The organism is Alphaproteobacteria bacterium, from assembly GCA_030740435.1.
Lineage (GTDB): Bacteria > Pseudomonadota > Alphaproteobacteria > UBA2966 > UBA2966.
Genome location: JASLXG010000151.1, coordinates 1 through 45,250, shown reverse-complemented (window position 1 = coordinate 45,250; position 45,250 = coordinate 1). Strand labels below are relative to the sequence as shown.

The 45,250-nt window shown below is 66.0% G+C and carries 48 protein-coding genes; 24 read left to right on the top strand and 24 right to left on the bottom strand.

What is annotated here, in order from left to right:
- Positions 1–46: 46 nt before the first annotated feature.
- A complete protein-coding gene (locus QGG75_15695) occupies positions 47–361 on the bottom strand; it encodes a hypothetical protein (GenBank protein ID MDP6068678.1) in 315 nt (104 codons plus the stop codon).
- 129 nt (positions 362–490) lie between these two features.
- Between QGG75_15695 and QGG75_15690 the strand changes: the two genes are divergently transcribed.
- The 6 genes from QGG75_15690 (at position 491) to QGG75_15665 (ending at position 6,908) form a co-directional block, all read left to right on the top strand.
- Positions 491–1,714, top strand: a complete 1,224-nt coding sequence (locus tag QGG75_15690; protein ID MDP6068677.1) for a hypothetical protein — start codon at positions 491–493, stop codon at positions 1,712–1,714.
- 70 nt (positions 1,715–1,784) lie between these two features.
- Entirely contained in the window at positions 1,785–2,537 is a 753-nt protein-coding gene (locus tag QGG75_15685) for a class I SAM-dependent methyltransferase (GenBank protein ID MDP6068676.1), read from the top strand.
- Positions 2,537–4,927 (top strand): PEP/pyruvate-binding domain-containing protein, encoded by a 2,391-nt coding sequence (locus tag QGG75_15680; protein ID MDP6068675.1) that lies wholly within the window; start codon positions 2,537–2,539, stop codon positions 4,925–4,927. Before QGG75_15685 ends, QGG75_15680 begins: the two co-directional genes overlap by 1 nt.
- A 19-nt stretch (positions 4,928–4,946) precedes the next feature.
- Positions 4,947–5,591 carry a gamma-glutamyl-gamma-aminobutyrate hydrolase family protein gene (locus QGG75_15675; protein ID MDP6068674.1) on the top strand — a complete coding sequence of 215 codons (645 nt, stop codon included), beginning with the start codon at positions 4,947–4,949 and terminating at the stop codon, positions 5,589–5,591.
- Positions 5,592–5,601: 10 nt separating this feature from the next.
- Positions 5,602–6,354 carry a phosphocholine cytidylyltransferase family protein gene (locus QGG75_15670; protein ID MDP6068673.1) on the top strand — a complete coding sequence of 251 codons (753 nt, stop codon included), beginning with the start codon at positions 5,602–5,604 and terminating at the stop codon, positions 6,352–6,354.
- Between the two features lie 29 nt (positions 6,355–6,383).
- The gene (locus tag QGG75_15665; protein ID MDP6068672.1) at positions 6,384–6,908 is read left to right on the top strand and encodes an adenylyl-sulfate kinase; all 525 of its coding nucleotides are present in this window, start codon (positions 6,384–6,386) and stop codon (positions 6,906–6,908) included.
- A 3-nt stretch (positions 6,909–6,911) separates the two neighbouring features.
- On the opposite strand, the gene QGG75_15660 is transcribed toward QGG75_15665, so the two are convergent.
- Positions 6,912–7,319, bottom strand: a complete 408-nt coding sequence (locus QGG75_15660; GenBank protein ID MDP6068671.1) for a DUF427 domain-containing protein — start codon at positions 7,317–7,319, stop codon at positions 6,912–6,914.
- 80 nt (positions 7,320–7,399) lie between these two features.
- Between QGG75_15660 and QGG75_15655 the strand changes: the two genes are divergently transcribed.
- The 3 genes from QGG75_15655 to QGG75_15645 are packed head-to-tail and all read left to right on the top strand — an operon-like array spanning position 7,400 to position 8,863.
- Positions 7,400–7,804, top strand: a complete 405-nt coding sequence (locus QGG75_15655) for a rhodanese-like domain-containing protein (protein ID MDP6068670.1) — start codon at positions 7,400–7,402, stop codon at positions 7,802–7,804.
- Positions 7,801–8,292 (top strand): GNAT family N-acetyltransferase, encoded by a 492-nt coding sequence (locus tag QGG75_15650; GenBank protein MDP6068669.1) that lies wholly within the window; start codon positions 7,801–7,803, stop codon positions 8,290–8,292. The genes QGG75_15655 and QGG75_15650 overlap by 4 nt, the downstream gene beginning before the upstream one ends.
- A gap of 10 nt (positions 8,293–8,302) precedes the next feature.
- The gene (locus QGG75_15645; protein ID MDP6068668.1) at positions 8,303–8,863 is read left to right on the top strand and encodes a pyridoxamine 5'-phosphate oxidase family protein; all 561 of its coding nucleotides are present in this window, start codon (positions 8,303–8,305) and stop codon (positions 8,861–8,863) included.
- Between the two features lies 1 nt (position 8,864).
- On the opposite strand, the gene QGG75_15640 is transcribed toward QGG75_15645, so the two are convergent.
- Complete coding sequence (locus QGG75_15640) at positions 8,865–9,254, bottom strand: helix-turn-helix domain-containing protein (GenBank protein ID MDP6068667.1); 390 nt, start codon at positions 9,252–9,254, stop codon at positions 8,865–8,867.
- Positions 9,255–9,398: 144 nt separating this feature from the next.
- Between QGG75_15640 and QGG75_15635 the strand changes: the two genes are divergently transcribed.
- The 3 genes from QGG75_15635 to QGG75_15625 all read left to right on the top strand — a co-directional run bounded on the left by QGG75_15635 (position 9,399) and on the right by QGG75_15625 (position 11,164).
- Complete coding sequence (locus QGG75_15635) at positions 9,399–9,638, top strand: CDGSH iron-sulfur domain-containing protein (GenBank protein ID MDP6068666.1); 240 nt, start codon at positions 9,399–9,401, stop codon at positions 9,636–9,638.
- A gap of 193 nt (positions 9,639–9,831) precedes the next feature.
- Positions 9,832–10,548 (top strand): hypothetical protein, encoded by a 717-nt coding sequence (locus QGG75_15630; protein ID MDP6068665.1) that lies wholly within the window; start codon positions 9,832–9,834, stop codon positions 10,546–10,548.
- Positions 10,549–10,582: 34 nt separating this feature from the next.
- Entirely contained in the window at positions 10,583–11,164 is a 582-nt protein-coding gene (locus QGG75_15625; GenBank protein MDP6068664.1) for a YceI family protein, read from the top strand.
- A 16-nt stretch (positions 11,165–11,180) separates the two neighbouring features.
- Here QGG75_15625 and QGG75_15620 read toward each other — a convergent pair whose 3' ends face one another.
- The gene (locus tag QGG75_15620; protein MDP6068663.1) at positions 11,181–11,885 is read right to left on the bottom strand and encodes an RraA family protein; all 705 of its coding nucleotides are present in this window, start codon (positions 11,883–11,885) and stop codon (positions 11,181–11,183) included.
- A 185-nt stretch (positions 11,886–12,070) separates the two neighbouring features.
- Between QGG75_15620 and QGG75_15615 the strand changes: the two genes are divergently transcribed.
- Genes QGG75_15615 through QGG75_15605 form a run of 3 tightly spaced genes read left to right on the top strand, consistent with a single transcriptional unit; the run spans position 12,071 to position 13,546 of the window.
- Positions 12,071–12,292 carry an acetyl-CoA carboxylase biotin carboxyl carrier protein subunit gene (locus QGG75_15615; protein MDP6068662.1) on the top strand — a complete coding sequence of 74 codons (222 nt, stop codon included), beginning with the start codon at positions 12,071–12,073 and terminating at the stop codon, positions 12,290–12,292.
- Positions 12,293–12,308: 16 nt separating this feature from the next.
- On the top strand, positions 12,309–12,695 hold the full coding sequence (locus QGG75_15610; protein MDP6068661.1) for a carboxymuconolactone decarboxylase family protein: 387 nt from the start codon (positions 12,309–12,311) through the stop codon (positions 12,693–12,695).
- 2 nt (positions 12,696–12,697) lie between these two features.
- A complete protein-coding gene (locus QGG75_15605) occupies positions 12,698–13,546 on the top strand; it encodes an NAD(P)-dependent oxidoreductase (GenBank protein MDP6068660.1) in 849 nt (282 codons plus the stop codon).
- A gap of 197 nt (positions 13,547–13,743) precedes the next feature.
- On the opposite strand, the gene QGG75_15600 is transcribed toward QGG75_15605, so the two are convergent.
- Genes QGG75_15600 through QGG75_15585 form a run of 4 tightly spaced genes read right to left on the bottom strand, consistent with a single transcriptional unit; the run spans position 13,744 to position 17,542 of the window.
- Positions 13,744–15,027: a TRAP transporter large permease subunit gene (locus QGG75_15600; protein MDP6068659.1), complete on the bottom strand. Its 1,284-nt coding sequence runs from the start codon at positions 15,025–15,027 to the stop codon at positions 13,744–13,746.
- A complete protein-coding gene (locus QGG75_15595) occupies positions 15,027–15,572 on the bottom strand; it encodes a TRAP transporter small permease (protein ID MDP6068658.1) in 546 nt (181 codons plus the stop codon). Before QGG75_15595 ends, QGG75_15600 begins: the two co-directional genes overlap by 1 nt.
- A gap of 39 nt (positions 15,573–15,611) precedes the next feature.
- Positions 15,612–16,604, bottom strand: a complete 993-nt coding sequence (dctP, locus tag QGG75_15590; GenBank protein ID MDP6068657.1) for a TRAP transporter substrate-binding protein DctP — start codon at positions 16,602–16,604, stop codon at positions 15,612–15,614.
- Between the two features lie 38 nt (positions 16,605–16,642).
- Positions 16,643–17,542 carry an oxaloacetate decarboxylase gene (locus tag QGG75_15585; protein ID MDP6068656.1) on the bottom strand — a complete coding sequence of 300 codons (900 nt, stop codon included), beginning with the start codon at positions 17,540–17,542 and terminating at the stop codon, positions 16,643–16,645.
- 165 nt (positions 17,543–17,707) lie between these two features.
- On the opposite strand from QGG75_15585, the gene gcvA reads away from it, so the two are divergent.
- Together gcvA and QGG75_15575 are read left to right on the top strand one after the other, a co-directional pair.
- Positions 17,708–18,643: a transcriptional regulator GcvA gene (gene gcvA / locus QGG75_15580; protein MDP6068655.1), complete on the top strand. Its 936-nt coding sequence runs from the start codon at positions 17,708–17,710 to the stop codon at positions 18,641–18,643.
- A gap of 104 nt (positions 18,644–18,747) precedes the next feature.
- A complete protein-coding gene (locus QGG75_15575; GenBank protein ID MDP6068654.1) occupies positions 18,748–20,325 on the top strand; it encodes an amidase family protein in 1,578 nt (525 codons plus the stop codon).
- Between the two features lie 10 nt (positions 20,326–20,335).
- Here QGG75_15575 and QGG75_15570 read toward each other — a convergent pair whose 3' ends face one another.
- Entirely contained in the window at positions 20,336–21,046 is a 711-nt protein-coding gene (locus tag QGG75_15570) for a DUF2161 family putative PD-(D/E)XK-type phosphodiesterase (GenBank protein ID MDP6068653.1), read from the bottom strand.
- 99 nt (positions 21,047–21,145) lie between these two features.
- On the opposite strand from QGG75_15570, the gene QGG75_15565 reads away from it, so the two are divergent.
- Positions 21,146–21,754 carry a glutathione S-transferase family protein gene (locus QGG75_15565; protein ID MDP6068652.1) on the top strand — a complete coding sequence of 203 codons (609 nt, stop codon included), beginning with the start codon at positions 21,146–21,148 and terminating at the stop codon, positions 21,752–21,754.
- 60 nt (positions 21,755–21,814) lie between these two features.
- Here the strand turns inward: QGG75_15565 and QGG75_15560 are convergent, their stop codons facing one another.
- Together QGG75_15560 and QGG75_15555 are read right to left on the bottom strand one after the other, a co-directional pair.
- Positions 21,815–23,347, bottom strand: a complete 1,533-nt coding sequence (locus QGG75_15560) for a class I adenylate-forming enzyme family protein (protein ID MDP6068651.1) — start codon at positions 23,345–23,347, stop codon at positions 21,815–21,817.
- Complete coding sequence (locus QGG75_15555) at positions 23,344–24,489, bottom strand: acyl-CoA dehydrogenase family protein (GenBank protein MDP6068650.1); 1,146 nt, start codon at positions 24,487–24,489, stop codon at positions 23,344–23,346. Before QGG75_15555 ends, QGG75_15560 begins: the two co-directional genes overlap by 4 nt.
- 183 nt (positions 24,490–24,672) lie before the next feature.
- Between QGG75_15555 and QGG75_15550 the strand changes: the two genes are divergently transcribed.
- From QGG75_15550 to QGG75_15535, 4 genes are read left to right on the top strand one after another with little or no spacing between them, the layout of a single operon-like run.
- Positions 24,673–25,212 (top strand): TetR/AcrR family transcriptional regulator, encoded by a 540-nt coding sequence (locus QGG75_15550; GenBank protein MDP6068649.1) that lies wholly within the window; start codon positions 24,673–24,675, stop codon positions 25,210–25,212.
- Positions 25,205–26,017 (top strand): alpha/beta fold hydrolase, encoded by an 813-nt coding sequence (locus tag QGG75_15545; protein MDP6068648.1) that lies wholly within the window; start codon positions 25,205–25,207, stop codon positions 26,015–26,017. Before QGG75_15550 ends, QGG75_15545 begins: the two co-directional genes overlap by 8 nt.
- Before the next feature lie 33 nt (positions 26,018–26,050).
- Positions 26,051–27,205, top strand: a complete 1,155-nt coding sequence (locus QGG75_15540) for a urate hydroxylase PuuD (protein MDP6068647.1) — start codon at positions 26,051–26,053, stop codon at positions 27,203–27,205.
- A gap of 9 nt (positions 27,206–27,214) precedes the next feature.
- The gene (locus QGG75_15535) at positions 27,215–28,930 is read left to right on the top strand and encodes a thiamine pyrophosphate-requiring protein (GenBank protein ID MDP6068646.1); all 1,716 of its coding nucleotides are present in this window, start codon (positions 27,215–27,217) and stop codon (positions 28,928–28,930) included.
- On the opposite strand, the gene QGG75_15530 is transcribed toward QGG75_15535, so the two are convergent.
- From QGG75_15530 to QGG75_15520, 3 genes are read right to left on the bottom strand one after another with little or no spacing between them, the layout of a single operon-like run.
- The gene (locus QGG75_15530) at positions 28,927–29,808 is read right to left on the bottom strand and encodes a 3-keto-5-aminohexanoate cleavage protein (protein MDP6068645.1); all 882 of its coding nucleotides are present in this window, start codon (positions 29,806–29,808) and stop codon (positions 28,927–28,929) included. The genes QGG75_15535 and QGG75_15530 overlap by 4 nt on opposite strands.
- Positions 29,809–29,832: 24 nt before the next feature.
- Positions 29,833–31,035, bottom strand: a complete 1,203-nt coding sequence (locus tag QGG75_15525) for an acetyl-CoA acetyltransferase (GenBank protein MDP6068644.1) — start codon at positions 31,033–31,035, stop codon at positions 29,833–29,835.
- A gap of 2 nt (positions 31,036–31,037) precedes the next feature.
- On the bottom strand, positions 31,038–32,504 hold the full coding sequence (locus QGG75_15520; GenBank protein ID MDP6068643.1) for a 3-oxoacyl-[acyl-carrier-protein] synthase III C-terminal domain-containing protein: 1,467 nt from the start codon (positions 32,502–32,504) through the stop codon (positions 31,038–31,040).
- A 153-nt stretch (positions 32,505–32,657) separates the two neighbouring features.
- Here QGG75_15520 and QGG75_15515 point away from each other — a divergent pair, with 153 nt between their 5' ends.
- Positions 32,658–34,772 (top strand): acetate--CoA ligase family protein, encoded by a 2,115-nt coding sequence (locus QGG75_15515; protein MDP6068642.1) that lies wholly within the window; start codon positions 32,658–32,660, stop codon positions 34,770–34,772.
- Here QGG75_15515 and QGG75_15510 read toward each other — a convergent pair.
- Genes QGG75_15510 through QGG75_15470 form a run of 9 tightly spaced genes read right to left on the bottom strand, consistent with a single transcriptional unit; the run spans position 34,769 to position 43,869 of the window.
- Entirely contained in the window at positions 34,769–35,533 is a 765-nt protein-coding gene (locus QGG75_15510; GenBank protein ID MDP6068641.1) for an aldolase/citrate lyase family protein, read from the bottom strand. The genes QGG75_15515 and QGG75_15510 overlap by 4 nt on opposite strands.
- 23 nt (positions 35,534–35,556) lie before the next feature.
- Positions 35,557–37,812: a DUF3604 domain-containing protein gene (locus QGG75_15505; GenBank protein MDP6068640.1), complete on the bottom strand. Its 2,256-nt coding sequence runs from the start codon at positions 37,810–37,812 to the stop codon at positions 35,557–35,559.
- Between the two features lie 9 nt (positions 37,813–37,821).
- Complete coding sequence (locus QGG75_15500; GenBank protein MDP6068639.1) at positions 37,822–38,481, bottom strand: fumarate hydratase C-terminal domain-containing protein; 660 nt, start codon at positions 38,479–38,481, stop codon at positions 37,822–37,824.
- On the bottom strand, positions 38,478–39,404 hold the full coding sequence (locus QGG75_15495; protein MDP6068638.1) for a fumarate hydratase: 927 nt from the start codon (positions 39,402–39,404) through the stop codon (positions 38,478–38,480). The genes QGG75_15500 and QGG75_15495 overlap by 4 nt, the downstream gene beginning before the upstream one ends.
- Positions 39,401–41,125, bottom strand: coding sequence for an FAD-binding protein (locus QGG75_15490; GenBank protein ID MDP6068637.1), 1,725 nt, complete (start codon positions 41,123–41,125; stop codon positions 39,401–39,403). Before QGG75_15490 ends, QGG75_15495 begins: the two co-directional genes overlap by 4 nt.
- A gap of 4 nt (positions 41,126–41,129) precedes the next feature.
- Positions 41,130–41,465: a succinate dehydrogenase gene (locus QGG75_15485; GenBank protein MDP6068636.1), complete on the bottom strand. Its 336-nt coding sequence runs from the start codon at positions 41,463–41,465 to the stop codon at positions 41,130–41,132.
- A complete protein-coding gene (locus QGG75_15480; protein ID MDP6068635.1) occupies positions 41,462–41,797 on the bottom strand; it encodes a succinate dehydrogenase in 336 nt (111 codons plus the stop codon). The genes QGG75_15485 and QGG75_15480 overlap by 4 nt, the downstream gene beginning before the upstream one ends.
- Positions 41,794–42,504: a 2Fe-2S iron-sulfur cluster-binding protein gene (locus tag QGG75_15475; protein ID MDP6068634.1), complete on the bottom strand. Its 711-nt coding sequence runs from the start codon at positions 42,502–42,504 to the stop codon at positions 41,794–41,796. Before QGG75_15475 ends, QGG75_15480 begins: the two co-directional genes overlap by 4 nt.
- Positions 42,505–42,537: 33 nt before the next feature.
- Positions 42,538–43,869 carry a pentapeptide repeat-containing protein gene (locus QGG75_15470; protein MDP6068633.1) on the bottom strand — a complete coding sequence of 444 codons (1,332 nt, stop codon included), beginning with the start codon at positions 43,867–43,869 and terminating at the stop codon, positions 42,538–42,540.
- Positions 43,870–44,114: 245 nt separating this feature from the next.
- Here QGG75_15470 and QGG75_15465 point away from each other — a divergent pair, with 245 nt between their 5' ends.
- Positions 44,115–44,906, top strand: a complete 792-nt coding sequence (locus QGG75_15465) for a tetratricopeptide repeat protein (GenBank protein MDP6068632.1) — start codon at positions 44,115–44,117, stop codon at positions 44,904–44,906.
- Between the two features lie 57 nt (positions 44,907–44,963).
- Here QGG75_15465 and QGG75_15460 read toward each other — a convergent pair whose 3' ends face one another.
- Complete coding sequence (locus tag QGG75_15460) at positions 44,964–45,131, bottom strand: hypothetical protein (GenBank protein MDP6068631.1); 168 nt, start codon at positions 45,129–45,131, stop codon at positions 44,964–44,966.
- Positions 45,132–45,250: the final 119 nt, after the last annotated feature.

Here is a 45,250-nt window from a genome sequence, read left to right as displayed (position 1 = left end):
GTGTAGGCCTGGGCCCGGCTGAAATCGTGGTGCAGCACCGGCTCGCTCAGCGACACAGGCCCCCGGTCACCACGATATCGTCGCCGTCGGCTTCCAGGCCGTCGAGATAGAAGCAGTTGTAGCGCCAGTAATCGACCCGGCTGAGCTCGCCCTCGGTGAGGATGTCGAGGCCCAACTCGAGCTGTTGCAGCACGGCCTGCAGGGTCTGCACCTCGAAGTAGCCGCCGACGTCGAATCTTTCCAAAAAGCGGCCGACTTCCGCGGCATAGGTGGGCTTGACGCTGAAGGCGTTATGACCCACCAGCTTGGGCGAGAAATCGGCCTTGGGGAGAGCGCCGACAAGGGTGGTGCGAAGCGGCATCAGAGGGTGATCGTAGCACGCTTTTGGCCGCCCCCGGACCGCCGGCTGGACGTGAGGCAGGCCGTGACCCGGCGAACATTCCGGATTAAGCTCTGGAGCACCCTGACAGAGCGAGCCGCAGATCACACCGTGGCGCCACCCGATACCCCGGCCATCGATGCCACCCAGTTCGAGCACGTCATCTCGATCCATTACTATGGCCGTTCCGGCTCTGTCTTTTTGCACAGCCTGTTGGACAACCATCCCCAGGTGGTGACGCTGCCGGCGATCTATCTGGTCGGCTTCTACGCCTTCTGGGAAAGCATCCGCGAGCTGCCGGCGATAACCGCGCTGGGCTATTTTCTCGACGCCTACGAGGTCTTCTTCGATCCCGGCGCCGAGGTTGGCGATACCTCGCTGGGAACCAGCTACGGCCTCGACCGCATGGGCACCGAGGGCGACCAGCGACTGGGCCTGGACAAGGGCGCCTTCAGCGACGCCCTGTTGCGCAAGCTCGCCCTGGTGATCGAGGACTTCCAAAGCCAGCCGCTACCGGGGCGCTACTTCTTTAAGGCCGTACACGCCGCCTACGCCGAGGTTCTGGGACGTAAGCTCGGGGCTGGCCGGCCCTTGCTGGTCTTCCAGGGACATGTTCCCGAACCGGACAAACTGCGCCCCCTGGCCCAAGATTTCCCGGGCCGCGTCAAGTTCCTCCACACCGTGCGCGAACCGGTCCAGACCCTGGCCTCGCACTACCAGGGAAGCGGGCGTTCGGAACAATGGCTGCACCTCGACCTGCCCAGGCGCCTGATTTTGCAAAGCCTCGACTACGCCACGCCCATGGCGCAGCGCAGCCCCCCCGGCGAGACCGCCTTCGAGGGCAACGAGAGCCGTGCCGTACGGCTCGAGGACCTGCATATGAAGCCCCGCGAGACCTTGGCAAAAATCGCTGCCTGGATCGGCATCGAGTGGCACGAAAATCTCATGCACAGCACCTTCGACGGCAAGCTCTGGACCTGGCGTAGCGGCGATACCGTGGTCCAGGGCTTTCAGAGCCAAACCATCGCCAAGCGCCACGGCGACATCGTGACGCCCTTCGACCGGCTGCGTTTGAAGTTCCTGTTGGCCGACAAGTACGCCGCCTGGGGCTATGATATCGGCTGGCCTTTCCTGCTAACGCCGCTCAGGCTGGCGGCCTTTATGCTGTGGCTCTGGCCCTTTCGCTTCGAGACCCGGCTGTGGCGCCGGCGGCGGCCCTGGGATGGCCGCACCGTGGGCGCCATGGGGACCGAATACCTGGCCCTGCGCCGCCATGTGGTGGGCCGTTGGTGGCGCGGCTGGCGGCGCCGCGAAGCACTGATCGAGTTGCTTTGATCGGCGCCGACAGGTAAGAAAAACGCGGCCCAAAGCGATCGCTGGCCGAAGCAGCAGTGGAGCTTGAGATATGAAAACGGAATGGGACTATTCCGACCTTGCCGAGGCCTACCTGCAACGGCCGGACTATTCCGATGCCGCCATCGACGAGCTGCTGGCAAGCACCGGGCTGGAAGCCGGGGCGCGGGTCTGCGACGTCGGTGCCGGGGTGGCGCACCTGACGCTGAAACTGCTGCAACGCGGCCTCGAGGTAAGCCCGGTCGAGCCCAACGACGAGATGCGTGCCCGCGGCCAGAAGCGCACCGCCGCCTGGCCCCGGGTGAGCTGGGTCGAAGGCACCGGCGAGCACACCCAACAACCCGACGACGCTTTCGATCTGGTCACCTTCGGCTCGTCTTTCAACGTCGTCGACCAAGCGGCGGCGCTCCGCGAATCGTCCCGCATCCTCAAGCCGCAGGGCTGGTTCGCCTGCATGTGGAACCACCGCGACCTCGATGACCCACTGCAGGCCGCCATCGAAAGCGCCATTGCCGCCCGCATACCGGACTACGCCTACGGCAGACGGCGCGAGGACCAGACGGTGGCGATCGAAGCCAGCGGCCTGTTTGGCGAGGTGAGCCGCATCTCGGGCGGCATCACACACCAACAATCCTTGCAGGACTGCCTCGAGGCCTGGCGCAGCCACGGCACGCTGCACCGCCAGGCGGGCCAGCAGTTCGAGGCCGTCATTGGCGATATCGAGGCGGTACTGCGAGAGAGCGGCCTCGCGGTCATCGACATTCCCTATACCACCCAGGTCTGGCTGGCCGGGTTGCGCAATTGATGGCGACTGATTTTTCCTTCGGCACCAAGGCCGAGACGCTGGAGCGGCTGGCGCCGCTGGTGCGACGGGCCGAGGTCCTCGATCTGACCTATTTCCCGGTCTCCGATTGGCTGGCCGACCCCGACGCCGTGCTCGAGCGCCTGGCCGCGGACTACGGCGAGCAGATCTTGGCGGTGCGCTCCAGCGCCACTGGCGAGGACAGCGCGGAAGGTTCAATGGCCGGTGCTTTCATGAGCCGGCTGGGCGTCGATGGCGGCAACCGCCAGGCCCTGCAAAGCGCCATCGCCGACGTCGTTGCCTCCTATTCCGGCAATCCCAACGATCAGGTCCTGGTCCAGCCCATGCTTGACGACGTGGCGCTAAGTGGCGTCATCATGACCCACGATTTGCAGCGCGGCTCGCCCTTCTACGTCATCGAATACGACGACGAATCGGGCAAGACCGACTCGATCACCGGCGGCACCCACGTCAACAAGGCGGTGCTGGTGTTTCGCGGCTGCGACGACAAGTACCTGCAATCCGAGCGTGTCCTCAGCATGCTTGTCCTGGCCCGCGACCTGGAGGAAATTTGCGGCCCGGTACCCTTGGATATCGAGTTCGGCATAACCCACGATGGCCGCGTCGTGCTCTTCCAGGTGCGGCGCATCAGCCTGCAGCGGCGCTGGCTGGCGGGCACCCAGAACCGGGTCTCGAAGCGCCTGGAATACATCGAGCGATTCGTCGAGAACCGCTCCCGGCCCCGGGCCGGCCTGGCCGGCTCGCGCACCGTGCTCGGCGTCATGCCGGACTGGAACCCGGCCGAGATCATCGGCACCACGCCGAGGCCGCTGGCCGCCTCGCTCTATCGCGAATTGATCACCCGCGACGTCTGGCGGCTGGCCCGCGAACGCATGGGCTACCGCCGGCTGCCCTCCGAGGAACTCATGGTCACGGTCGGCGGCCACCCCTTCATCGACGTGCGCAACAGCTTCAATTCGCTGCTGCCCGAGGGCCTCGACGGCACTATCGCCGAGGCCCTGGTGGACGCCTGGCTCGACCGCCTGAGCGGACACCCGGAACTCCACGACAAGGTCGAATTCGAGGTCGCCCAGACCTGCCTCGACTTCACCTTCGATGAGAATTTTTCGGCGCGCTACGGCGGCCTGCTCGGCGCCGACGACTTGGCCAGCTTCCGCGAGCACCTGGCCAGCTTGACCAATTCCTGCCTCGAGCTGGGCCGTAATGGCACGCTGGAACTGGCCCGCACGGTGGTTGACACGCTCTCGGACAAGCAGCGCCAGCGCCGCAAAACGAGCCAGGACCAACACGAGATCGAACCCCTGCTGGCGGCCGCCGATTATCTGCAGGAATGCCGGACTTCGGGCACCCTGCCGTTCTCGATCATCGCCCGCCACGCCTTCATCGCCGAGGCCCTGCTGCGCTCGGCCGTGGCCCGCGGCGCCATCGCGCCGGAGCGGCTGGCGGAATTGCGCCGCTCGGTGCGCACGGTCTCGGGCGAGCTTACGTCGGATTTCGCCGCCGTCTGCCGCGGCCAACTGGGCCCGCAGGCCTTCATGCTGCGTTATGGCCACCTGCGCCCCGGCACCTACGACATCCTGTCGCCACGCTACGACGAGCGCGACGATCTTTTTTCCGACAGCCTGCCGCCCGAGGAAGTGGCACCCGCGAGCTTTGCGCTCAGCGCCGCCGAACAGGCCGCCGTGGACAAGCTGCTGGCTGAAAGCGGGCTCACAAACATCGACGCCGAAGGCCTGGTGAGCTACGCTCGGCGCGCCATCGCCGGCCGCGAAGACGCCAAGTTCGTCTTCACCCGCAGCCTTTCCGACGCCCTGGCGGCCATCGGGCGTTGGGGCGAGATCCTCGGCCTGGGCCGCGACGACCTCTCCTACATCGAGGTCAACGCCATGCTCGATACCCTGACCGATGCGGTGCTCGACGATACCGACCTCCACTTTCTGGATTTGGCCGAGGGCGGCCGCCGGGCCATGGAACTGAGCGCCGCGCTCAAGCTCAACTACCTGATCAGTGACGCCAAGGACATATACGTCGTGCCGCTGCACCGCTCTGCTCCCAATTTCATCGGCTCGGGCCGCATCGAGGGTCAGCCCATACTGCTCGATTCCCTGGCCTCCGCCGGCACCAACCTTTATGGCAAGATCGTCTGCATAGAAAACGCCGACCCTGGCTACGACTGGATATTCACCAAGGGCATCCAGGGCCTGATCACCAAGTTCGGCGGCACCAACTCCCACATGGCGATCCGCTGCGCCGAGTTCGGTTTGCCCGCCGCCATCGGCTGCGGCGAACGCACCTTCGAGCTGATGGCCTCGGCCCGCCGGGTCGAACTCAACTGTGCCGACCGCCTGCTGCGCCGGCTGGACGCGGCCTGAGAAGCCCCGGCACAGCGGCATGGTCAAAACCCGACGCCTCGGCCTCAGCATGCGCACCTCTGACGCCGTCGCTTACGTCGAGGAACGCGACGCCCTGGCCCGCGACTGGCTCGCCTTCATGGCCGCGGTGCTGCCCGAGGCAGCCTGGCTGCCGCTGCCCAACGCCGGCACCCAGGCCAGCGAGTTCATCCGCGACTGGGAGCTCGACGGTCTGATCCTCACCGGCGGCGACGATATCGGCGCGGCGCCGGCGCGCGACACCACCGAACGGGCGCTTTTCAAGCACGCCTGGCAGGCCCACCTGCCGTTGTTTGGCGTCTGCCGCGGCATGCAGTTCGTGCAGAGCGTCCTGGGCGGGCCGCTGGGAGACTGCCGGCGCGAGGAACACGTGGCCCAGCGCCACCAGGTATCCCTTGTGGCCCAACCCTGCCCCGGACTGCCGGCCATGACCGAGGTCAATTCCTTCCACACCGTGGGCATCAGGGCCGAGACCCTGGCGCCGCCGCTGGAGGCCCTGGCCGTTACCGCCGACGGCTGGGTCGAGGCCTGTCATTGCCCCGAGCGGCCGCTGATCGCGGTGATGTGGCACCCGGAGCGCGAGGCCCAGCCGGCCGATCTCGACCGCGCCCTGGTGCGCCACCTGTTCGGGCTGGGCGGCAATTGAGGGTATCGTCATGATCGGCATCATCCTGGCCGCCGGCCGCGGCTCGCGCATGGGATCATTGACCGACAACCAGCCCAAGTGCCTGACCGAGCTGGCCGGCCGCAGCTTGTTGGATTGGCAATTGACCGCGCTGGGCGCCGCCGGCATCGAGCAAATCGTGGTAGTGCGCGGCTACTACCGCGAGGCACTTTCGGGGCCCGGCTACGATGTGCGGGACAACGAACGCTGGGCCGATAGCAACATGGTGGTGACATTGACCGCCGCCGACGACGTGCTGCGGCGCGACGATTGCCTGGTCTCCTATTCCGACATCGTCTACCACCCCGACGCCGTGTGCGCCCTGGCCGCGGATCGCCACGATGTGGCCATCGCTTACGATCGCCACTGGCAGGCACTTTGGCAAGGGCGCTTCGAAGATCCCCTGGCCGATGCCGAAATTTTTCGCCAGCGCCGCGGGCGGCTTCTCGAGATCGGCGCCCGCACCGCCCGCGCCGACGAGATCGAGGGCCAGTACATGGGGCTCTTGAAGTTCACGCCGGCGGGCTGGCAGGGGGTGAGCGAGCTCTTGGCCGGCCTGGCCGAGGCCGAGCGCGACCGCCTCGACATGACGGCCCTGCTGTCGCGCTTGCTGGCGGCCGGCACGGCTATCGGCGCGGTGGCGGTCGAGGGCTCCTGGTGCGAGGTCGACAGTGAAACCGACCTCAGGTTCTACCAGGAAAAAATCGCCGCCGCCGAGGCCTGGAGCCACGACTGGCGATGGTAGGCAATCCGCCAGCGCCATCTTCGGGCCAGGTGATTTGGATCACTGGACTTTCGGGCGCCGGCAAAAGCACCATAGCGAACGAGATCGCGCGGCAATTGCGCGCCGCCGGTACGACGGTCTTGCTGATCGACGGCGACACCGTGCGCCAAGCCTATGCCGATGCACCGCTCGGTCACGACCGCGAAGGCCGTCTGGAAAACGCCTACCGGGTCGGTGAACTAGCCCGCCAAGCGACAAAGCGCGGCGAGACAGCGGTGGTCGCCACCATGTCGCTCTTCCACCGCATCCACTACTGGAACCGCAAAAACCTGCCCGGCTACTTCGAGGTCTTTCTCAAAGTCGACCTCGAGACGCTGCGCCGGCGCGACCCCAAGGACCTCTACCTGCGCGCCGACAGTGGCCAGGAGGAGAACGTGGTCGGCCTCGACATCGCCGTCGAGGAGCCGCAAATCGCGCATCTGGTGATCGACAACAACGAAAACCGCGAAGACGTCGGCGAAATCGCCGCCACCATCATCGCCGCGGCGGACGCCGCGCCGGCCGAACGGGAATAGCCGCTACCACCCGACCCTCTCGTCGCCGACGCAGAGAGCATCCACGCGATCCCCGTAAAAGGCCATGTAGTCGCGAATGCCGGCGACCTCGGCGAAGGGCTGCTCGTAGCTCCACATGGCGTTTTCGCTACTCCGCCCGTCGACCACCAGCGTCCAGTACGAGGCCTGGCCCTTGAAGGGGCAGAAGCTCTCGTGATCGCTGCGCTGGGCGAACTCCATAGCTACGTCGGCCCGCGGCAGGTAGTAAACCGGCTTGTGCCGGGTTTCCAACATGATGCGGGCACGGCTGCTGTCGGCCACGGTCTGGCCGTTGAATTGGACGCGCACGCGCTTTTTCGTGGGCTCGAAGCCGACGCGGTAGTCGGGATGCGCGGCCCAAGCCGACCGGCGTTCGCCTTTGTTGCCGCTCATCGTTACTTCCTCGACTGCTCCGGCGCATTGTGGGACAAATAGCCGCCAATCGCATCCCCTCAACTGCCGCCGGAAACACCATGATCACCAAGGGCTATAAACAACTCTGTGCCGAGGCCGAGGCCGAAATCGAGACCTTGACCGTGGCCCAGGCCGTCGAACTGATCGAGGATCCAGAGGTCGAGATCATCGACATCCGCGACATCCGCGAGCTCTGGCGCGAGGGCACCGTGCCGGGATCGGTTCATGCGCCGCGCGGCATGCTGGAGTTCTGGGTCGATCCCGAGAGTCCCTACTACCGCGAGCTCTTCGGCTCGGGCAAGAAGTTCGTCTTCTTCTGTGCCGGCGGCCTGCGCTCGGCCCTGGCCACGCAGCAGCTGCAGGGCATGGGCCTCGAGCCCGTGGCCCACATCGAGGGCGGCTTCGACGCCTGGAAGGAAGCCGGCGCGCCGATGGTCGAAAAGGAGCGCAAGCCGCCAAAATGAGCGCCACCATCCGCTGGGCCCGACCCGACGATGCCGACCACGTGGTGCGGCTGGTCAAGGCGCTGGCGGCCTACGAGCACGAGCCCGAGGAAAGCGTTCGCCTGAGCGCCGACGACGTGCGCCGCGACGGCTTCGGCGAACCTCCCTGTTTCGAGGTAGTATTGGCCGAGTGGGAGAGCGAGGTGGTGGGCTTCGTGCTGTTCTTCCCCAACTATTCGACCTGGGAGGGACGGCCGGGGCTCTACATCGAGGATCTTTTCGTCGAGGATCGCGCCCGCGGCCATGGACTCGGCCGCCGGCTGATGGCGGCAGTGGCGAAAATCGCTGCGGCCCGTGGCTGCCGGCGCCTCGATCTCAACGTGCTCGATTGGAACCCGACGCGGGATTTCTATCTCCGTCTGGGCGGACGGCATCTGGCCGAGTGGCTGCCTTACCGGCTCGACGCCGCCGCCATAGCTGCCCTGGCGGCAACGGCCGACGAACTCTGAGGAGACATTGATGGGCAAGACATTCGAGGCCTTGGATGAACGGCTGATCGAATTCATCGAGGCGCAGCAGGTCTTCTTCGTGGCCAGCGCGCCTTCGGGCGATGCCGGCCATGTCAATCTCTCGCCCAAAGGCCTGGATGCACTACGCGTCCTCGACAGCCACACGGTGGCCTATCAGGATCTGGCCGGCAGCGGCGCCGAGACCATCGCCCATGTACGCCAGAACGGCCGCCTGACCATCATGTTCTGCGCTTTCGCCGGGCCGCCGCGTATCTTGAGACTCTACGGCCGCGGCGAAGTTCTGGAGCCCACGCACGCCGACTTCGGCGAACTCGCGGGACGCTTTCCCGAACGCCTAAGCACGCGAACGATCATTCGTCTCGAGGTGACACGGATCGGCGATTCCTGCGGCTTCGGCGTACCGCTTTACGAATTTGTGGAGGAGCGCGACCAGTTGCTGCGTTGGGCCGAACGCAAGGGCCCCGAGGGCATTGCCGCCTTCACGCAGAAACACATCGCCACCAGCATCGACGGCCTGCCGACCCTGGAAGCACTCGATTCCGGAGATTGATCTATTCGGCGGCGGCGGCTTCGGTCGCGGCAATCATCCCGCCGGCATCCTCGGCGGCCCAGCGCCGGGCGACATCTTCGAGAGCATCGATGACGGAGCGCAACTCCTCGCCCCGAACGGTCAGGCCATAAGTGACCTGGGGCGGGATGCTGGATTTTTGCTCGCGGAAAATGACTCCGGCGTGCTCCAGCATCTTCAGGCGTTCGGAAAGCACCTTGGCCGAGATGCCCGGGATCAGGCGCCGCAGCGCTCCGAAGCGCGTCGGTCCCTGGTGTTGCAGGGTGTAGAGGATGTAGGTCGTCCACGGCCCCATCAACAACCGCAGCAGCGAATCCACCGGGCACCCCATGGGACTCGCCGGCAGGGTCATGGGCTTGGCCAATTCGTTCATGCTGGTGTCCGAAAGAAAGCTGGTGGTTACCTGAAAGTACCTACTTTTATTCCGTAACCGGTTTTGCTAGGTAACCGACTATGGTCCGGCACGCCGGGTTTGGCAAGTCCGCCGGAATTATTTGCAGCGAGGAGGAATACCTAAATGGATGAAGTTGTAGTTGCCCAAAAATCTCCCTATGCGACAGACGTAACAGCCGGCGAAAAATATTACTGGTGCACTTGTGGCCGCAGCAGCAAGCAACCGCTGTGCGACGGCACGCACAAGGAAACCAGCTTTACGCCTTTGGCCTGGGAGGCCCCTGAGACCAAGACCGTCTATTTCTGTGGTTGCAAGAAGACCGGCAAGTCGCCGCTCTGCGACGGCAGCCACAAGGACCTCTAGCCGGACCTGCCGGAGCCCCGGCTGGCGGGGCTCCGGATGGGCTCGGAACTTTCCCTTCCGTGGATATCGCCGACCTCATCATCGAAACCGCCGCGCTGCCGTTCGTGGTCGCGCTGGCGACGGCCTTGCTGGCATTCGCGCTCAATCGCCGTTACGCCGCCCTGGGGCTGGTGCTGGGCTTTCTCGCGGCCTATTGGCTGATCATATGGGCCTGCCGCCGCTGGCGCCGCGCGGCTCGGCCCAGAAGCTGCCCTATCTGGCCCTGCTGGCGGCCGGCGCCGGATTGGCGGTGGAAATCGGCGCGGCGCGCTTCCGGCTGCTGCGCCCGGGGCTGGCGCTGGCACTGCCGCTGGTCATCGGCATCTGGCTGGGCTGGCGTGGGCTGGCCCGGGGCGAGGGCACGAGCTTCGCCGCCGTTGCCGCCCTGGTGGTGGCCGGCAGCGCCGTCTTGCTGGCCTATGGGCAGCCGCCCGAGGCCGGCCGGCGCGGCCTCGAGGCTCCGGCCGTGGCGCTGGTCCTGGCCCTGGCGCTGGGTGCGCTGGCGCTCTTGGGCCGCACGGCCTCGACGGCCCAGCTTGCCTTCGCCCTGGCGGCGGCGCTGGGTGGCGGACTGATCCTCAACTGGCCCAGCCAGCGCTTTCCTTTCGCCGGCCTCGGCGTCTTTGCCGCCTTCGGCATCCTGCTGGCGCTGGGTGGCCAGATGCTTCTCTTTTCCGAGGCCAGTCGGCTGGGGCTCGCCATCGCGACCCTGGTGGTCGCCTCGCCGCTCGCCGCCCGGCGCCTCAAGCTGCCGGCGGGCCCGAGCGGCGACGTGCTGGCACCGCTGGCCACGGGAGTGGTGGCCCTGGTACCGGCGGCGCTCGCCATTGGCATCGGGCTTGCCTTGGCCTCGAGGGAGCCAAGCTATTGAACCGACCTTTCGCCCAGGCAAAAAGGAGCAAGTCATGAACGCACGCAGTTTGGTCGTTGCAGGAATTCTGGCCGCCGCCGTCGGCCTCGGCGCCGTGCCGGCCCCGGCGGCGTCCTTCAGGATCGACAGCCTCCATAGCTCTGCCGCCTTCCTGGTCGGACATCTTGGCTATTCCAACATGATCGGCCACTTCGGCAAGATCAGCGGCAGCTTCGAATTCGACCCCGCCGCGCCGGAGCAGAGCAGCGCCAGACTGGTCATCGACGCCGCCTCGGTGGACACCAACCTTGACCGGCGCGATGGCCATCTGCGTTCACCCGACTTCTTCAACGTCAAGGAATTTCCCGAAATCACCTTCAGCACCACCAAGGTGACCGTGACCGGCGCAAAGACCGGCAAGGTTACCGGCGAGGTCACCATGCTGGGCGTCACCCGGTCGATAACGCTCGACGTCAGCTTCAACAAGATGGCGCCCAACCCCAGAAGCAAGGCCCTGACCGCCGGCTTCTCGGCCCGCGGCAAGATCAAGCGCTCCGACTTCGGCATGAAGTACGCGCTGGGCGGCATCGGCGACGAGATCACGCTGTTTGTCGAGATCGAGGGAACCTCGAAATAGCACCGGCGGGTTGACGTCAGCTCAGTTTGGCCGCCTGCCCCATGGCTTGGACCAGGCGTTCGACGCAGAATCCGGGCTCGGCGCAGGCTTTGATGATGACGGCCTCGCGGCGGCCCACCAACGCCGCCGCCGCCGGGATCTCGCGAGCCGCTTCGTGGGGCACCACCACGGCGCCGTGACGGTCGGCGTGCAGCAGATCGCCGGGCGCCACATTCATGCCGAAAACCTCGACCGGGACGCCGATCTCGACGGGATGCACCCAGGCGTGCGAGGGCACGACCTTGGCCGCCAGGATCTGGAAGCCGGGCGCGATGTCGTCGAGATCGCGGGTGCTGCCGTCGGTGATGACGCCGGCCACGCCCAGCGCCCGGTGGATGTTCGAGTTGACCTCGCCCCAGAAGGAGCCGAAGCCGGCGCGCTCGCCGTCGAGGTCCTGGATTACCGCGATGGCGGGCTGGGGGCCGCTTTCGAGCTGGCGATAGTATTCGAGACGGGATTCGAGGGCATTGCCGCTCGGCGGCTCGGTCGAGCGGATGGTCAGGGTCTTGGCATAGCCCACCAGCGGCGGCAGGGTGGGATCGAGGCAGAATATCGGCTGGCTGCTGAAACCCCGGCCGCGGCGCTCGGGGTCGACCAGCTCGAGGGCGTTGCAGACGGTGGGCGTATCGAGCGCCCTGAGGGCTGCGAGCTCTTCCTCATTGAGCGCCGGTGTGGACCCCATGATGCATCTCCCGAGACGGCCTGACAGAGACCGAACCCTACACCGCCCCCCTGGCATCGGCACGGGAATATCATCATGGGCCGATTTGACGGCCAGCTGCCGCCCGGCCGTGGTGCTTGACGGCGGAGGCCGGGAAGGGCAGAACGGAGGCCTAACGACAGTCAGAGAATCCGAAGGAGATGCGCGTGGCGAAGGAAACGGTTCAGTCCGAAATGACCGGCAAGGTATGGAAGCTCAACGTCGAGGTCGGTGCCAGCGTGGCCGAGGACGAAGAGATCATCATCCTCGAATCCATGAAAATGGAAATCCCGGTGACGGCCCCGGTGGCCGGCAAGCTGGGCAAGTTCCTGGTCGGTGAAGGCGACGAGGTGGCCGAGGGTCAGGACGTGGCCGTTATCGAAATCTGAGAACGGAGGGACAGCCATGGACCAGCAACGCTACGACGCCGGAATGAAAGTCCGCAAAGAGGTGCTGGGCGCCGAATACGTCGACAAGGCGATGCAGAACGCCGACGACTTCAACCGTGAATTCCAGGACATGGTGACGGAGTACTGCTGGGGCAGCACCTGGGGCAACGACCGCCTGTCGAAACAGCAGCGCTCGATCCTCAATCTCGGCATGCTGGCGGCGCTCGGCCGCAGCCACGAATTCGGGCTCCATTTCAAAGGCGCCATCAAGAACGGCCTGAGCCAGGACGAACTCAAAGAGGTGTTGCACCAGATCGCCGTCTATTGCGGCATCCCGGCCGGCGTCGAGAGTTTTCGCATCGCCCGGCAGTGCCTGGCCGAGCTCGAGGAGGAGGGCAAGTAGCCGTGAAGTGCGGCTTCATCGGGCTCGGCAACATGGGCGCGCCGATGGCTGCCAACCTGGCCGCCACTGGCTGCCAGCCGATCGTCTACGACAAGGCGGGAACGGCGGAACGGGCGCCCGAAGGTGCCATCCAGGCGGCTTCGCTGGCCGAGGTGACGGCCGCCGAGACGGTCTTCCTCAGCCTGCCCGATGGCCCCGTGGTGGCGGCCGTGGCGGCCGAGATCGCGGCCAGCAACCAACGCCGCACCACGGCCGTGATCGATACCTCGACGATCGGCGTGGAGGCAGCCCAGAGCATCTGGCGGGAGCTCGACGGCGCCGGCATCGGTTTTTGCGACGCCCCGGTCTCGGGCGGCACGGCGGGCGCCAAGGCCGGCACCGTGGCCATCATGTTCTCGGGACCGCGGGCCATCTTCGATTCCCTGACCGAGCCCCTTGCGGCCATGGGCAACCCCTTCTACGTGGGTGCTGAAGCGGGCCAGGGCCAGGCCATGAAGCTTCTCAACAACTACCTCTCGGCCACCGCCATGGCGGCCACCAGCGAGGCGATTTCTTTTGGCCTCTCGGCGGGCCTCGATCCTTCGCTGATGGTCGAGATCCTCAACGCCTCGTCGGGCCAGAACATGGCGACGGCGGACAAGTTCCCCAACCGCATCATCCCCGGCAAATACGACGCAGGCTTCACCAACACGCTCTTGAAAAAAGATCTCGAGCTCTACCTTGCAGGTGTTCAGAAATCCGGCACGCCCCGGCGCCTCGGCGAGAACCTGGTGGCGCTCTGGCGCGACTTCCACGCGGCCCAGCCGGACGCCGACTTCACGCGCATATTTCCCTTCGTGAAAGACCAATAAGCGGCCCAGGTGGCGCTCGAGAGATCCCTGCCGACTCCCGCCCACAGGTAATATTCCCTAATTTCGGGGACAGGGACCAGTTTCCAGAAATCTTATTTTACGACAGTTACTTAGCGAGATAGGGGGACAGGGACCGATACTCTAAGAGGGGGTTTCGTTAAGAAAGTTTCGGGGACAGGGACCTATTTTCGATCCGCTCACTTGAACCCCATCGTGCCGGGCAGCCACAGCACCAGGTCGGGCCACAGCAGCACCAGCACCAGGCCCACCGTCATCAGCAGCACGTAGGGCAAGGCCCCGGCCATGATCTCGCGGATCGGCGCATCGACGATGCCGCGGATGACGAAAAGGTTCATGCCCACCGGCGGCGTGATCAGGGCCATCTCGAGGTTGACCATCAGCAACACGCCGTACCACACCAGATTGATCTCCAGCGCATCCAGCACCGGCAGCACGATGGGCGTGGTCACCAGGATGATCGAGATGGTCTCGAGGAACATGCCCAGCACGAAGACCACGGCCATCACCACCAGCAAAAAGCCGATCGGCCCCAGACCCAGCTCGGTGACCTGTTCGACAAGCTGGGCGGGCAGCCTGAGGATGGTCATGACGTGGCTGAAAAGCGACGCCGCGATGAGGATCATGAAAAGCATACTGGTCAGCCGCGCCGCCTCCAGCGCCGCCTGGTAGAGCGTCTCGACGGTCAGCCGGCGGTAGACCACGCCGGCGATGAAGAGCGCCGCCAGGGCACCGGCGGCGGCGCCCTCGGTGGCCGTGAAAACGCCCATGTACATGCCACCGAGAATCAGCGGCGGCAGCAACATCGGCCACATGGCGCGGCGCAGCGCCGTGGCGATCTCGCCCAGCGAGGCCCGGGGCTGGCGCTCGTAGTTGCCGCCCCAGACGGCCTGGATGGAGCAGTAGGCGCTAAACAGCGCCGCCACGGCCAGGCCCGGTAGGATGCCACCGATGAAGAGGCCACCGATCGAGGCATCGGCGACCACGCCAAAGAGGATCATCGGCCCCGATGGCGGGATAAGAATACCCAGCGTGCCGCCGGCGGCGACGGCGCCATAGGCGACGCGTGGCGAATAGCCGAAGCGGGTCATCTGGGGGATGGCGATGGCGCCGATGGTCAGGGCCGTGGCGGCCGAGGAGCCAGAGATGGCGGCAAAGACAGTGCAGGACAAGATGGTCGCCACGCTGAGGCCGCCGGGCCAGTGCCGCACCAAGGTGTGCATGGCGGTATAGAGGTCGTCGACGACGCGGGCATGAATCATGATGTGGGCCATGAAGGCGAACAAGGGAATCGCCGCCAGCATGTAGATCTCGAGTTTGCCGTATACCAACTCGCCGATGCTGCCGATCTGGCCCTCGGCAACGTAAAGGATGGCCATGGCGGCGGCACCCAGGCCGGCGAACACCGGCACCCCGGTGAGCAGCAGCAAGAGCATGCCGATCAGGATCACGATCAGGGTGATCATGGCCCGCCCTCCGGCGGCTCGAACAACAGCCGAATGAGGCCGCCCAGCGCCGTCAGCAGCAAAAGGGCGGCGCCCACTGGCACGGCCAGCTGGGGTATCCACATGGGCACTTCCAGGTAGCCGTCCGACAAGAGCCCGACGGAGGCCGAAAAGAACACCATCTCGAAACCCGCCACCATCAGCACGGCGGCCACGAAAGCGGTGGCCGCTTGGCCCCAAATCCTTGTCAACCGGCGCCAGCGTGGCGCCAGGCGTTCGGTCAGCAGATCGACCTCGATGTGCTCGCCCCGGCGCATCACTTCGGCCGCCCCCAGCATGACCATGCTGACCATCAGGTAGCCCACCAGCTCGTCGCTCCAGGTCTGGGGCTGGCCCAGCAAATAGCGCATGCCGACGCTGTAGCCGACGATGCCGGTCAGCGCCAACACCAGCAGGGCGCCGACCATCAGGCCGGCGGCCGTGGCCGCCGCCAGCAGGCGTGATAAGAAGCGGAAAGGGGCGCCCGCCAGAATTTGGCGGACGCCCTGATTCCGATCATTCATGGCCGGACCTGTGGCTCGATACGATCCGGCTTGGCCACACTACAGGTTCTTGATCAGCTCGAGGATCTTCTTGCCGTCATCGCCCGAGGCCTCGAGGAAGGCATCGGTGAAGGGGCCGATCATGACACGGCGCATGGTCTCGGCCTCGGCGGCCGAGTGGATGTGGATGGTCATGCCCTTGCCGCGCAATTGGTCGGGTGCTGCGGCCGCGGTGCTCTCGGTTCTCTGCATGGCACTTTTCTCGGCCTTGGCGCTGGCCTTGGAGATGGCCTCGCGAGCCGCGGCGTCGAGGCCGTCCCACCATTTGGGATTGACGTAGAGGTGGAAGTAGACGCTGAAGAGCTGCGACACGGTGCCAAACTTCTGCACCTCGTAGTACTTGCGGCTAAAGGCGGCCGAGACGTCGGTCAGTCCGGCATCGATGACGCCGGTCTGCAGCGCCTGGTAGACCTTGGAGCCGGACATGGCGCTGGGCGCCGCACCGAGCGCGCGCAGCCCCGAATCGACGAGCTTGTTGAGGCCGCGGATCTTGACGCCCTTGAAATCGGCCGGCTTGATCAGCGGCTTGTCGCCCGAGGTGTAGATCGAGGTGTTGGTGACAAAGAGCCAGGCGATGTTGCGCACGCCCTTGGATTCCAGTTTCTGTTCCAGGAACTTGGCCACCGGCGAGCCCGGGAAGCGGCTCAACAGCGTCAAATCGGTGAAGGTGTAGGGCATGGCCGTGACGTTCATCTCGGGAATCGTCTTGCCCCACTGGAAGTTGACCGAGAGCGCCGATTCGATTTTCCCTCGGGCCACGGCGGGAAAGTTCTCCTTGGCCCCGAAGGCCTGGTTGGCGGGGAAGGTCTGGACGTCGATGGCGCCCCCCGAGAACTTCTCCACGTCGGCCGCCCAGGCCTCGACCAGCTTGGCCATGTGGTGGCGCGGCGGCAGCTGATGGCTGACCCGCATCACGGTTTCGGCCCGGGCTTGCCCCAAGCCCAGCCCACAGAGCATGGCAACGGCAAGCGTTATTCCCAACAAGCGTTTCATGACGTTCTCCCTTTCGCGGTTTAGCTTTTTCGTTTCCGTCACTTCTTATCGGCTGCCGGCGCCAAGCGCCCGGCCCGATCCTGGTAATCCCTCTCTCTAGCCCGCAAGTCGCCCAAGCCGATGAGTTCGTTGAATTCGTCGAAGTCCATCATGTGGCCGGCGATCTCGGGGTCACTGTCGTCCCTGGCCAAGACCGTCATTACCCGCCTCAGCGTCTGGGCCACAGCATAGGTCGCCACTGCCGGCAGGGCCAGCGCGGCAAAGCCGAGCTCGGCGAACTCGGCGGCGCTGAGCTCGGGGGTCTGGCCGCCGTTCATGCGCGTGGCCAGTACCGGCGCCTCGATCACGCGGCAGACCCGGCGCATCTGTTCAGGCGTTTGCAGGGCCTCGACGAAGATCAGGTCGGCACCGGCCTGGCGATAGAGCTGGGCCCGTTCGATGGCATCGTCGAGGCCATTGAGCGCCAGGGCGTCGGTGCGGGCCATGATCATCATGTCGGGATCGCGCCGGGCATCGAGGGCGGCCATCAGCTTCTCGACCATTTCGGCGGCCGGGATCACGGCCTTGCCCGGGGTGTGGCCGCAGCGCTTGGGAAAGACCTGGTCCTCGATGAACAGCGCCGCCACGCCGGCACGTTCGAAGCTTTGCACCATGCGCACCGCGTTGCTGGCGTTGCCGAAGCCGGTATCGCCATCGACCAGCAGCGGCAGGCCGCCGGCCTCGACCAGGCGGGCGTATTGCTCGGCCATCTCGGCCAGCGAGAGCAGCGAGACGTCGGGTGCCGCCAGCAGCGTGGCACTGGCGCTGTAGCCGCCGGCGGTGGCGGCGGCAAAGCCGGCCTGGGCCATGATGCGGGCGCTGAGCGCGTCGTGGATGCCGGGCAGGACGAGGATCTCGGGCGCCAGGACGAGCTCGCGGAAGCGCCGCGCCAGGGTCATGGCAGGAGCCAAAGGGTTGGGCCTGGACCGGCGATGATCATTAGAATTTCACTTGCAATGGCCACAGCAGATCCACAATTGAGCCTGTGAAGCGACGGTGCAAGCGGGAAATGCTAATATTTCGCAGTAGATTTTCTAATATAGACGGAGCCCGGGATGTGAAACCTGCCCCCACTCAACGCGCTGCGCGCCTTCGAGGCGGCGGCCCGGCACTTGAGCTTCACCAAGGCGGCGGAGGAGCTGCGCGTCAGCCAGTCGGCGATCAGCCAGCAGGTGCGCAAGCTCGAAAGCCGGCTCGGCGTGCGCGTCTTCCTGCGCGGCAGCACCGGCCTCGAGCTGACGGGCGAGGGCCGCACCTACCTGGCCATCCTTTCGGAAGCCCTGGACCGCGTCGACGCCGCCACGGCCGAGATCTTCGGCAGTCCGGCGCGCACCGTGCTCACCGTCGGCGCCATGGCGACGCTGGCGCTGAAGTGGCTGCTGCCGCGGCTGCCGCGCTTTCGCCGCGACCACCCCGACGTCCAGGTCAACATCGCCAGCGCGCCCTATGTCGCCGATTACGACCAAGTCAGCGTCTGGCGCGGCCTGGGCAAGGACATCGACCTGGCCTTTCATTACAGCGAGGGGCCGTGGCCCGGCCTGCGCTCGTGGTGGCTGATGGACAGCGACCTGTTGCCGGTCTGCAGCCCGGAACTAAGGGACGGCTCGAGGCCGTTGCGCCGGCCCGCCGACCTCGACCGCTTTGAGCTCTTGCAGGTCAACGTGCCGCAGCGCCAGAACGACTGGCAGCGCTGGTTGCAGGTGGCCGGGGTCAGCGGCCTCAAGCTCGAACACGCGCACCGCTTCGATTATTCCTACCTGGCCATCCAGGCCGCCATCGAGGGCCTGGGCGTGGCCGTCACCAACCGGCCCTTCGTTTCCATGGACCTGACCGCCGGGCGCCTGGTCGCACCGTTTGAAATTGCCGCACCGGCACCCCACAGCTACTACCTGGTGTGCGCCGAAGCCGACGCCGGCAAGCCCAAGATCGCCGCCTTCCGCGAATGGGTGCTGCGCGAAGCGGCACTCGAGCGGGCGGCACCCGCCGTTAACATTTCTTAATTTTGAGAGGGGGGACACACACCTTAATGCTCAAAAGGTAGGCATTAAGATGTCTGTCCCCGGCATTCCCTGCAGTTAGAATGCCCAGGGGGAGGGTGTCAAACATGGCAGATCAAGTAACCGTCATCGGCCAATCGGCCGGCCAACTGGCGGCCGGGATTCGCGCTGGCGCATTGTCGAGTGTCGAGGTCGTGGCGGCGCATATCGACCAAATCGAAGCCCAGCATGAGCGCCTGCACGCCATGGTCCTGCCGTTGTTCGAGCAAGCACGGGAGGCGGCCAAGGCGGCCGACGAGGCGCGCGCGGCCGGGGCCGAATTGGGACCGCTGCACGGCGTGCCCATCACCATCAAGGCCCAATTCCTGGTGGCAGGCAGCGAAACCACCATGGGCTTGCTGCATCGGCAGGGCGGCATCGACCCCGCCGACGGACCCCTGATCGCCCGCCTGCGCCGGGCCGGCGCCATCATCGTGGGCAAAAGCAACATCATGCAAATGCTGTTGGGCTACGAAAGCGACAATCCGCTTTATGGCCGCAGCAACAATCCCTGGAACACGGCCCGCACGCCAGGAGGCAGCAGCGGCGGTGAAGGCGCCTTGATCGCGACCGGGATGCCGCTGGGCATGGGCGGCGATTTTGGCGGCAGCATCCGCATACCGGCACATTTTTGCGGCATCCACGGTCTCAAGCCGACGGCCCGGCGCCTGCCCAACGACGACACCCCGGTGATGGATTTTTTCGAGATGGGCCAGCAGGCCATCATTCCCCAGCCCGGACCGATGGCGCGCACGGTCGATGATCTGGTCCTGGCCATGTCGATCCTGGCCGGGCCCTATGACGAGCCCTTGCTCGACCGGGTGCCGCCGGTGCCCTGGGCCGGACCCGAGGGGATCGACGTCTCAAGCCTGCGCATCGGCGTTTTCGACGACAACGGCTTCTTCCGGCCCTCGCCGGCAGTTCGTCGTGCCGTGCGCGAGGCAGCCGGCCATCTCGCCGATCTGGGCGCCAGCGTGGTCGAATTCCCGGCCCCCGATGCCCGGGCAGCCCTGGGATTGTTTCTCGATATCGTCACGGCCGATGGCGGCCGCGCCACCAAGCGGGCCCTGGGGCCCGATGCCGCCAATCATTTGCTGAAGCCGATCCAGCAGGGCGCCGCCATGCCCCGGCCGATGCGGATGTTGCTATCGTCCGTGCTATCGGGACTGAGCCAGGACACGGCATCCTTGATCGTCAGCCATGGCGGCACCTGCCCGTCGCCGCGGTATTTGGATCTGGTAAGCGCCTGCGACGCCTATCGCCTGGGCCTGCTAGGCGAGATGGCCGGCGCTGGCGTCGATGTCCTGCTGTGCCCGCCTTTCGGCACCGCGGCGCCATTGCACGGCACGACGACGGAGCTGTTCGGCGCCGCCAGCTATGCCGCGCTGTTCAACCTCACCGGCTTCCCGGCCGGCGTGGTGGCGGCGACCCGGGTGCGGCCGGGCGAAGAAAGCGACCGCGCCGCCAGCCGGGACAAGGCGGAGCGGGTGGCACTGGCCTGTGAAAAGGACAGCGCCGGCCTGCCTGTCGGCGTCCAGGTGGCGGCAGCTCCCTGGCGCGAGGACCAGGTGCTGGCGGTGATGGCGGCACTGGAAGGAAAGTTCCGCCAGGGGGATGACTATCCCGGGTTGGCAGCGCCGGCATGAATCCCTCGATCTACTGTGTTTCCCTTGTCCCCAGCGAGAGTTTCCGGATTTCAACTGCATACTCGGCGAAGGCCTTTTCACCCTTCAGGCTGAGGGCATAGATGCCGACTTCTGTCCGTTCGAACCAACCGTAGTGGTCATCCGCCATCAAGCGCCGCGCCTTTTCGACATTGGCGATTTTGGCGACCTCTGCGGCCTTGGTGGGACCGAGGGAATGCAGGACTTTTAGGCATCGCAAGGCATCCTGACGGTATGCCGTTATCAGGCCTGTCCGCATTGTGCCGCCGGTGTTGGGGTCTCCGACAAGTCTGGCGAACTCGCGCAACAGGCGGACCTTTTTTTGCGTCATTCGACGAGGTCGATAAGGCGCCGGATCGCAGTGGATCTGGACGAATTCATCCCGTAGGCGAACCGTGATCAAGCCAAGGCCGAGGCGCCGGCACAGAGCCTTGTTGTGCTTAAGTGATTTCGTGAAGGCCTTGGTCGTGCCGAAAGGTACGGCTACATATACGGAATGCGTTATTCCCTGCCGCTCAATTGCCTGATGAAACAATGCCAGGGAGAAACCGGATTTGAGCTCCACAACTATCGGCTCTTCCTGGCCGCGCACGGCGACGACGTCCGCCGCCCCGACTTCACCCTTTACCTCATAGCCCTGCCCCTCGAGCAACTCCTTGATGGGCCGATAGAGATCGGCCTCTCGGAATCCATTTGCGTTCATTGTCGTCTATACCGTAGGAAGCGGCTGTTCTCAAAGACCCAGCGCCCGTTTGGGTTCCGGGGACACGGTTCCCGGGTAACAGCACGCATCGGCCAGAAAATGAAGCTGCACTACGCTTGGGATTCGCCTTACGTCCACAAGGTCATGCTGGTGGCCCACGAATGCGGCCTGATGGACCAACTCGAACTCCTGCCGACAACCGTTGAGACGGTCATCGAGGATGTGCGTGGCGACAATCCCCTGGGCCAGATCCCGACCCTGATCACGGACGACGGCACGGTGCTCTACGATTCGTTCGTGATCATGGAATATCTCGACCACCGCGCCGGATGCGGCCTGCTGCCGCCGCCCGGGCCGGCGCGCTGGCTGGTCTTGCGCCATCATGCGCTTGGCCACGGCATGATCGACACCATCCATCTTCGCTTTCACGAGATGCTCCGTCCAGCAAACCAACAGTCGCGGGCGTTGATCACCAAGAAAGAAACCGAGGCCCGGCGGACCTTCGAGGCGCTGGAGGCCGAGGCCAAGAGCGCCAGGCTGTGGCCCGAGGCGAACCTGGGCACGCTCACCATCGCCTGCGCCCTGGCCTACGCCGAGCGGCGCTGGTCCGAGGGCCAATGGCCGCTCGGCCGGCCGGCGCTTGCCGCCTGGTACGAACATTTCGCGGCCCGGCCCTCGATGCGCGACAGCGCAGCGCCGCCGGAATAATTCGGGAGAATAGGGACCGGTTTTGAAATATCCGGGCCGTGACCCGGCGAGAAATGCGGGCTAGGCTTCGGACTTGCTCAAGCCTTTTCTATAGAGCTTGCCAGTCGGGCTGGTCGGCAGTTCGGGATGGAAATGAATGGCCTTGGGCAGCAGCGCCCTGGGCAGCATCCTTGATCTTTCGCAATAGCTGAGAACGTCCGATGGCGTGACGCTGGCGTCGTCGACGACGAGATGGGCCTCGATGCGTTGGCCAAATTCCGCATCCTCGGCGCCGATGACCGCGGCACCGCGGACGGCCGGATGAGAGAGCAACACGTTCTCGATTTCCTCGGCATGGACCTTGATGCCGCCGGTGTTGATCCTGTTGTCCTTGCGTCCCCGGATGGTCAGCAGACCCTGCTCGTCGAGAACCCCAAGATCACCCGATCGCCACCAGCCGTCGTGAAACTGCGCGCGCGTGAGAAGGTCGTCGCCCAGGTAGCCAAGCGCCAAGGAGCCACCGCTGATGGCGACCTCGCCGGTTTGGCCAGGGGCCACGACATCGTCGAAACCGCCCTCGGGATCGATCAATTTGAGGTCGGCGCCGGGGATCGGTTGTCCCACCGCCGTCGGAAGATCCCTGCCCACAAGCACCTCGTGGGGCGCCACGATGCCCGCCGCGCAGCCGCCCTCCGTGGCGAGATAGGCCGTGCGCACCGCTGGCGCGAAGGCCGCCAGTTCCCGAATCAATTTCGTCGAGCCTTTTTCGCCGGAATAAAAGGCCATCCGCAGGCGGGTCATATCGCCGGAGAACTCCTGGCCCAGCACCATGTTCCAAACGCTGGGAACCAGGGCCGCAACCGTCATGCCTTCGGCGGCCAGCGTCTCGAGGTAGTCGAGCGGGTCGAAAGCATCGTGGAAGAAGATCTTTCCGCGCAGGGCGACAAAGGGCAACACGGTGTGCAGCCAGGCGGCGAACGACGGTGACATGGGGATGGAGACGCCGTCCGAGGGATCGCTTACGCCGTAGACGAGGGAGCCGGCGAATGCGGTCTCCAGGACGGTCTTCTGGCTGTGGACAACACACTTCGGATCGCCCGTGGAGCCCGAGGAAAAGAAAAGGACGGCGGTATCGTTTGGCGATATCGGGGTGGTTTCCAGGCTTGACGCCATGTCGTCCGAAGCCGCCAGGTCGTCACTCCCGGGCTGCGACCGATCGAGGTGAACGATCAGCGGCGCTTTGGCCGCGGCGCCGGCAATGCCGGAGAGCCGCCGAGACTGGTCGCTGTCGCCGATCAGGACCTCGGCGCCGATTCGCCCCAGCGCTTTTTGCAGCCGTAAATCCGTGTCCTTGGTGTGCAAAGCGCAGCAAACGGCGCCAAGCATCTGGCAGGCAAAGAAGGCCACGGCATGACGGGCCGAGGGCAGGCAGAAAAAGCCGACGACGCTGCCCTTTGCGACGCCCTTGGCGCGCAGTGCCGAGGCCACGGTCCGGGCCTGCCGCCAGGCCTCGCGTCCCGTCCAGCGAACGTAGCTGTCCAGCAGAAAGGGCTGCTCACCCTTCCACCTGCAGGCCTGCTCGAAAACCCCGGCGATACCGAGCGATGGGATCACAAGGCCCGGCCGATTATGTATTTCATGATCTCATTGGTACCGGCATAGATACGATGCACCCTGGCGTCCACCCAGGCCCTGGCGATCGGGTATTCCCACATGTATCCGTTGCCGCCAAAGAGCTGAAGACAGTCGTCGAGGATCTGATCCTGCAATTCCGTGGTCCAGAGTTTCGCCATGGCCGCGGTTTCCGCCGACAACTCGCCACGGCCGTGCAGCTCGATGCATTTGTCGACGAAGGGCCGGGTCGCGACCGTCGCCGTTGCCGCTTCGGCGAGCTTGAACTGCGTGTTCTGGAACTCGAAAACATGCTGCCCGAAAGCCTTGCGGTTCTTCGTGTAATCGACCGTTTGGGCAATCGCGGTTTCGCAAATGACCATCGAACGGACGGCCACAACCAGTCTTTCCTGCGCCAGCCCATGCATCAGAATGCGCCAGCTCGCATCCTCGGAACCCAGCATCGCCTCGGCCGGAACCCGCATATCCTCGAAAAAGAGCTCGGCGGTATCCTGGGCCTTGTTGCCGATCTTCTTGAGATTTCGTCCCCTTTTGTAGCCCGGCGTCGTGGTATCGACGAGGAACAAGGAGATGCCCTTGGCTCCCTTGCCCGGGCTGGTTTGCGCCCCCAGCAGTATGAGATCGCCGATGATGCCGTTGGTGATGAAGGTCTTCGAGCCATTGATCACGTAGTGCTCGCCGTCGCGACGGGCCATCGTTCGGATGTTCTGGAGATCGCTGCCGCCGTTGGGTTCGGTCAGGCCGATACTGGCTATGGCCTCACCCGCCGCCATTTTCGGCAGCCATTGCTTTTTCTGGCTGTCGCTGCCGAACTCGACGATGAAGGGCGCCACGATGTGGGCATGCATGTCCCAGGCCGGCGCCGCCAGACCGGCACGGCCCAGTTCCTCGATTACGATGGCATCATAAAGAAAGCCCGCCTCGGCACCGCCGTAAGCCTCGGGAATGCTGGTGCCCAAGAGCCCGACCTCCCCCGCCCGCCGCCAGATTTCCGGCGGCGTCCTGCCCTCGTCTTCCCAGTCCGAATAGTGCGGCATGACCTCCGCTTCGAGGAACTGCCTGACGGTGTCGCGAAACAACTCGTGCTCAGGCGAATAGACCGTACGCGGGATGCCCAGGGTCATGTTTATCGGAGCCTCATCTGCCACTGCCCATTTCTCATATTGACTAGGCCGATGCACACTGTCAATACTATTTGGTATGGTTTGGAACGCACCAGGATGACGGCCCCGGCCAGGGCAAATTCCCAACGACGAGCGGGCCGGCGAAACGGTCGGCTGTTGCGAGAGGACTGGCTGGCCGGCGGCATGGACATGCTGGGCCAGGGCGGTCCGGCCGCCATTCGCATCGATGCCATGTGCGCCCGGCTCGGCGTCACGAAGGGCAGTTTCTATTGGCATTTCACGGACCGTAAGGCGTTTCTCGGCGGCCTGCTGGAGTATTGGGAATACCAGGCCACGCAGGCGATTATCGAGCGTGTCGACGCCGCCGGAGGCACGCCGCGCGAGCGCATCCTGTCGTTGTTGCGAGAGGGACTTTCCGAGCGGTTCGATTTCTCGGCCGAACTGGCGATCCGCCATTGGGCCCGCAATGACCGTTTGGCCGCGGCCGCCGTGAAGCGGGTCGATGCCAGGAGGATCAATTATCTCGAAGGCATTCTCGACGAGCTGGGACTTGCCCCCGAGGCAGCCACGACCAAGGCGATATTCCTTTATTCGCTCAATCTCTCGCAGGGAGCCATCGTCCGGCGCGAGGCCAAGGCCAGACGGCGGCGGCGGCTGCACGAGTTCGTCGACCTGATTGTCGTGCCCTCGCCTGCGAACGCGGGGGCTGATTGCGATGGCTAGCATCGTCACGGAGCGCCTCTTCGCCGATCCTGCGATCGCCATCGATCGGGCGGGCGAAGGTGAGTTCCTGATCTTCCTGCATGGCATAGGCGGCAACCGCAGCAACTGGACCGAACAGGTCGAAGCCTTTTCCCGCGACTTTCACACCGCGGCCTGGGACGCCCGGGGCTATGGCGCCAGCGACGACTACGACGGGCCTCTGGACTTCAGTGACTTCGCGCGGGACCTCGGCCGTGTGCTCGATCATTTCGACGTCGACAAAGGCCATATCGTCGGCTTGTCCATGGGCGGCCGGATCGCCCAGGACTTTTTCGCCCTGTTCCCGGAGCGGGTGAAAACGCTGACGCTGGTCGCGACACATTCGAGCTTTCAGGACTTCACGCCCGAAGAGCGCCAAAGATTCATCGACCTTCGCCGCAAGCCCTTGGTCGAAGAGGGAAAGCAGCCGGCCGATATCGCTCCGCTGGTCGCCCGATCGCTGCTCGGCCCCTTTGCCACGGAGGCGCAGTACCGGCGCCTGGTCGCCAGTATCGCCGCGCTCCACAAGGAGAGCTACATCAAGACGGTCGAGGTGACGACGATGTTCGATCGAAGTCAGGAGCTGGGTTCGATCGATGTGCCCACCCTGCTTGTCTACGGCGAAAACGACCCCCTGACGCAGCCGGAAAAGGGCCGGCGGATGGCCGATCGGATCCCAGGCGCGGAGTTCGTCGTCATCCCCAGGGCCGGTCACCTGATCAACCTCGAGCAGCCCGAGCTTTTCGACGCGACGGTTCGCGAATTTCTCTTGAAGCACGGGCAGTGAGCGGAATACGGGTTAGCGCAAAGGAGTTCGGCAATGGTCTGGAACGCTATCGACTGGGTTGACCTCGTACTGCGCTGGTTTCACGTCATGGCGGGGATATCCTGGATCGGCGGCTCGCTCTACCTCCTTTGGCTCGACCGCATCCTGGCAAGTCCCGAGCGGGCGGCGAAGGGCGAGCACGGCGAGCCCTGGCTCATCAACCTGGCCGGTTCCCTGCTGGTGGAAAAGCTCAAGCTCGGTCCCGACGGGCTGGTGAAGACGCACGCCTGGTTCAAGCGCGAAACCACGCTGACCTATGTCAGCGGCATCCTGCTGCTCGTTATGGTCGCCCAACTACCCGGCGGTGGCCTTCTCATCGGCGCTGAGGGACAGCCGCTTGATGGCTTGGTGGCAGCGGCACTCATCGCCGCACCGTTGATCCTGGGCTGGGTTTGCTACGATCTCTGCTGGCGGCTCACGCCGGCCGATCAGCCTCTTGTGCCGGGAGCCGTTTCGTACGCCGCTTTCGTGGCGCTGGCCTGGGGTCTGGCCCAGGTCTTTTCGGGCCGGGCCGTTTTCATCGTGCTGGGCGCAACCCTGGGCACCATCATGATGGGCAACGTCTGGTTCAGAATCCTGCCGGCCCTGAAAGAAATGAGCGAAGCACAAGGCATCGATCCGCAAGCCCGCATGCGCGCCACGCACAACAGCTATCTGATTTTCCCCACCGTCGTGCTGATGCTCGGCAACCACTATCCGGTGATCTACGGCCATCATTTCAATTGGCTCATAATCGCCCTCTTGGCGGCGGCATTCGTCCTGCTGCGGCACGTGGTCGTGGGGGGCAAGGCCGGCAAGCGGGCGCTGGCTCCCGTTGCCGCACTGGCCCTCGGCGCTTTCGTGATATCGGCGGTTCCGCCGCCCCGCCTGGCGGCGGGCGAAGACGCCATATCATTTGCCGCCGTGCGCGGCATCGTCATCGAGCGCTGCCTGAGCTGTCACTCGACGGTGCCCTCGGACCGTACTTTCGGCCCCCTTGCGGCCGGTATCGCCTTCGACCGGCCGGAAGACATCAAGCGGCATGCGGCCAGAATCAAGGCCCGTGCCGTCGACTCCCTGACCATGCCCAACCGGCACCAGAGCGGCATGACGGCAGCCGAGCGCAAGCTGCTGGGGCGCTGGGTGAACCAAGGCGCAAGACTGGAGTGAGACTAGCCAATGGCAGCGAAAACTCTTCAAGTGGAAACGGTCGGGCAGGCCCTTCTCGAAATCCTCAGGGAGCGGGGGGTGGATTGCCTCATCGGCAACGCCTTTACCTCGATCATCGACGCCTTCGCCAAGTTCGAGGCCGAGGGCAAGTCGACCCCGCGGCCGGTGATGGTGCCGCATGAACAGGCGGCAATCGCCATGGCCCACGGCTACTACGCCGCCACCGGCCGGCCCCAGGTCGCCATCGTCTATTCCACCCCCGGCACCGCCAACGCGGCCGGCGCCATCATCAATGCCTCGCGGGCGCGAATACCCATGATCGTGCTGGCCGCCCGGTCGGGGCTGACGGATGACGGCAGCCAGCCCGGAGCCCGCGACATCCATGTGCAATGGGCGCAGGAGAGCTTCGACCAGGCGGGAATGCTGAGGGAATACCTCAAGTGGGACTATGAACTGCGCCATCCCGGGCAACTGGAAGCGGTCGTCGACCGTGCCCTTGAGCTCGCCCTCGATGAGCCCCGCGGTCCGGTCTACCTGTCGCTGCCTCGGGATGTTATCGCGCGGCCGTTGCAGGAGATCACGATCACCTCGCCGTCGCGGCGCCAAGTGGCCGGCCGCGCTTTCCCCGATCCGGCGGATATCGAGGCGGCGGCCGAGATCCTTGCCCGGGCCCGGCGGCCTCTCGTCATTGCTTCGGAAGCGGGCCAGGATAGCCGCGCGGTGGCGGCCTTGGTCAAGCTGGCCGAGGCCGGAGCAATGCAGGTTCTGGAAGCCAGTCCGACGCAGGTCAATTTTCCCGCCGCCCACCATGGTCACGCCGGCTACGTGTTTGGCTCGCAGCTCCACCCCGACATCGACAAGGCCGATGCCATCCTGGTTCTCGAGTGTGACGTACCGTGGTTCCCCGCCCGCCTCAGTCTGCCTGACCGCACCCGGGTGGTTCATATCGCCACGGACCCCCATTTTGCCCGCTATCCCAACCGCAATTTCCGCTGCGATGTGGCGATCGCCGCCGACCCCACGGTGGCCCTTAATTCCCTGGCCAAGGCCGTAAGGCGACGCGCAGGCAAGGATGACGTGAGGCTGCGGCGCCAGCGCCTCGCCAAGCGCTACGCCGCCCGGCGCGCGGCCTGGGACAAGGCGGCAGGGGCCGAGAGCAAGCGCCTGCCGATCGGCTTCCAATGGGCCTCACGCTGTGTGGGCGAGCTGCAGGGCCCGGACACCATCGTGGTCAACGAGTACCCCTTGGATCTCCGCCATGCCCCGCCGCCGAAAGCGGGAAGCTACCTGGGCGCCTCTCATTTCGGCGGCCTGGGCTGGGGATTCGGAGCGGCCCTTGGGGCCAAACTCGGAGCCCCGGACAAAACCGTGATCGCCACGCTGGGCGACGGCTCGTATATTTTCAGCGTGCCCACCGCCTGTCACCAGGTGGCGCGGGCCTCGGACCTGCCGATCCTCACGATCATCTTCAACAATGGTGCTTGGGACGAAGTGTCGAACAGCACCCGCAACGTCCATCCCGACGGTTGGGCGGTCACGACCGACAACTTCCCCATGGTCGGCATGGGCCAGTCGCCGCGCTTCGAGGAAATCGTGCGCGCCTTCGACGGCCACGGGGAACGGGTCGAAGACCCGAACGAGCTGCCGGCCGCCCTTAAACGCGCTCTCGAAGTGGTGCGCCGGGAGGGGCGTCAGGCGTTGGTCAACATCATCTGCCGGCGTTAGATCGGCAACTCCAATATCTCCCGCGCCTCGGCCGGCGTGGCCGGGCGGTCGCCGAGGATTTCGATGATATTGACAGCTTTCTCCACCAGCGCCGCGTTGCTCGGCGTCACCACGCCCTTCTCCAAATAAAGATTGTCCTCGATGCCGACGCGGACGTGGCCGCCCAGAAGCTGCGCTTGCGCCACCATGGGGAAATGGGCGCGGCTGATGCCGAAGGCGGCCCAGACGGCGTTGGCGGGAACCAGGCTGGAGAGGTGCTGCATGGCCGCGGTGGTGGCCTCGGCGCCCCAGGCGGCGCCCAGTACGATCTGGAAGAAGGGGCGCTCGTCGGTGATGACGCCGCGTTCCAGCAAGCTTCGCGTCATGGCGATGTGGCCCGAATCGAAGACTTCGAGCTCGGGCTTGACGCCGGCTGCCATGATGGCCCGGGCCATCAGCTCGACGTGCTGGGGTAGGTTGACGAAGAGATCGAAGCGCCGGTTCAGGCTGCCCATGTCGAGGCTGCAGATGTCGGGCTTGAGCTCGGCGATGTGCCGGACGCGCTCCTGGGCGGTGCAGAAGAGACTGTCGGGATCGGGTTCGGTGCCGCCAGAATCGTCGAAGATCAACTGGCCGCCGGCACCGGTGGAAAGATTGATGATGACGTCCGGGTCGGCGTCCTTTATGCGCTCCATGGTCTCGCGGTAGTGAGCGAGTTCCATGCTGCGCCGGCCCGTCTCGGGATCGCGCACGTGGATATGCACCACCGCCGCCCCGGCCTGGGCCGCCCCGACCGCCGAGGCGGCGATTTCGGCCGGCGTCACCGGCACCACGTCGTACTTGTCGGCGGTGTCGCCGCCGCCGGTCACGGCGCAGGTGACGATGACCGGACGGTTCATGGCCGTCCTTCCCCCGGCAAAGCTTTAGGCGTCGTGACGTCCGATGATCGAGACGCTGGAGACGTTCATGTGCGGAAAGCCTCCCAGATTGTGGGTCAGGGCAAAGCGCGGGTCCTGGCGCTGGCGCTGGTCGGCCCGGCCCAGCATCTGCAGGTAGCTTTCATAGAGCATGCGCAGCCCCGAGGCGCCGATGGGATGGCCGAAGCACTTGAGGCCGCCGTCGATCTGGCAGGGCACCTCGCCGTCGGCATCGAAGACCCCGTCCATGACGTCCTTGACGGCGCCGCCCTCCTCCGAAAGGAAAAGGTCTTCCATGGTCACCAGCTCGGTGATCGAGAAGCAGTCGTGCACCTCGGTCATGGAAATTTCCTCACGCGGATTGCTGATGCCGGCCTCTTCGTAGGCCCGCTTGCTGGCGACGCGCGTGGTCATGAAGTAGCTGCCGTCCCAGGAGTTGTGACCGGCCTCGGTGCCGTTGGAAACCGCGAGCTGCAGCGCCTTGACGGTGACCAGATCCTTTTTGCCCATGCTCTTGGCAATCTCGGGCGTAGTCACGATGGCGCAGGCCGAGCCGTCGCTGACGCCGCAGCAATCGTAAAGCCCGAGCGGCTCGGCGATCATCGGGGCGGCCAGCACGGTCTCCATGCTGACGGCCTTTTGCAGATGCGCCTTGGGGTTCTTGGTGCCGTTGTCGTGGCTCTTGACCGAGACGTGAGCGATGGCGCGCTTCAGGTCCTCGGGCGAGATGTCGTGCTTGGCGGTGTAGGCCGAAGCGAGCTGGGCAAACGAGCCCGGGGCCGAGGCGTTGGCCCAGGTCATGCTTTGCATGACGCCGCGGCTGCGCTGGGGCAGGCCGCCGTAGCCGGTGTCCTTGAGCTTTTCGACGCCCAAGGCCAGGGCGATATCGACGGCCCCGGAGGCCACGGCATAGACGGCGCCACGAAAAGCCTCGGTGCCGGTGGCACAAAAATTTTCCACCCGCGTCACCGGGATCATCGGCAAACGCAGAGCCAACGACAACGGCGTCCCCGACTTGCCGATGTTTACGTCCTCGAAGGCGGTGCCGAGCCAGGCCGCCTGGATCTCGTTCTTCTCGATGCCGGCGTCTGCGATGCATTCCTCGAAGGCTTCGATCATCAGGTCATCGGCGTCGGAATCCCAGCGCTCGCCGAACTTCGAACAGCCCATGCCGAGAACGGCAACCTTGTCCTTGATACCCGTGGCCATGTCTAGTTCTCCTTGCTTACAGAGGCCGCCGGAGCCGCCTTCCAGAAGTATTTTCGGAAGCCGCGGTCAGCGTCTATCTCTTTGATACGAAACACCATTTCCATCGCCATGGCGACGTCTACCTGACCCACGTCAACATCCGTGAAGTCGGCATGAAAGCGGCCGCCTTCCTCGAATTGTACCATACCGTGGTGGGTCGGGGGATCCATCGAATATGTCAGGTGATCCGCCGACCAGGTCAGCACACGACCGGGCATGTCGGCAAAGGGCTGGTCATCCTGACTGTGCATGGCGTGGCAATTGGGATTGACGCAGATCCTGGTCTTGGGGAACTGCACCGTGCCGCAAACGTTGCAGCGCCCACCGATCAGGCCGAGCACCTTGTCCTTGTTGCGATAAAGCGCGGTCAGCGGCGTCTGCTTGTCGGCCTCGGCCCGCAGGCCGCGTTCCATCTCGATGAGGCCGTTGAACGAGAGGTACTTGGAATAGTTGGTCTCCTCGCGGCGCCGCGCGAGCGAGCCCTTGACACCCATCCGCGGGGCCAGCTTGGCCAGCCCCTTGGTGGCCTCGAACAAGAGCGCGTCGCAGCCCTGGCCGAAGCCGACCACCAGGATCTTGTCGCCCGCCTTGGCCTCTTGCAGGGCATCGACCAGCATCACCAGGGGATGGGCCACGCCGGTTTCGCCGCACACCCCGTGCAGGGTGTCGCGCAACGCGCCCTCGTCGATGCCGATCTTTTTGGCAATCATGGCCGGCACCCGGCCCAGCACACAGGGCATGACGAAGTGGCTGACGTCGCCGGGCGCCACGCCGGTGCTGGCGAACAGACCCTCCAGCGCCTGGGGCACGATCTTGAGGTAGCCCTCGTCGCGGATCCAGCGCTGTTCCCAGTTGTAGTCGTAGGCACGGCCTTCGCCGCGATAGTGGTCGACGAAATCGACCGAGACGCTGTGCGAGCCGAGATACTTGGCCACACCGTCGCCGGCGCCCAGCAACAGCGCCGCGGCACCGTCGCCGAACTGCAACTCCTGCACCGCACCAGCCTTGGTGCGGCGCTTGTCGGCGGCCAGGAACAGCAGGGGCCCGCCGGCCGACCCGAACATGGCTTCCAGCGCCGCCGCCAGGCCCGAAGTGCCGACGCGCTGCGAGGCCGTCAGGTCGAGGGTGGAGATGTTGTCGTCGAGGTTCAGCGCCGTGGCGATGAGGGTTGAGTTCTGGCGATCGGCAAAAGGCATGGTGTTGGAGGCCAACTGCACGCCCTTCAGCGCCCCCCGATCCTCGCCGGCCAGACAGTCACGGGCCGCCGCCACCGCCATGGTGACGCTGTCCTCGTCCCAGTTGCACATGGCGCGCTCGCCCTTGGCCATGCCGCCGAGCCCTGAATTGAACCAGGCGTTGGCCTCGACAACGCTTTTGCGGCTCAGCCTGAGCCTGGGGATGAAGGCCCCGAAGGCACTGATTCCTGCCACTTCGTCACTCCCTTGCGGCCGCGCTGGAGGCTTGGCTCCAAAGCCGCGGCAAATTTCTTTGAGTTTGCTGCGGCGCCTATATTGCACCACTTTTGCGCCGCACAAAAGCCATCCGTGGACGCCCGCGCGTACGTTCTGCTAGCCTCGCCCGGCATGACCGACAAAGCGCCCCCCGCCGACACCCCCATCGATCCCCTGACAGCCCTCTTCGAGCCCCGCTCGGTGGCGGTGATCGGCGCTTCGCAGAACCTCGATTCGATCGGCGGCCGGCCCATCCGCTACATGCGCGAGGCCGGTTTCGCAGGCACCGTCTACCCGGTCTCGCCGCGCTACGACGAGGTCGCCGGCTATCCCTGCTACGCCTCGCTGGCCGAGGTCCCGGGGCCGGTCGACCTGGCCATCATCGCGGTTGCCGCCAAACGCGCGCCCGAGGTGCTCGAGGCCTGCATCGCGCGCGGCGTGCCGACGGTGGTGGTGTACTCATCGGGCTTTTCCGAAACCGGCCCCGAGGGCAAGGCTGCGCAAGCCCGCCTGGCGGACCAGGCCAAAGCCGGCGGCGTGCGCCTGGTGGGACCCAATTCCATGGGCTGCATGAACCTGCACAACGGCCTGCTGGCCACCTTCAGCACCGTTTTCGAACGCCACCACGAGGCCGGGCCGCTGGCTCTGGTGACGCAAAGCGGCGCCTACGGCTCCTACATCCTGGCCCAGGGCCGCGAGCTCGGCCTGGGGATCGGTCTGCTGGCCTCGACGGGCAACGAGGCCGACCTGGAGCTTGGCGAGTTGATCGGCTTCGCCGCCGCCAACCGCGACACCCGGGCCGTGCTGAGCTACATCGAGGGGCTGCGCGACGGCGACGCCTTCCGCGCCTCGGCCCAGCGTGCCCTCGAGCGCGCTTGCCCGCTGCTGGCGGTCAAGGTCGGGCGCAGCCAAAGCGGGGCCCGGGCGGCACTTTCGCACACCGGCTCTCTGGCCGGCACAGACGCCGCCTACCGGGCCGTGTTCCGCCAATTGGGCGTGGTCACGGCGCCCACGGTCGACGCCATGCTCGACACGGCGCGCCTGGTGCAATCGGGATTCCTGCCGGCCGGACGCCGCATCGGCCTCTTGAGCATGTCGGGCGGCGGCGGCGTGCTGATGGCCGACGACTGCGAGGCGCATGGCCTCGAGGTGCCGGAACTGTCGACAACCGTGCAGGCCCGCATGAAAGAGGTGATCCCCTTCGCCGGGGTCTCCAACCCGGTCGATTTCACGGCCCAGGTGCTGAACGAGCCCGAACGCTACGGCGAGTTTCTCGATTTGATGCTGGCAGAGGGCGATTTCGACACCTTCATCGTCTTCTTCGCCCACATGATCGGCTATGCCCGCGAGTTCGGCATCACTATGGCCGAGAGGACCGTCGAGGCCGCACGCCAGAGCGGAAAACCCTTCGTCATGGTGGCGCTGAGCGCCGGCAGTGCTGCCGGCGAAATCCTCGACGCCGCCGGCATCCCCACCTTCCAGGACCCCAGCCGGGCGGTGGCGGCGGTGGCGGCGCTGGCCCACTACGCCGAGCGCCGGCCGGCTCTGCTGGCCCGGCTGGACGAGACGGCGGCGCTGGAACTCACCCCCATCGCGCCTGAGCCCGTGGCGACGGAAGACTTGGCCAAATCCTTCCTGGCCCGCCACGGACTGACCGTCACCCGTGAAGCCGTGGCGGCCAGCGCCGAGGAAGCCGTGGCCCGGGCCACCGAGATCGGCTTTCCCGTGGCGCTCAAGGTGTTGTCGGCCGAGATCCAGCACAAGACCGAGGTCGGCGGCGTGCAGCTTGGCCTGACCGATGAAGCCGCCGTGCGCGCCGCTTACGACACCATCGTGGCCGGCACCGGCGTCGCCAACGTGCTGGTGCAGGAGATGGCGTCGGGGCTCGAGCTCATCCTCGGCCTCAAGCGCGATCTCGTGTTCGGCTCCATGGTGCTCTGCGGGCTCGGCGGCATCCAGGCCGAGGTGATGCGCGACGTGGCGCTACGCCACGCCCCCGTCGACCACGCCACGGCGGCCGAAATGCTAGAGGATCTGGCGGGCTACGCGCTGCTCGAGGGCAGCCGCGGCAGTGAGCCCTCTGACATCCAGGCGGTGATCGAGGCCATCGTGGCGCTTTCGCAGCTCGGCGCCCGGGCGGCCTGGATCGAGGAACTCGACGTCAACCCGCTAATGGTCGGGCCGCGCGGCCAGGGCTGCCTGGTGGCTGACGCGCTGATCGTGATGGGCGCCCCGACGCCCTCTTAATCCCCGCCGCGGGCGGCAGCGATTTCGCCTTGCACGGCAGTGCTCAGAATGCGCCAGTCATTGGCCACGCTGACCAAACGAAATCCGTTGCGGCTCATGGTCCAGGCCACGCGGCCCGAGGGGCAGTGGATGCCGGGTACCAGGCCGTGTTTTTCGGCCGTGCCGAGGATGCTGTCGATGGCCTGCATGACTGTGGTGTTCTCGGGATCGAAGGCGGGCGGAAAACCGAGCCCCATGGCGAGATCCGAAGGCCCGATGTAGATGCCGTCGAGACCCGGCGTCGACATGATGTCGTCGAGGTTCTCCATGGCCTCGGGGGTTTCGATCATGGCGAACACCTGCACCAACTCATTGGCCCGCGAGACGTATTCCGGGCCCATTGTCAGCAGCGGCCGCACCGGCCCGATGGAGCGCCCGCCGTCGGGCGGATAGCGGCACGCCGAGACCAGATCCTCGGCCTGCTGGCGCGTGTTGACCATGGGACAGATGACGCCGAGCGCCCCGGCATCGAGCATACGCATGATGATGCTGGGTTCGTTCCAGGGCACCCGCACCAGTGGCACCTTATCCGTAGTACTGATGGCGGTGAGGCATTCGACGGCGGCCTGGTAGCCTATTTGACCGTGCTGCATGTCGACGGTCACCGAATCCCAATCCTGCCGGGCCATCACCTCGGCGGCGAAACCGCTGGGTATGGTGACCCAGCCGTTGACCGCGGTCTTGTCGTCGCGCCACAGCGCGCGCAGCGGATTTTCGTGCATGCCGGCCCTCCTCGAACCAGACTTCAGCGGATGACGTAGATCGGACTGGACCAAGCCAGGTGCCCGTCCTCCTGAGTCACCCGAACATACAACGGATTGTCGCCGGCGTGGGGACGCGTTAGCCGCCAGTCGAAGCGCACCGCCCGGTGCGGGTTGTGCTCGGGCAGGCGGAAGACGCGGACATGCCTGGGCAAGGCCCCGTCGAGGGCATAGACCCGGTCCTCGTAACCGATCTCGTCAAGCGCCAGCTCGAACGAGATCGGTTTGGTTTCCAATTTCAGCGTGCCGGCGTCGGGCTCGGCCAGCCAGGCATCGAAACCGCCTCGGTTGCCCGTCGTCAGGGCCTGCCAGGCCAGGCAATCGTCTCCCTCCTGGACCAGCGTCTTGTCGCGGTTGAAGAAATTGATGGGCCGGCTGGCCGTGATGCGGTTGCCGGCAAAGCTCGCCCGGCCGTCCCAGATCACCTGGCGGAAGCGTCCGCGGTAGGCGGCGCCCTCCCAGATCACGCGGATGCGCGCGCCCAGATCTTCGGGCCCATAGGGCCGGAAGGTCTCGACCAGGTCAAAGCCGTTGAAGACCTCGACGCGCTCGATGGGCGCCGAGCCCAGCGCTTCGACATGCAACACCACCTCGCCCTCGGGCACGGCCACGATGTCGCCCATGGTGGCCGAGGTGGCCGGCCGGCTGTCCGTCTCGCCCAGCAAAGGGTCGTCGTCATAGAGCGTGCCCGCGGCGAATTCGGCCGCCACCGAGAGATGCATGCGACATCCCGTGGTGGCGTAGTGGCGGCGCGCCCGCAGACAATCGAACACCGCCTCTCGGCTCAGCTCGGGCAGCATCAGGCAGGTCAGGCCGCCGATGGCGCCGAACTGCGAGGCTCCGGGATAGCTCGCGCCGGGCCGCCCCTTGTGGCCGTCGCTGTTGGCCACGATGCCGACCCGGTAGCCCGCCTTGAGCGCGTCCTGGAGAAGCCATTCGAAGCTGCCCCACGAGGAATGGATCTCCATCGAGCGCTCGACCCGGCCGTCGTGGGCCAGCGCCACGTCGGCGTAGCGCCCGCCGCAATGGGCAAAGGCCAGTGCGCCGTTGCCGTCCGCCACCAGGGCGGCGAAGAGTTCGGCGGCGGTGGCGCAATCGGTCTCGAGCTCGCTCTTGTCGGCGATCAGGGCATGGGATGAGCGCCGGATCTGCTGCCCTTCGCCGCTGAAATAGATGTTGCGATCACCACCGAGGCCGGTGTTGCCCGACCATTCGTAGCCCGGCAGGGTGACGAAACGGCCGGGCTGGTTGAACTCGGCGGTAAGCCCCTCGAGCCGGGTCCAGAGCTCGGGCGTAACCTGGAAATCGTTGCCCTGGTGGCCGACCACGTCAAGACAAGCGCGGTCGCGGGCGAAGGCGAAATATTCCCGCGCACTGTTGCTGCCGATGGTTTCCTCGCTCTGGCCATGCATGTCGCCCCAATAAGGCAGCCGCTCGGCGACCTCGACGATGCGCAAGGGGTTCGAGACGGCAACGACTTGGCCCTCAAGCAGAACCTCGATTGAATAGTCGCCGGGTGCCTCGGCCCTCAGACCGCCTATTTCGAGGGCAAAACGACCAGGCTCGAATGCCACGGCTTCGGGCAGGCCGCCGATGGCGCCGCTGGCGCGCAGTTCAAGCCGGCCGTCTACCTGATCGCTGGGATTGCCCCAGGCGTCCTCGGCCTTGAGGCAGAGGCGAAACTCCTGGCCCGTGCGGCAGAGCGTCGGCAGCACTGCCTGCCAGCGCTCGGGCGGGCCGGGCACGATGGCGATGGTGGGCTGGTCGGGCAGCGCCTGGTAGGTATAGGTCGCGATGGGGTCGACCAGGACCCGGAATTCGTAGGTTTCCTCGCAGAAGGTTTGCAGCCGCATGCCCGGCGAGCCCTGGCTCTGGTCGCCAAAGCGCACGGTAATGCTGTCGCCTTCCTGCAAGAACCCGTGCACCACCTTGATGTAGACGGTGCGGTCCCAGGGCCGCACGTTGCCCTTGGGATCGTAGCGGTATTCCAGCACGGCGTTGTTGCTGGCGGAAATGGTTGTGTAGCCGGGCGCCTGGGGATCGTCGAACTGGGGCCTGGAGTGGTCGGCCGCGAAACGAAAGCAGATGCGCAGGCTGCCGCTGTCGTCGATGCCGTAGTAGCCGGCCGTGTAGGTCAGGCTGAACGAGGCATGGCAGCCGGCCTCGAAACGGCCGCCGGGTTCGAGCGTCGCATGGCCCAGAAGTTCGGCGGCAATGGGTTCTGTGGGCTCGGCGGTCATGGGCAAATCCTAGATTACCTCGTCGTCGCGCGAGGTGGTTTCGCCGTAGCGCCCCAGCGCCGGCGGCTTGAGACCGGCGTAAAGCTGCTCGAGGCGCTGGTTGACGCTCTCACCGGCGGCTTCGAGCAGGCTATTGCCCTGAAGGTCGCTTTCGACCAGGAAGGGGCCAAAATTCTCCACCTCCAGCACCCAGAGCGCCTGGGCCAGGCCCAGTTCCTCGAGCCAATGGACGTCGACCACGCGCTTCACGCCACGGCCCAGCAGCGCGCCCGTGCCGTAGCCCACGGTGGTGAGATAAATCGCTCCCCGGGGCACGAAGTGCTGGCGATAGTCGCTGGCCGCCATGCCGCCCTTGCCGATGATCAGGCGGCAGTCCGAGATCTCGAACCAGCGCTCCAGCCAGTGGGAAAAGCGGAAGCTGGCGGTGCCCGTCACCGCCCCCACCCGGTAGCTGCCGTCGGGCGCCCGGGCGGCCGCCGGGGAGCAATGGAAATTGGCGTTGGAGAGGCTCTTAAGATCGACCGGCGGGGCCTGACCTTCGTCGAGCAGGCGGCGGTAAAGACCTTCGCGGCCGGTATAGAGCACGCCGTCGAGATGGACCACGGTGCCGAGCTCGAGCCCGTCGAGGTCACCCTGCCGCAGCGGCAGCTTCAACCTCATCGTCTTCATTCCACGCCGTCCCTGCGGTGGTAGTCGGTGAACCAGCGGGGATCGCTGCGGTATTCGACGCCCTGTGGGCTGATGCGCGCCACGGCGCGGCGCGACGAGAGGCAAAAGCTGTGGACGCTCACGGGCATGCCGCCGGTGTGGGTGTGAGCCACTTCGATGTGGCAGTCGACCACGGCCGAGGAGCCGCCAAAGCCCATGGGCCCAAGCCCGATGGAATTGCCCAGCTCCTTCAATTCGTCTTCCAGGGCGGCGATCTCGGGATCGGGGTTGGCTTGGCCCACCAGGCGCAGGCAGGCCGCCTGCTTGCCCAGCGTCATGCAGGTGTCCTTGCTGCCGCCGATGCCCAGCCCGACGATGGCCGGCTGGCAGGCCAGGCCGCGCCGCCCGAACTGCACCATGACGTCGAGGAAGAAACGTTTGATGCCGCCCAGGCCGTCGCCGGGAAAGAGCATGCGATAGTCGCTGCCGAAAAGCCCCCCCTTGTGCACCGCCGTGATGTCGATCCAGTCACCGCCCGGCTCCACGGAATAGTCGATCTCGGGGGCCCGAATGCCGACGTTGTTGTTGCTGTCGGTGCGGCTCAGCGGATGCACCCGGTTGGGCCTCAGCGGCACCTCCGCCGTGGCCTCGGCGGTGGCGCGGCGCAGTGCGCGTTCCAGTGCGATTAGACCGCCTTCGACGGCGGCCTCGTTGCCCAGCTTGACGAAAAAGCGTGGCAGCCCGGTGTCGGCGCACATGGCGCGGCGGTCCTGGCTGGCCGCGGCCCAGTTCTCGATCTGGGATTCCAAAACGAACCGGCTGAGCTCGTTTTTCTCGTTGGCCAGCAGCTCAACGATACCGGCGCGGAAATCCTCGGGAATGTCGATGGCGGCGCGGCGCATGAGCTCGAGGCCGGCCTCCTCGATGGCCCGGGCGGCGATCATGGGGTTTCGTCCTCGACCAGCAGGCTGGCGCCCGGACGCACGCGGCTGAAGCGGGCCGGCCGGGTCTCGGCCCGGAGTTCCCCGTCTTGCAATCGGACCACGGTGTTGAAAGCCGTTTCGGCCGGCGCCGGGTCGGGAAAATCCTCGCGGAAATGGGCGCCGCAGGAGTTCTCCCGGGCCAGCGCCGCCGTGGCCACGGCGCGGCTGACGATGATCTGGCTTTCCAGGTTGAGCCAGTCCTGCCAGGCCATGTCGAAGGCCCGGCCCGAATCCGCCAGGCCGCAGCCTTCGAGGGTTTCGGCCATTTCCTCGAGGGCGCCGAGCGCGCCTTGCAGGCCGTCGCGGGTACGCATGATGCCCACGTCCTGCCACATCATGTCCTGAAGGTCCTGGCGCAGTGCCTCGAGGTCGCCGGGCGGCCGGCCGAAGGGCCTGGTGCAAGCGGCGACGGCCGCCCCCAGCGCCGCCTCGTCGGGCTCGGCGATGGTGGCCTCCAGGCCCGCCGCCATGCTGTCGCCGGCGATGCCGCCGAAGACCGTCGAGTTGGCCACGCCGTTGCCGCCCAGGCGGTTGGCGCCGTGGACGCCGCCGGTATCCTCGCCGGCGGCATAAAGACCGGGCAGCGCGGTGCGGCAGTCGCTCTCAAAGATCAGGCCGCCCATCATGTAGTGCGCCGTCGGCACCACCTCCACCAGGCCGCCGACCAGATCGAAGCCGCAGTCGGCGCAACGTTCCACCATGCCCTTGAACTGGCCGCGTACCAGCGTCGGATCAAGCTCGCGCATGGTGATGTAGAGGCCGCCGTTGGGTCCGGTGCGGCCGGCCCGCATCTCGGCGAACATGGCGCGGCTGACGATGTCGCGGGTGGCCCGTTCGCCGCGTTCGTCGTAGTCGGTCATGAAGCGGCGCTCGGCACCGTCGAGCAGCTGGCCGCCGGCGCCGCGCAGGCCTTCTTCGATGATGGTGCCGGTGATGCGGGTATCGGCGCCGGCCACCAGTCCGGTGGGGTGGAACTGCACCATCTCCATGTCGCGAAGCTCGAGCCCGGCGCGCAAGGCCAAGGCCATGCCGTCGCAGCTCTTGTCGGCCGACGGCGTGTTGTAGCGGTACATGGTGGGGCCGCCGCCGGTGGCCAGCAGCACGGCCCGGGCGGCCACGAAACGAAAGGCGCCCGAACGCAAGTCGACCAGCAGCACGCCGGCGAGGCGGCTCGCGTCGGCGCTGGGCACCAGGGCCACGGCGCGGTGTTCCTCCAGGCGCCTGATATCACGAGCCCAGACCTGCTCGGCCAGGCGGTTGATGATCTCGATACCGGTGAGGTCGCCCTTGTGCACGGTGCGGTCGAAGGTCTGGCCGGCGAAGGCCTTTTGGTGCACCGAGCCGTCGGGGTTGCGATCGAAAAAACAACCGATCTCGTTCTCCAGCTCATGGATGCGTTCGACGGCGCCCTCGACCAGGGTCCAGGCCAGATCCTGGTCGTTGATCCATTGGCCGCCGTTGATGGTGTCCATGAAATGTCGCTCGAGCGAATCGCCCTCGGCTATGGCAACGTTGTAGCCGCCCTGCACCATTCGCGTGCAGCCCGACTTGCCGAGCAGGCCCTTGACCGCCACCGTGACCTCGAGCTCCGGTGCCGCCCGCTTGGCATGCAGCGCGGCAAAGAGCCCGGCCCCGCCGCTGCCCAGGATGAGAATGTCGCTCTCGAGGCGTTCGACGTCCATGGTCTCAGGCCGCGTTGAGGAGGAAGAAGAGCCCGGCCGCCAGGGCCACCCCGCCGGCCAGCGCGATCAGCGGCGTCTGGCCCCGCGGCCCGGGCAGGAACTCCAGCGCCAGCAGCCGGATGCCGCCGGCCAGATGGACCGCCAGCAGCACCACCAGGGCGGTCTCGGCCAGCTTGACCAGGGGTGCCGTGCTCCAGGCCAGGAAGCGGTCCAGCGTCGCCGTCTGCTCCAGCGCCAGCGACAGCACGTAGAGGTGCAGCGGCACGAAGGCGGCCAGCGCCAGGCCGGAAACCCGGTGCACCACGAAGGCCCAGTAGGCCGGGTGATTGCGCGCGCTCATGTCACCGCCGCGACGGCGCCCAGACCGAGCCAGAGCACCATCACCAAAAAGGCCGTCGCCGCCGTGTTGACGTTGGCCCAGCGCCAGGCCGTGTGTTCGCGCAGGATGGCCCTGAGGCCGATGGTTCCATGCAATGCGGCAGCCACCACGAAGAGCCCATAAAAAACCGCCAAGGCGGCACTGCCCTGGGTGCGGGAGAGGATCTCGGCGGCGCTGAGGCCGTCCTGGAAGGCGTAGACGATGGTGGCGAAGTGGACCAGCACCAGCGGCGCCAGCACCGCCGCCGCCAGGCGCTGAATGATGAAGAGCCAGATCTCTACGCGCCCGCTCACAGCTCGCCCCGCAGCGCCGCCAGAGTGGTGGCCCGCTTGAGGCCGGCGATCGAGGCCGTCGGGTCGAGCGCCTTGGGGCAGTGTTGGGCACAGTTCTGCTGGCTGTGGCAGACCTGACAGCCGGCCTCACCCGCCACCGTCGCCAGATGGCCGGAACGGTCGCCGTCGCGTTCGTCGTTGACCAGCGTCCAGACCCGATTGAGGGCCGCCGGGCCGAGGTAGTCCGGGCGCCAGGCGACCACGTCGCAGGCGGCATAGCAGACGCCGCAGCCGATGCACTCGATGGCCGCGTCGACGGCACGGCGGCGCCGGCCGGCGGGGTCGACCGGAGCGAAATCGCTGGCGCCCTCGCGGCCCGGCACGAAGCAGCCCCGGGCCGCGGCCAGCTTGTCGAAGAAGGGATTCATGTCGCAAGCCAGGTCTTTGATGTGCGGCAGGTTGCGTAGCGGTGCCAGCACCAGCCTGCCGCCCTTGGCCACCGTGCCGATACGGGTGCGGCAGGTCCAGCGCGGCACGCCGTTTACCGTCATGGCGCAACTGCCGCACATGCCGACGCGGCAGGCATAGCGGTAGGCCAGCGTGCTGTCGAGATGGCGCTGCACGTGGACCACCAGATCGAGAACGGTCTGCCCCGGCCGCGCCGTCACGGCATAGCTCTGGTAAGCCCCGTCGGCACCGCCGCGCCAAATATCGACCACCAACTCCATGTCTTGGTTCCCCGCCGGCGCCAACCCGCCGGGCTATTCGTCCTCGAGGGGCGGGTGCAGGCCGGGCGGCAGGCGGGTTTCACGATCGGCCATGGCCTTGTCGATCTGGGTCTGCACCAGCCCCGCCGTCTGGCGCAGATCGGCGCCTTGCAGGTTGGCGCCCAGGAGATTGGCGCCGCGCAGATCGGTGTCCTCCATGGCGGCACCCTTGAAGGTGGCACCGGCGAGATCGGCATCGACCAGCTTGGTACCACCGAGCCGGCTGATGGTTAGGTTGGCATGGCGCATTTTGGCGCTGGCCAGGTCGCCCTCGCTGAGGTCGGTTCCCGACAGGTTGGCACCGCGCAGGTCGGCGCCCTGCAAGGTGGCGCCGCGCAGATTGGCACCGGAAAGATCGATGCCCCTGAGGTTGGTGTTGGTCAGGTCGGCCTCTGGACACTCGGCGCCAGCCAGGTCCTGGCCGGCGAGAGCGGCCTTGGCGCCCTCGCTGCCGCCCGAGCGCAGCCACTTGACGTGCTCCTCGACGGCGTTCGACAGCAGCACGCCGGGGTCGGCCACCTCGGGCTCGGCCGCCGCCTCGGCGCGGCGCTTGTCCTCCTCCGCCACCGCTTGCTGCCATTCGGCGCTCGAGTCCCGCTTGGCCGGTTTTTCCTGATCCCCCAGGGCGGCCTGCCAGTCCTCACCGCTGTCGCTCTCAGGCTCGGGCTCGGGCGGGGCAGTGCTCTCCTCGGCGGCGGCGATCTGCCATTCGGCGTCGCGTTGGCGCTTTTCCTCGTCACTCAGTTGGGCGGGCCGGGGCGGCGGTGGAGCCGCCGGTTTGGCCTTGGCCGGGGGTGGCGGCGCCACGGCTTCGACCTTGGGCTTCACCGCGACCGGACGGCGGCGTTCGGCACCGCGATAGCGATAGTCGGGGGGCTTTGGGCGGCGCCGGTCGGGGCCGAAATAGTCCAGCGTGCTGATGAAGCGCGATGGTTTGGCGATGGTCTTTGCCACCCGGCGCACCAGTTTTTCCGGATCGATGGGCTTGCGGATGAAACTTTCGATGCCGATGCCACACATACGCCTCAGCGCGTCGGTGTCGGCCGCCGCCGCCATGACGACGATGGGTATGTCGGGATTGGGGCTTTTGGGGTTGCTACGCACCCAGCGCGTAACATCGAGGCCACTCATGCCGGTCAGGTTGACCTCCAGCAGCATCAAGCTGGGGACGAAGCTGGAAAGCGCCTCGGTGACTTCCCGGCCGGACGCCACCGAACGCAAGGCGCCGACGCCGAGGCGCTTGAGCAGGTCTTCGATCCGCCCCGCGATGGCACCGTCGTGTTCGGCTATGAGTATGCGCTGTTTTGACCAGTCCAATCCCGCCATGGCGACGTCAGACCCACTCCTTGCCCCAGTGACAGCCCTCCCCCGGCCGTCGTCTCGCGGCCTCGGCGGGCAGCCCGATAATGGGGCAATCGGAGACCCAGGGCAACGGATTCGCGGGGCCCAAAAAGGGCCTTGGTTCGCCACTCATTTGCCGGCTCGGAAAGGCTTTCGTTTTTAACCAAGATTTTGCGTTTATATGCAATGATATAGCGCTTTGATTGGCATCACGAGCGGCGCCAGACGAGATGAAACGCGGTCCAGGCATGGCCCTATTGTTGCTGGTGGCGCTCTGTGGCGGCACCCTGGCTCCCGGCCGCGCACTGGCCAACGACTTCGAGAACTGCATCCGCGGCTTTCAGGCCGCCGAGCAGGGCTATTTCGACATCGCCATCCATTACTGCACCAAGGCGCTGCGCTCGGGCGATCTGGCGCCCAGCCAGGAGATCGAGGTGCTGACCAACCGCCGCGTGGCCTATGAAGGCAAGCGGCTGTTCGCCCGCGCCGACAAGGACTTCGACACCGCCTTCAGCATCACCATGGAGGAGTTCGAGAGCGCCATAAAGCGCCTGCGCGTGCCCGACAGCGCCTCGGTGTTCTTCTATCGCGGCCTGCTCTTGGCCCAGGGCCGCAAATACGGCCGGGCCATCAGAATGTTCGACCGCGTTCTCGAACTGACGAAGGACGACGCCAACGCCTACTACAACCGCGGTCTGGCGAATTTTCTCAAAGGCAAGCTGGAACGCGCCAGCTCGGACTTCGAGGCCACCCTGAGGATCACCCCCAACCACACCAGCGCGCATTACAATCTGGGGCTCAGCTACTATCAATTGCGCCGCTTCGACGAGGCCGTGGCCAACTTCAGCCGGGCCATCGAGATTGCGCCGGAATACGCCCAGGCCTTCCACAACCGGGGCTTTTCGCACCAGGCCAAGGGTGACGCCGAACTGGCCAAAGCCGACTTCGCCCAAGCCTACCGCCTGGCGCCCGACGACAGCCGCATCCGCATCACCGCCCATGCCGCGGGGCTGGTGCGCTGATATCGAAGGAAAATCAGGCGGTTCTCTCTTCAGAAAACCGCCCAGTCAAACTCCGATCTAGACGATGAAATCGTCGCTCAGCGGATCTTCATCGGCGTCCGTAGGGTCGGTTTCCACGAAGACGGAACCCACGACATCCCCTGTTTCAGACACTCCGTCCGCACCGTCCAGCACCGCATCGAGGCTGGAGGAGAGGCTTTCGATATCCGCGGCCGCTATTTCCACGGCGCCAGCGTAGATTACCGACTGGGCCGCGGTGTTCCGCTACCCGGGTATCGATCCCCTTGCCGCACCTTTGCCCCTACGAAACGAATTGGAAGAAGCTGTCCGTGCGCTGGAAGATC

What these genes read in the sequence shown, in the direction of transcription:
- QGG75_15695 (MDP6068678.1), bottom strand. Translation starts at nt 361, where the DNA reads ATGCCGCTTCGCACCACCCTTGTCGGCGCTCTCCCCAAGGCCGATTTC.
- QGG75_15685 (MDP6068676.1), top strand. Translation starts at nt 1,785, where the DNA reads ATGAAAACGGAATGGGACTATTCCGACCTTGCCGAGGCCTACCTGCAA.
- QGG75_15680 (MDP6068675.1), top strand. Translation starts at nt 2,537, where the DNA reads ATGGCGACTGATTTTTCCTTCGGCACCAAGGCCGAGACGCTGGAGCGG.
- QGG75_15675 (MDP6068674.1), top strand. Translation starts at nt 4,947, where the DNA reads ATGGTCAAAACCCGACGCCTCGGCCTCAGCATGCGCACCTCTGACGCC.
- QGG75_15670 (MDP6068673.1), top strand. Translation starts at nt 5,602, where the DNA reads ATGATCGGCATCATCCTGGCCGCCGGCCGCGGCTCGCGCATGGGATCA.
- QGG75_15660 (MDP6068671.1), bottom strand. Translation starts at nt 7,319, where the DNA reads ATGAGCGGCAACAAAGGCGAACGCCGGTCGGCTTGGGCCGCGCATCCC.
- QGG75_15655 (MDP6068670.1), top strand. Translation starts at nt 7,400, where the DNA reads ATGATCACCAAGGGCTATAAACAACTCTGTGCCGAGGCCGAGGCCGAA.
- QGG75_15650 (MDP6068669.1), top strand. Translation starts at nt 7,801, where the DNA reads ATGAGCGCCACCATCCGCTGGGCCCGACCCGACGATGCCGACCACGTG.
- QGG75_15645 (MDP6068668.1), top strand. Translation starts at nt 8,303, where the DNA reads ATGGGCAAGACATTCGAGGCCTTGGATGAACGGCTGATCGAATTCATC.
- QGG75_15640 (MDP6068667.1), bottom strand. Translation starts at nt 9,254, where the DNA reads ATGAACGAATTGGCCAAGCCCATGACCCTGCCGGCGAGTCCCATGGGG.
- QGG75_15635 (MDP6068666.1), top strand. Translation starts at nt 9,399, where the DNA reads ATGGATGAAGTTGTAGTTGCCCAAAAATCTCCCTATGCGACAGACGTA.
- QGG75_15625 (MDP6068664.1), top strand. Translation starts at nt 10,583, where the DNA reads ATGAACGCACGCAGTTTGGTCGTTGCAGGAATTCTGGCCGCCGCCGTC.
- QGG75_15620 (MDP6068663.1), bottom strand. Translation starts at nt 11,885, where the DNA reads ATGGGGTCCACACCGGCGCTCAATGAGGAAGAGCTCGCAGCCCTCAGG.
- QGG75_15610 (MDP6068661.1), top strand. Translation starts at nt 12,309, where the DNA reads ATGGACCAGCAACGCTACGACGCCGGAATGAAAGTCCGCAAAGAGGTG.
- QGG75_15595 (MDP6068658.1), bottom strand. Translation starts at nt 15,572, where the DNA reads ATGAATGATCGGAATCAGGGCGTCCGCCAAATTCTGGCGGGCGCCCCT.
- dctP (MDP6068657.1), bottom strand. Translation starts at nt 16,604, where the DNA reads ATGAAACGCTTGTTGGGAATAACGCTTGCCGTTGCCATGCTCTGTGGG.
- QGG75_15585 (MDP6068656.1), bottom strand. Translation starts at nt 17,542, where the DNA reads ATGACCCTGGCGCGGCGCTTCCGCGAGCTCGTCCTGGCGCCCGAGATC.
- QGG75_15575 (MDP6068654.1), top strand. Translation starts at nt 18,748, where the DNA reads ATGGCAGATCAAGTAACCGTCATCGGCCAATCGGCCGGCCAACTGGCG.
- QGG75_15570 (MDP6068653.1), bottom strand. Translation starts at nt 21,046, where the DNA reads ATGAACGCAAATGGATTCCGAGAGGCCGATCTCTATCGGCCCATCAAG.
- QGG75_15565 (MDP6068652.1), top strand. Translation starts at nt 21,146, where the DNA reads ATGAAGCTGCACTACGCTTGGGATTCGCCTTACGTCCACAAGGTCATG.
- QGG75_15555 (MDP6068650.1), bottom strand. Translation starts at nt 24,489, where the DNA reads ATGACCCTGGGCATCCCGCGTACGGTCTATTCGCCTGAGCACGAGTTG.
- QGG75_15550 (MDP6068649.1), top strand. Translation starts at nt 24,673, where the DNA reads ATGGACATGCTGGGCCAGGGCGGTCCGGCCGCCATTCGCATCGATGCC.
- QGG75_15545 (MDP6068648.1), top strand. Translation starts at nt 25,205, where the DNA reads ATGGCTAGCATCGTCACGGAGCGCCTCTTCGCCGATCCTGCGATCGCC.
- QGG75_15540 (MDP6068647.1), top strand. Translation starts at nt 26,051, where the DNA reads ATGGTCTGGAACGCTATCGACTGGGTTGACCTCGTACTGCGCTGGTTT.
- QGG75_15535 (MDP6068646.1), top strand. Translation starts at nt 27,215, where the DNA reads ATGGCAGCGAAAACTCTTCAAGTGGAAACGGTCGGGCAGGCCCTTCTC.
- QGG75_15530 (MDP6068645.1), bottom strand. Translation starts at nt 29,808, where the DNA reads ATGAACCGTCCGGTCATCGTCACCTGCGCCGTGACCGGCGGCGGCGAC.
- QGG75_15525 (MDP6068644.1), bottom strand. Translation starts at nt 31,035, where the DNA reads ATGGCCACGGGTATCAAGGACAAGGTTGCCGTTCTCGGCATGGGCTGT.
- QGG75_15515 (MDP6068642.1), top strand. Translation starts at nt 32,658, where the DNA reads ATGACCGACAAAGCGCCCCCCGCCGACACCCCCATCGATCCCCTGACA.
- QGG75_15510 (MDP6068641.1), bottom strand. Translation starts at nt 35,533, where the DNA reads ATGCACGAAAATCCGCTGCGCGCGCTGTGGCGCGACGACAAGACCGCG.
- QGG75_15505 (MDP6068640.1), bottom strand. Translation starts at nt 37,812, where the DNA reads ATGACCGCCGAGCCCACAGAACCCATTGCCGCCGAACTTCTGGGCCAT.
- QGG75_15500 (MDP6068639.1), bottom strand. Translation starts at nt 38,481, where the DNA reads ATGAAGACGATGAGGTTGAAGCTGCCGCTGCGGCAGGGTGACCTCGAC.
- QGG75_15495 (MDP6068638.1), bottom strand. Translation starts at nt 39,404, where the DNA reads ATGATCGCCGCCCGGGCCATCGAGGAGGCCGGCCTCGAGCTCATGCGC.
- QGG75_15490 (MDP6068637.1), bottom strand. Translation starts at nt 41,125, where the DNA reads ATGGACGTCGAACGCCTCGAGAGCGACATTCTCATCCTGGGCAGCGGC.
- QGG75_15485 (MDP6068636.1), bottom strand. Translation starts at nt 41,465, where the DNA reads ATGAGCGCGCGCAATCACCCGGCCTACTGGGCCTTCGTGGTGCACCGG.
- QGG75_15475 (MDP6068634.1), bottom strand. Translation starts at nt 42,504, where the DNA reads ATGGAGTTGGTGGTCGATATTTGGCGCGGCGGTGCCGACGGGGCTTAC.
- QGG75_15470 (MDP6068633.1), bottom strand. Translation starts at nt 43,869, where the DNA reads ATGGCGGGATTGGACTGGTCAAAACAGCGCATACTCATAGCCGAACAC.
- QGG75_15465 (MDP6068632.1), top strand. Translation starts at nt 44,115, where the DNA reads ATGAAACGCGGTCCAGGCATGGCCCTATTGTTGCTGGTGGCGCTCTGT.